At 72.5% G+C, this 44,122-nt stretch carries 47 protein-coding genes and 1 tRNA gene (1 of these 48 cut by a window edge); 29 read left to right on the plus strand and 19 right to left on the minus strand.

What is annotated here, in order from left to right; genetic code table 11:
* Nucleotides 1-1,321, minus strand: partial view of an intein-containing Rv2578c family radical SAM protein gene (locus tag AB0J36_RS02880; RefSeq protein WP_357124441.1) — the 5' portion only. Its footprint begins 839 nt before the window's first position; only the first 1,321 of its 2,160 coding nucleotides appear in the window; its start codon is at nucleotides 1,319-1,321; its stop codon lies off the left edge, out of view.
* On the opposite strand from AB0J36_RS02880, the gene AB0J36_RS02885 reads away from it, so the two are divergent.
* Nucleotides 1,320-1,739, plus strand: a complete 420-nt coding sequence (locus AB0J36_RS02885; protein ID WP_357124444.1) for a DUF393 domain-containing protein — start codon at nucleotides 1,320-1,322, stop codon at nucleotides 1,737-1,739. The two genes, AB0J36_RS02880 and AB0J36_RS02885, sit on opposite strands and share 2 nt — an antisense overlap.
* Here AB0J36_RS02885 and AB0J36_RS02890 read toward each other — a convergent pair.
* The 3 genes from AB0J36_RS02890 to trxA form a co-directional block, all read right to left on the minus strand.
* On the minus strand, nucleotides 1,703-2,635 hold the full coding sequence (locus AB0J36_RS02890; RefSeq protein WP_357124447.1) for an HTTM domain-containing protein: 933 nt from the start codon (nucleotides 2,633-2,635) through the stop codon (nucleotides 1,703-1,705). The two genes, AB0J36_RS02885 and AB0J36_RS02890, sit on opposite strands and share 37 nt — an antisense overlap.
* Nucleotides 2,632-3,072, minus strand: coding sequence for a hypothetical protein (locus AB0J36_RS02895; RefSeq protein WP_357124450.1), 441 nt, complete (start codon nucleotides 3,070-3,072; stop codon nucleotides 2,632-2,634). Before AB0J36_RS02895 ends, AB0J36_RS02890 begins: the two co-directional genes overlap by 4 nt.
* 153 nt (nucleotides 3,073-3,225) lie before the next feature.
* Nucleotides 3,226-3,588, minus strand: coding sequence for a thioredoxin (gene trxA, locus AB0J36_RS02900; RefSeq protein ID WP_074316526.1), 363 nt, complete (start codon nucleotides 3,586-3,588; stop codon nucleotides 3,226-3,228).
* Nucleotides 3,589-4,137: 549 nt separating this feature from the next.
* Here trxA and AB0J36_RS02905 point away from each other — a divergent pair.
* The 11 genes from AB0J36_RS02905 (at nucleotide 4,138) to AB0J36_RS02955 (ending at nucleotide 12,594) form a co-directional block, all read left to right on the plus strand.
* A complete protein-coding gene (locus tag AB0J36_RS02905) occupies nucleotides 4,138-4,653 on the plus strand; it encodes a MaoC family dehydratase (protein ID WP_355049005.1) in 516 nt (171 codons plus the stop codon).
* A gap of 75 nt (nucleotides 4,654-4,728) precedes the next feature.
* A complete protein-coding gene (locus AB0J36_RS02910; RefSeq protein ID WP_357124455.1) occupies nucleotides 4,729-5,253 on the plus strand; it encodes a hypothetical protein in 525 nt (174 codons plus the stop codon).
* Between the two features lie 39 nt (nucleotides 5,254-5,292).
* Nucleotides 5,293-5,916, plus strand: a complete 624-nt coding sequence (locus tag AB0J36_RS02915) for an RNA methyltransferase (RefSeq protein WP_357124691.1) — start codon at nucleotides 5,293-5,295, stop codon at nucleotides 5,914-5,916.
* A 62-nt stretch (nucleotides 5,917-5,978) separates the two neighbouring features.
* Nucleotides 5,979-6,689: a DUF6758 family protein gene (locus tag AB0J36_RS02920; RefSeq protein WP_357124694.1), complete on the plus strand. Its 711-nt coding sequence runs from the start codon at nucleotides 5,979-5,981 to the stop codon at nucleotides 6,687-6,689.
* Between the two features lie 116 nt (nucleotides 6,690-6,805).
* Nucleotides 6,806-6,964 (plus strand): hypothetical protein, encoded by a 159-nt coding sequence (locus tag AB0J36_RS02925; RefSeq protein WP_007455302.1) that lies wholly within the window; start codon nucleotides 6,806-6,808, stop codon nucleotides 6,962-6,964.
* A 6-nt stretch (nucleotides 6,965-6,970) separates the two neighbouring features.
* On the plus strand, nucleotides 6,971-7,846 hold the full coding sequence (locus tag AB0J36_RS02930; protein WP_363660066.1) for a PH domain-containing protein: 876 nt from the start codon (nucleotides 6,971-6,973) through the stop codon (nucleotides 7,844-7,846).
* 103 nt (nucleotides 7,847-7,949) lie between these two features.
* The gene (locus tag AB0J36_RS02935; RefSeq protein WP_363660067.1) at nucleotides 7,950-8,747 is read left to right on the plus strand and encodes a SigE family RNA polymerase sigma factor; all 798 of its coding nucleotides are present in this window, start codon (nucleotides 7,950-7,952) and stop codon (nucleotides 8,745-8,747) included.
* Nucleotides 8,748-8,803: 56 nt separating this feature from the next.
* Nucleotides 8,804-10,006, plus strand: coding sequence for a hypothetical protein (locus tag AB0J36_RS02940; protein ID WP_363660068.1), 1,203 nt, complete (start codon nucleotides 8,804-8,806; stop codon nucleotides 10,004-10,006).
* Nucleotides 10,007-10,100: 94 nt separating this feature from the next.
* Nucleotides 10,101-10,973 carry a PHP domain-containing protein gene (locus AB0J36_RS02945; RefSeq protein ID WP_363660069.1) on the plus strand — a complete coding sequence of 291 codons (873 nt, stop codon included), beginning with the start codon at nucleotides 10,101-10,103 and terminating at the stop codon, nucleotides 10,971-10,973.
* Between the two features lie 41 nt (nucleotides 10,974-11,014).
* Complete coding sequence (locus AB0J36_RS02950) at nucleotides 11,015-11,629, plus strand: MarC family protein (RefSeq protein ID WP_355048999.1); 615 nt, start codon at nucleotides 11,015-11,017, stop codon at nucleotides 11,627-11,629.
* 137 nt (nucleotides 11,630-11,766) lie between these two features.
* The gene (locus tag AB0J36_RS02955) at nucleotides 11,767-12,594 is read left to right on the plus strand and encodes a PD-(D/E)XK nuclease family protein (protein ID WP_357172028.1); all 828 of its coding nucleotides are present in this window, start codon (nucleotides 11,767-11,769) and stop codon (nucleotides 12,592-12,594) included.
* A gap of 42 nt (nucleotides 12,595-12,636) precedes the next feature.
* On the opposite strand, the gene AB0J36_RS02960 is transcribed toward AB0J36_RS02955, so the two are convergent.
* Complete coding sequence (locus AB0J36_RS02960; protein WP_357124471.1) at nucleotides 12,637-13,494, minus strand: oxygenase MpaB family protein; 858 nt, start codon at nucleotides 13,492-13,494, stop codon at nucleotides 12,637-12,639.
* Between the two features lie 74 nt (nucleotides 13,495-13,568).
* Nucleotides 13,569-13,997, minus strand: a complete 429-nt coding sequence (locus AB0J36_RS02965; RefSeq protein ID WP_355048996.1) for a Fur family transcriptional regulator — start codon at nucleotides 13,995-13,997, stop codon at nucleotides 13,569-13,571.
* A 199-nt stretch (nucleotides 13,998-14,196) separates the two neighbouring features.
* On the opposite strand from AB0J36_RS02965, the gene AB0J36_RS02970 reads away from it, so the two are divergent.
* Entirely contained in the window at nucleotides 14,197-14,679 is a 483-nt protein-coding gene (locus AB0J36_RS02970) for a DUF2231 domain-containing protein (RefSeq protein ID WP_357171858.1), read from the plus strand.
* A 49-nt stretch (nucleotides 14,680-14,728) separates the two neighbouring features.
* On the opposite strand, the gene AB0J36_RS02975 is transcribed toward AB0J36_RS02970, so the two are convergent.
* Entirely contained in the window at nucleotides 14,729-15,055 is a 327-nt protein-coding gene (locus tag AB0J36_RS02975) for a hypothetical protein (protein ID WP_363660070.1), read from the minus strand.
* Between the two features lie 51 nt (nucleotides 15,056-15,106).
* On the opposite strand from AB0J36_RS02975, the gene AB0J36_RS02980 reads away from it, so the two are divergent.
* The gene (locus AB0J36_RS02980; protein WP_357124483.1) at nucleotides 15,107-15,289 is read left to right on the plus strand and encodes a hypothetical protein; all 183 of its coding nucleotides are present in this window, start codon (nucleotides 15,107-15,109) and stop codon (nucleotides 15,287-15,289) included.
* A 72-nt stretch (nucleotides 15,290-15,361) separates the two neighbouring features.
* Here the strand turns inward: AB0J36_RS02980 and AB0J36_RS02985 are convergent, their stop codons facing one another.
* Both AB0J36_RS02985 and AB0J36_RS02990 read right to left on the minus strand, forming a co-directional pair.
* The gene (locus tag AB0J36_RS02985) at nucleotides 15,362-15,730 is read right to left on the minus strand and encodes an FmdB family zinc ribbon protein (protein WP_357171857.1); all 369 of its coding nucleotides are present in this window, start codon (nucleotides 15,728-15,730) and stop codon (nucleotides 15,362-15,364) included.
* 63 nt (nucleotides 15,731-15,793) lie between these two features.
* Nucleotides 15,794-16,471, minus strand: a complete 678-nt coding sequence (locus tag AB0J36_RS02990) for a 5-formyltetrahydrofolate cyclo-ligase (RefSeq protein ID WP_357124489.1) — start codon at nucleotides 16,469-16,471, stop codon at nucleotides 15,794-15,796.
* Between the two features lie 85 nt (nucleotides 16,472-16,556).
* On the opposite strand from AB0J36_RS02990, the gene AB0J36_RS02995 reads away from it, so the two are divergent.
* The 6 genes from AB0J36_RS02995 (at nucleotide 16,557) to AB0J36_RS03020 (ending at nucleotide 23,193) form a co-directional block, all read left to right on the plus strand.
* A complete protein-coding gene (locus AB0J36_RS02995; RefSeq protein ID WP_357171855.1) occupies nucleotides 16,557-18,911 on the plus strand; it encodes a diguanylate cyclase in 2,355 nt (784 codons plus the stop codon).
* A 9-nt stretch (nucleotides 18,912-18,920) separates the two neighbouring features.
* A complete protein-coding gene (locus AB0J36_RS03000; protein WP_357171854.1) occupies nucleotides 18,921-19,883 on the plus strand; it encodes a UTP--glucose-1-phosphate uridylyltransferase in 963 nt (320 codons plus the stop codon).
* The gene (gene glp / locus AB0J36_RS03005; RefSeq protein WP_357124498.1) at nucleotides 19,880-21,193 is read left to right on the plus strand and encodes a gephyrin-like molybdotransferase Glp; all 1,314 of its coding nucleotides are present in this window, start codon (nucleotides 19,880-19,882) and stop codon (nucleotides 21,191-21,193) included. Before AB0J36_RS03000 ends, glp begins: the two co-directional genes overlap by 4 nt.
* Before the next feature lie 67 nt (nucleotides 21,194-21,260).
* Nucleotides 21,261-21,911, plus strand: coding sequence for a GNAT family protein (locus AB0J36_RS03010; RefSeq protein WP_355048988.1), 651 nt, complete (start codon nucleotides 21,261-21,263; stop codon nucleotides 21,909-21,911).
* 179 nt (nucleotides 21,912-22,090) lie between these two features.
* The gene (locus AB0J36_RS03015; RefSeq protein WP_357396413.1) at nucleotides 22,091-22,870 is read left to right on the plus strand and encodes a hypothetical protein; all 780 of its coding nucleotides are present in this window, start codon (nucleotides 22,091-22,093) and stop codon (nucleotides 22,868-22,870) included.
* 246 nt (nucleotides 22,871-23,116) lie between these two features.
* Nucleotides 23,117-23,193 (plus strand) — tRNA-Ala (locus AB0J36_RS03020).
* An 80-nt stretch (nucleotides 23,194-23,273) separates the two neighbouring features.
* Here the strand turns inward: AB0J36_RS03020 and AB0J36_RS03025 are convergent.
* From AB0J36_RS03025 to AB0J36_RS03035, 3 genes are all read right to left on the minus strand, one after another.
* Nucleotides 23,274-23,957, minus strand: coding sequence for a lytic polysaccharide monooxygenase (locus tag AB0J36_RS03025; RefSeq protein WP_357124504.1), 684 nt, complete (start codon nucleotides 23,955-23,957; stop codon nucleotides 23,274-23,276).
* A gap of 144 nt (nucleotides 23,958-24,101) precedes the next feature.
* Entirely contained in the window at nucleotides 24,102-24,680 is a 579-nt protein-coding gene (locus AB0J36_RS03030) for a hypothetical protein (protein WP_357396411.1), read from the minus strand.
* Nucleotides 24,681-24,996: 316 nt separating this feature from the next.
* Nucleotides 24,997-25,695, minus strand: a complete 699-nt coding sequence (locus tag AB0J36_RS03035) for a hypothetical protein (protein WP_357396409.1) — start codon at nucleotides 25,693-25,695, stop codon at nucleotides 24,997-24,999.
* A gap of 183 nt (nucleotides 25,696-25,878) precedes the next feature.
* Here AB0J36_RS03035 and AB0J36_RS03040 point away from each other — a divergent pair, with 183 nt between their 5' ends.
* Nucleotides 25,879-26,880, plus strand: a complete 1,002-nt coding sequence (locus AB0J36_RS03040) for a hypothetical protein (protein WP_357396407.1) — start codon at nucleotides 25,879-25,881, stop codon at nucleotides 26,878-26,880.
* A 52-nt stretch (nucleotides 26,881-26,932) separates the two neighbouring features.
* Here the strand turns inward: AB0J36_RS03040 and AB0J36_RS03045 are convergent, their stop codons facing one another.
* Nucleotides 26,933-27,781, minus strand: coding sequence for a DUF4352 domain-containing protein (locus tag AB0J36_RS03045; RefSeq protein WP_357124516.1), 849 nt, complete (start codon nucleotides 27,779-27,781; stop codon nucleotides 26,933-26,935).
* 138 nt (nucleotides 27,782-27,919) lie between these two features.
* Complete coding sequence (locus AB0J36_RS03050; protein WP_357396405.1) at nucleotides 27,920-28,585, minus strand: 4'-phosphopantetheinyl transferase superfamily protein; 666 nt, start codon at nucleotides 28,583-28,585, stop codon at nucleotides 27,920-27,922.
* Nucleotides 28,586-28,768: 183 nt separating this feature from the next.
* On the opposite strand from AB0J36_RS03050, the gene AB0J36_RS03055 reads away from it, so the two are divergent.
* On the plus strand, nucleotides 28,769-29,038 hold the full coding sequence (locus AB0J36_RS03055) for a hypothetical protein (RefSeq protein WP_357124522.1): 270 nt from the start codon (nucleotides 28,769-28,771) through the stop codon (nucleotides 29,036-29,038).
* A 53-nt stretch (nucleotides 29,039-29,091) separates the two neighbouring features.
* On the opposite strand, the gene AB0J36_RS03060 is transcribed toward AB0J36_RS03055, so the two are convergent.
* The 3 genes from AB0J36_RS03060 to AB0J36_RS03070 all read right to left on the minus strand — a co-directional run bounded on the left by AB0J36_RS03060 (nucleotide 29,092) and on the right by AB0J36_RS03070 (nucleotide 33,106).
* Entirely contained in the window at nucleotides 29,092-29,874 is a 783-nt protein-coding gene (locus AB0J36_RS03060) for a peptidase (protein WP_357171849.1), read from the minus strand.
* Nucleotides 29,874-31,166, minus strand: coding sequence for a VWA domain-containing protein (locus tag AB0J36_RS03065; RefSeq protein WP_357396402.1), 1,293 nt, complete (start codon nucleotides 31,164-31,166; stop codon nucleotides 29,874-29,876). The genes AB0J36_RS03060 and AB0J36_RS03065 overlap by 1 nt, the downstream gene beginning before the upstream one ends.
* A gap of 386 nt (nucleotides 31,167-31,552) precedes the next feature.
* Nucleotides 31,553-33,106 (minus strand): phospholipid carrier-dependent glycosyltransferase, encoded by a 1,554-nt coding sequence (locus tag AB0J36_RS03070; RefSeq protein ID WP_357396441.1) that lies wholly within the window; start codon nucleotides 33,104-33,106, stop codon nucleotides 31,553-31,555.
* A 246-nt stretch (nucleotides 33,107-33,352) separates the two neighbouring features.
* Here AB0J36_RS03070 and rsmI point away from each other — a divergent pair, with 246 nt between their 5' ends.
* Entirely contained in the window at nucleotides 33,353-34,201 is an 849-nt protein-coding gene (gene rsmI / locus AB0J36_RS03075; RefSeq protein ID WP_357124531.1) for a 16S rRNA (cytidine(1402)-2'-O)-methyltransferase, read from the plus strand.
* A gap of 13 nt (nucleotides 34,202-34,214) precedes the next feature.
* Here rsmI and AB0J36_RS03080 read toward each other — a convergent pair whose 3' ends face one another.
* Entirely contained in the window at nucleotides 34,215-35,426 is a 1,212-nt protein-coding gene (locus AB0J36_RS03080; protein WP_357396398.1) for a hypothetical protein, read from the minus strand.
* Between the two features lie 158 nt (nucleotides 35,427-35,584).
* On the opposite strand from AB0J36_RS03080, the gene metG reads away from it, so the two are divergent.
* A complete protein-coding gene (gene metG, locus AB0J36_RS03085; RefSeq protein WP_357124537.1) occupies nucleotides 35,585-37,387 on the plus strand; it encodes a methionine--tRNA ligase in 1,803 nt (600 codons plus the stop codon).
* Between the two features lie 43 nt (nucleotides 37,388-37,430).
* On the opposite strand, the gene AB0J36_RS03090 is transcribed toward metG, so the two are convergent.
* Nucleotides 37,431-38,678 (minus strand): hypothetical protein, encoded by a 1,248-nt coding sequence (locus AB0J36_RS03090; RefSeq protein ID WP_357124540.1) that lies wholly within the window; start codon nucleotides 38,676-38,678, stop codon nucleotides 37,431-37,433.
* Between the two features lie 76 nt (nucleotides 38,679-38,754).
* On the opposite strand from AB0J36_RS03090, the gene AB0J36_RS03095 reads away from it, so the two are divergent.
* From AB0J36_RS03095 to AB0J36_RS03115, 5 genes are all read left to right on the plus strand, one after another.
* Nucleotides 38,755-39,654 (plus strand): TatD family hydrolase, encoded by a 900-nt coding sequence (locus AB0J36_RS03095; RefSeq protein ID WP_357396394.1) that lies wholly within the window; start codon nucleotides 38,755-38,757, stop codon nucleotides 39,652-39,654.
* Entirely contained in the window at nucleotides 39,648-40,517 is an 870-nt protein-coding gene (gene rsmA / locus AB0J36_RS03100; protein WP_363660071.1) for a 16S rRNA (adenine(1518)-N(6)/adenine(1519)-N(6))-dimethyltransferase RsmA, read from the plus strand. Before AB0J36_RS03095 ends, rsmA begins: the two co-directional genes overlap by 7 nt.
* 86 nt (nucleotides 40,518-40,603) lie before the next feature.
* The gene (locus tag AB0J36_RS03105; protein WP_357396388.1) at nucleotides 40,604-41,554 is read left to right on the plus strand and encodes a 4-(cytidine 5'-diphospho)-2-C-methyl-D-erythritol kinase; all 951 of its coding nucleotides are present in this window, start codon (nucleotides 40,604-40,606) and stop codon (nucleotides 41,552-41,554) included.
* 107 nt (nucleotides 41,555-41,661) lie between these two features.
* Nucleotides 41,662-43,467: an ABC-F family ATP-binding cassette domain-containing protein gene (locus AB0J36_RS03110; RefSeq protein ID WP_357124553.1), complete on the plus strand. Its 1,806-nt coding sequence runs from the start codon at nucleotides 41,662-41,664 to the stop codon at nucleotides 43,465-43,467.
* Between the two features lie 103 nt (nucleotides 43,468-43,570).
* The gene (locus tag AB0J36_RS03115; RefSeq protein WP_357124556.1) at nucleotides 43,571-44,026 is read left to right on the plus strand and encodes a DUF4383 domain-containing protein; all 456 of its coding nucleotides are present in this window, start codon (nucleotides 43,571-43,573) and stop codon (nucleotides 44,024-44,026) included.
* The last annotated feature ends 96 nt before the right edge of the window (nucleotides 44,027-44,122 follow it).

Consider the following 44,122-nt stretch of genomic DNA (forward strand, 5'->3'; position numbering starts at 1 on the left):
CGGTGGTGATGTCCCAGAGCGGCAGCTCCAGCCCGAGCGCTTGAATGTCGACCACCCTGAGGTCGGCCCTGCACTTCAGCACGGCGCCCTCGATCGAGCGCTTCCTGGTGATGGCCGGGTCCGTGAGGTGGAAGAACCGGAGCCGAGCGGGAAGACCTCCGGTCAATCTGATCTGCCGCACCCGGTTGGGTCTGCCGGGGTCCTCAAGCACGCAGGTGAAGCCGAACTGGCGCAGCGCCGCCGTCGTCTGGTCGAGGATCGTGTCGTCGCTGTTGCTGATGCGCAGGGCGCCTCTACTGCAGCTGCCCTCGGCGTCGAAGATGCCGGCCAGGAAGCCGAGGCGCCATTCGTCGGTGGGGGCAGCCGGCCACTGGATCAGACCGGTGATCGTTTCGATGTCCCGCTGTTTCGAGGTGCGGATCGCCGACAGGGCTTGCCGGGTGGCGCTGGCCGGTGCGAACGAGAAGCGTTGTGTCTCGATGCCCTCCTGGGCGAGGTAGCGCTCGCTCCGACTCAACGCCTCGTCGTCGATCAGCGCCAGACGGAACCGATGCACGACCCCCTGTGGGTACGAGTAGGTGGCGAGGTGAGCGTCGCCCCGGACCATCCCGCAGAGGTAGCCCCGGCGGTAGTCAGGTGACTCCTTCGGCCCGGATGCGAAACGGCCTGTGCCGATGAGGCGATTGTTGGTGGTCAGGTAGGGGCGCTGGCCGGTGCCCTGCATAGCCCCGGTGACGTACTTCCAGCCACGATCGGAGAGGAACCGGTGGTCTCCGCTGGCGATGAGCGTGGTGCCGTCAGTCAGGGTGACCCGGTATGCGGGTTTCACGGTGGACCACTTGTCAAGAACGGTGGTGACGACGTATCGGCGGTAGGCACCGCGTCGCTCGGTCCCGTAGATGCGGTCGCCGGGCTCGAGCTCACTGATCAGCTTCGTGCGACCGTCCGCCATCAGGATCGGAGTGTCACCGGCCAGGCAGTAGACACAAGCATGACTGCATCCCCGGTACGGGTTGATGGTCCACTCGAAGGGGACGCGGGACTCGCCGGGCACCCGGTTGAGGATCGATTTGGCCTGCACCTCGTGGAACGTCATCCCGGCGAACTCGGGGGTGTCGAAGGTACGGACGACGGCGCCGGGCAGCGCCAGCGGCAGGGGTGGCGTCGCTGGCGCTGCCCTCTCGGGGTCTCCCTCGACCGGGGGAGCGGTGAGGTTGTCCCAGCGCATGGGCACTATTCGAACACGTGTACGAGGTCCGCGCAAGTGACCCGCCGGACACCCGTGAGCGATCGTCGCTCCAACGGGGGAGGATGGACCCATGGAGAGGTCGACCTTCGTCTACGACGGTGACTGCGCGTTCTGCACGACCTGTGCGGAGTTCATCGAACGCCGGATCCCCACGGGCGCGCGGGTGGTGCCCTGGCAGTTCGCCGACCTGGACGCCCTCGGCCTCACCGTGGCCGAGTGCGAGGAGGCCGTGCAGTGGGTCGGCGCGGACGCCACCCGCGCAGCCGGCCCGGACGCCATCGCGAAGCTGCTCGCCGCCAGTGGCCCGCTCTGGCGGGTGGCCGGCGCGGGTCTGCGGTTCCCGCCGGTGCGCGCGGTGGCCTGGCCGGTTTACCGCTGGGTGGCCCGAAACAGGCACCGCCTCCCGGGCGGTACGGCGGCGTGTTCCCTGCCGCAGGAGGCCAGGGAGCGGCTCTACGGCCCGACCGGGCGCCCGACCGCCGGAGCCTGATCGCCGAGCCGGGCCCGATCGTCGGGCGGAGCCTGATCGGGCGGCGCCGACGTCGTGTCGACGTCCACCGGGCCCCGCCCCGCGACTCGGCGTGCCCACACCAGCGGTCGTACCCGTTCCAGGGGCAGGAAGCTGGTCATCGCGGCCAGGTGTGGCGCGAACGAGATCGTGATGGTCGCGATGGTCACCACGTGGAACGAGTAGAAGAAGCCGACCATGGCCACTCGCCAGCGGGCCGGTAACAGGAACACCACGGGGCTGAGCAGCTCGAAGGCCACGATGCCGAACTGCGCGACGATCAGCAGGTACGGCACCTGGGCGATGAGGTCGGCCAGGTCGGTGCCGCGTCGGATGATGGCCCTCGCCAGTACCGAGCCGGTCAGCCAGTCCAGACCGCCGAAGCGCAGCTTGGCCCAGGCGGCCAGGAAGTACGTGCAGATGACCGCTATCTGGGTGACGCGCAGGGCCCAGCCGCCGGCCTCCGTGCGGGTGGTGTCGCCATGGCGGGCCCGGCCGGCGGTGGGCAGCACGGCCAGCGCGACGAGCAGGCCGAACCGGTCGTGGTCGACCTTCCCGTAGCTCATCGCGATGATCATCCACTCGAGGTACAGCGCGCAGACCGTCCAGCCGAGCAGCCGGGGTGCCCGGCCGGTCGCGGCGAGCAGGGCGGCGAGCAGGAGCCCCCAGAAGATCAGCGCCACGACCGTCGGCGTCGGGGTCGGCAGCGGGAGCAGGCGGCCGATCAACAGCGGCTGGTACAGCTCACCGGGCACGCTGGCTCTGGTGCGTACCCAGGGGGTGAAGACCACCAGGTCGGCGGCGACGAAGAGGTAGATCAGGGTCCGGAACGCGGCGATCCGTCCACGGGGCACCGCCTCCGTCAGCCAGCCGGTCATCGGGAGACCTGCCAGCTGACGATCGTCTCGTCGGTGTGCCGCCCCGTGGGCCGGCCGGCGCGGATGCCGTGCCAACGGATGACGATGCGGACCTCGACCAGCGCGGGGGCGTCCGGATGACGTTCGGCGTACGCGTCGGCGACCTCGGTGAGCAGCGCGGGGTCGGCCGCGTACCGGTCCTGCTGGCCCTCGATCTCGGCGCGGCGGATGCCGGTCGCGTCCTGGTCGAGGTCGACCACCGCTCCGGCGCTGTTCACGCCCTCCACCCGGGTGTCCGGGGCGGGGGCGTTCGGCGGGTTCGAGGTGGCGTACATCCGGAACGGGCCGAAGGGGAAGTCGTCGTCGCTGCCCCAGAAGGTGCCGAGCAGCAGCAGGACGAGACCGAGGGCGGTCGCGCCCAGCCGGGTCACGCGCCCGCGGGTGGTCAGGGTCTCCATCGGGTCGTGACGATACGGGATGTACCGACCGTCTCGCGTCCCACCGACGGTCAGTTCCGCCTGGCCAGGTCGGTGATCATGGGCGGCTTTCGGGATATGACGAAGGCCGGACCCGAACCGGGCCCGGCCTTCGCGTGCCGTCGCGCGGACGGCTCAGTGCTTGTGCTCGGCCAGCTGCTTGCGGACGTCGTCCATGTCCAGCGCCTCGACCTGCTCGATCAGGTTCTCCAAGGCGGACTCGGGAAGGGCGCCCGGCTGGGCGAAGACGATGACGCCGTCGCGGATCGCCATGATCGTCGGGATCGACCGGATGTCGAACTTCGCGCCCAACTCCTGCTGGGCCTCGGTGTCGACCTTGCCGAAGACGATGTTCTGGTGCTTCTCCGAGGAGCGCTCGTAGACCGGGGCGAACCGCTTGCACGGACCACACCAGTCGGCCCAGAAGTCGACCAGGACGATGCCGTCGTTGCCGGTCACCTCGTCGAAGTTCGCCGAGGTCAGCTCAACGGTTGCCATTGCACTCTCCGATCACCTGCGGGTTGTCTGCGTCCCGTAGAACCAGGGCTGACCGTATCGAATTCCCGGGCGGCTGCGCACGAAACGTGGCCGGGGCTGCTCGGGTGCCGCGCAGACCATCGAACTGTGTCAGTTCATCTCGTCCTGCGGAACGCAAGTGCATGACGCACTTGCGTGACCTGCGGTAATGGGAGCGTTTCCAGGGAGATCCACCCGGTCGAGCGCTACGAATCGGTAACTTGAGCCCTGACAAGGAGGTATCCGGCCTGCGGAGATCGCTGATCAACCCCGCGTTCATCACGGAGAGTAGTGTTACAAAAAGATAAATGTGACCGCGATCTCTGTTGAAGCTACGGCACCGTAGGGCAGAATTCCTCACATCAGAGCGTGGGCGGCGGGTGCCGGGGAGGGCCCCGCCGCTCATTGCGTCTCCCCCCTGGTGAGTGACCGGTGTGACATTTCCGCCGAGGTCCCGCCCGGACCGTCGCCTTAACCACCGGTAAGGCATGCTGTGCCGAACTCCATCGCCGCCCGTCGAAGGGGACCAGCATGCAGTTCGGCCGCTACTACGAGGAGTTCGAGGTCGGCGCGGTCTACCGGCACTGGCCGGGCAAGACCGTCACCGAGTACGACGACCACCTCTTCTGCCTGCTCACCATGAACCACCATCCGCTGCACCTGGACGCGCACTACGCCGAGACGTCCAGCCAGTTCAGGCGCAACGTCGTGGTCGGCAACTACATCTACTCCCTGCTGCTCGGCATGTCGGTGCCCGACGTCAGCGGTAAGGCCATCGCCAACCTGGAGGTGGAGTCGCTGCGGCACGTGGCGCCCACCTTCCACGGCGACACCATCTACGGCGAGACGACGGTGCTCGACAAGCGGGAGTCCGGCTCCAAGCCCGACCGGGGCGTGGTCTCGGTGGAGACCCGCGGCTACAACCAGGACGGCACCATGGTCTGCGTCTTCCGCCGCCGGGTCATGGTCCCCAAGAAGGAGTACGCGGCCAGCGCGGTGCCCGACGGGGTGGACCCGGAGCGGCCCAGCTTCCCCACGCCGCGCTGAACGCGCCCGCCGGAGCAGGGCACCATCGGACAGCAGGTTCCGCCGGTGGCGGCCCTGGTCCCGTTTTCGGGGCTTATGCTGACGCCGGAGGTTCCGATGAGCCACTCCGTCGCCGGAGAGCCGCCCTCTGCCGGCCGCCGTGCCGCACCCTTGACCACCGCCGTCTACTCCGCCGCCGAGTGGGATCTGCTCACCAGCCTGCCCGCTCGGGTCCTCGTGGCCGCCGCCGCGCCCGGCGCCGGCCGCCCGGAGCGCGGGGTGATGGCTGGTTTGGCTGGCCTGGACGCGGTGGCCGCCGGCCGCGGGTTCGACAGTGACCTGGTCCGTGCCGTGGTCGCCGCGATCTACGCCCGGCACGATGGCGCGCCGGCTCCCGCCGAGCGGCTCACCGATCTGGTGGACCTGCTGGCCGCGTGTCGGGCAGCGGCCCGGGTGCTGCGTCGGCGTGCCGATCCGGCCGACTCGGCGGCGTACCGCCAGTGGGTGCAGTCGGTCGCGGCCCGCGTCTGCCGGGCGACGCCCGGCCTCGACGGGCATCCGGCCAGCCCGGCGGACCGACGCTTCCTGGACCGGCTCGGTGACGCGCTCGGCCTGGGCTGAGATCGCGGGGCGCCGGGGTGGCCGTACTCTCTGATGACCGTGACCGACGACCAGCTTGAGGTGGGTGTGGGCCCCTGGCCCGGGGACCTGCCCGAGGATCCGCGCTACGACCCGCAACTGCTGGCCGAGGGCGACCGGCGCAACGTCGTCGACCGCTACCGCTACTGGCGGCACGAGGCGATCGTCGCCGACCTGGACCGACGGCGGCACGGCTTCCACGTCGCCATCGAGAACTGGCAGCACGACTTCAACATCGGCACGGTGGTGCGCAACGCCAACGCGTTCAACGCGGCCGAGGTGCACATCGTCGGTCGGCGTCGGTGGAACCGACGCGGCGCGATGGTGACCGATCGATACCAGCACGTCCGGCACCACGAGACGATCGAGGAGTTCGTCGCCTGGGCGGCCGGACGGCGGCTGCCCGTGCTCGGCATCGACAACCTGCCCGGCTCCCGGCCGATCGAGACCGCCGTGCTGCCGCGTGACTGCGTGCTGCTCTTCGGCCAGGAGGGCCCGGGCCTGTCCGCGCCCGCGCGGGCCGCCTGCGCCCAGCTCCACTCCATCGCCCAGTACGGCTCCACGAGGTCCATCAACGCGGGTGTGGCCAGCGGCATTGCCATGCACGCGTGGATCCGGACGCACGCCGGTCCACCGCCGGACTGACCGTCGTCCCATCGGCGCGCTCGGCGTTCCGGCTTTCGGCGTTCCGGCTTGACGTGGCGGCGATGTGGGGTGACGGTGGGGATGTGAGTGTCGCGGTGAGTTGTCCGAGATGCGGGGGCCCGGTACGGGCGCCGGATCTGATGCACACCGAGTCGAGGTGCCTGCGCTGCGGACCCGTGCCGCCGCTGCACGTGCCCGAACACATCGGGGCGGAGATCGTCGCGAGCGTGGTGGAACGGATCACCGCGGCTCCCGGTCCACCCGGGACACCATTGTGGTGCCCGTGGCCGCTGCCGCCCGGCTGGACCCTCACCGGCGTGGCGTACGCCGGGGACGACCGCACCGGCGTGCGGGCGACCGCGGTGGCCTGCGCGGGGCCCGCACCGCTCGACGACGGCCCGGCGGATCTGGTCTTCGTGGCCGAGGAACCGGGCGTGGGCCTGGGTACCCGACTCGCCGGCCTGGCCGGCCCCGATCCCGGACCGGAGCTCGCCGACGCGCTGACCGACCCCGGTCCGGGGCATCCCGAGCACGTCGGGCAGGCCAGGATCAGGGTCGGCGGGCACCCGACTCCACTGTGGTTGGTTAATTCTCCGACGGATCGAAGCGCGTACGCCGGCGAGGCTCGGGGAATGTGGCTACATGCGATAGCCTGGCCGGCGAGTGCGGGTCATCTGCTCGCGGAGGATGTCGTGTTACACGACCTGACCGAGTGGACTCCGCCCGAACTCGTGTACGGCGCACCGTCCCCGTACCTGTCCGGGAGAGCTTGACATCTCTTCCGGGTTGACGGAGAACGGACGCAGATATTCACTGTACGACACCACACTGATACTCTGGGTGCCGCTGCGGTAATGGGACCCGGCGCCGCGCGAGAGGATGGCCCGCCATGGTCAAGAAGGTCCTCACCTGGGCCGGAATCGCATTCTTGATCTTCTTCGTCGCCTATCGGCCAAACTCTGCGGCTGATGTGTTCAAGTCGCTGGGCGGCGGGATCATGGACATCGCCCAGGGGTTCGGCGACTTCTTCACCAGTCTCGTCGCCTAGCCGCCGATGGGCAGCCCCTCCGGTCCACCCTTCGACCCGGACGACCCCGACCGGGACCGTCGCGAGCGCGACACCGAGCCGATTCCGCGGATCGGGCCCGATGACGGCCCGGGCTACGGTGCCGGCCCCGGCCTGTCCGACGGGCCTTCCCTCTCGGACGACGTCGGCTACGGCGAGGGGCCCGGCTATGCCGGCGAAGGGCGGTCCGGTCGGGCCTGGATCCGCGATCCCGACGCCGCCAGCCAGCCGCCGCAGATCTCCGAGGAGGAGCTGGCGGGGCTGCGCGCCGACGCCATGGGGTCGACACCCCGTCGGGTCCTCCCGCTGGAGGACGAGCCCAGCTCGCTGGTCGCCCGTTACCTCTTCCCCACCGAGCGTTACCGGGGCGAGTGGAAGCGGCACTGGATCCACCTCACCAACCCGCTCCTGATCGGCGTCGCGGCGACCTTCGTGCTCGGTTACCTCTCCGGCTTCCTCGCGGGGCGGAACGTGGGCGTGTTGACGACCATCGCGGTGCTGCTCTGGTTCGCCGTCATGGGCTGGGTGGCGTGGAAGGTCGCCGACTGGTGGTATGACCGGTTCATCCTGACCAACAAGCGGGTCATGGTGGTCAACGGCATCGTCACCCGCAAGGTCGCCATGATGCCGCTGGTCCGGGTCACCGACATGAAGTACGAGCAGACCCCGACCGGCCGGGCGCTCAACTACGGCACCTTCGTCCTGGAGTCCGCGGGCCAGGAGCAGGCGCTGCGGGAGGTCAAGAATCTGCCCAACCCGAACGAGCTCTACCTACGGGTCGTCGAAGAGATGTACGAGCCGCAGGCGGTCGAGGCGCGGTTGGGCAAGGAGGCCGACGAGGCCAAGGCCGACGACGGCGCGTGAAAGTTTTCGTCCGAACATCGGAGCAAGTGCGCACCTTTCGTCATGGACCGAAACGCCGCTGACGTGGCACTCTTCCAGGACGGTTTGGGTGCGGAGGTGTGTGGTGGCGAGCAGGGATCCCCTGGAGGAGGAGTTTCGCGAGTTCGTCGCGGCTCGCTCCGCCGCCCTGCTCCGTACCGCCTATCTGCTCTCCGGCGACTGGGCGACGGCCGAGGACCTGCTCCAGACGGCGCTCACGAAGACGTACCTCGCGTGGAAGCGGCTCGGCGGGATCGAGGCGGTCGAGCCGTACGCCCGGCGTGTGATGGTCAACACGTCGACGAGCTGGTGGCGGCGGCGCTGGCACGGTGAGCGCCCCACCGAGGTGCTGCCCGAGCGCCCGGGCCTCGACGAGATCGAGCGGCAGCTCGACCGTGACCTGCTCTGGCGGCACCTCAAGGAGCTGCCCAGCCGGCAGCGGGCGGTGCTCGTCCTGCGCTACTACGAGGACCTGTCGGAAGCGCAGACGGCGGCGCTGTTGGACATCTCGCCTGGAACGGTGAAAAGTCAGGCATCCAGGGCGTTGGCCACGTTGCGCCGCCGCATGGGCGGCGACACTCCGGATCTGGCCGCCGCGCCGACCGGGACCGGCACCGCCCCGCGGCGCGGCCGCGACGCGGCTGCCGCCCGCTCCCGAGAGGTTGCCCGACCCGGCGGGACTGTCGAGGCGGTCCCGTCCGGTTCGGTCGGAGGGCTGGCCGGAGCCCGCTCCGCGATGACGCCGCGTCCCAGCGTCGGTCGGGCCGAGCCCGGGCCGGTCGCGCCGCGCCCGTCCGCGCCCCATCCGATCGCCCCGGCGGTCGACCTGCCCACCGCTTCGGTGGCCGTGCCTGTCGGCACCGGCCCCGGAGAGCAGCAGTGAACGTCTTTCCGCGGCTCCCCGACAACCTCACGGGTGGCCTGCGGCGTCCTAATCAGGTGCGACGTGACCAGCTCGAAGGTGCGGTGCGGGAGGCTCTCTCGCGCCAGGTCGCCGTTACCCGTCCACTGACCGCCGACCCGGCCGGTCAGGCCATCCGGCGCGCCAACCGGATCCGACGGCGGCGTGCCGGAGTCGGTATCGCGCTCGGGGTGGTCACCACCGTGCTGATCGGCGCCGGCATGACACACCTCTCCGGCGGCTCCGACCAGCAGGGGCCGCCCATCGTCGTCATCGGCGACCCGGACCTGTCGGCCCAACCGCTCGCCACGGCCAGCGTCGCCCCGCCTCCGCCCTCGTCGAAGGCGCCCGCCGACGTACTCTTCGCCAGCGCCTTGATCGACGCCGACGGCAAGCGCCTGGCGCTGCCCGGTGTCGGCCCCGCCGAACTCGCGCACCGGCTGCCCAACGGCACGGGTCTGCTGGTGGTCGGAGCGCCCACCGCCGCCGGGCGCTCCCTCTGGGTCGCCCAGGACGACGGCCTGGTGCAGGTGCTGCTGGCCGGCGCGGGGCAGATCGTTCTCGCGCCCGACGCCACGCAGGTCGCCTGGCGGGACGGCGGGGACCTGCTCGTGGCGGGAGTCGTCGGCACCCAGCTCATCGGCACGGTGCGTATCGCGGTCCCGGACAGCGCGCAACCCGTCCGGTTCGTCGGCAGCAGCCTGGTGGTCCGACTTGATCCGACCCGGCCGGGTCACGTCCTGTGGCGGCCCGGCGCGGACAAGCTGACCGAGGTGCCCGAGCAGGACACCCTGAACGTCTACGGTTCGCTGCCGGACGGGCGGTTGGTCAGCCAGGTGCCGGCGAACTCGGCGGACGAAACCTGCCTGACACTTGTCGATCCGAAGCGGGCCACGAAAGCGGCACGTACCGCCTGCGGCAGCCGGTTGAGCCCGGACGGCGTCGGCGGGCTGTCCGACGACGGACGATGGCTCCTGGTGAACGGGAAGGTCGGGTCGACCGACCGCTCCCTGCTGGTCGACCTGGAGCGGCTCGGTACGACGTTGGACGCCGTACCCGTCGGCCCGGCGGTGAGCGGCGCGGTCGCCTGGACGAGCGACTCGGACGTCGCCTACGTCGACAGCTCCGGCTGGCTGGTCCGGGTCAACGTCAAGCGGGTCCGTGCCGGCGAACAGGCCGAGTCGATGCCCGTGGCCGGCCTCGAGCCCGGCGACCGACCGATCCTGGTCAGCGGCTCCTGACCCTGCCGGATCCGCCGGGTTATCGGGCCGGGCGGCGGGGATCTCCGCCCCACCTACGCGAGTCTGCTTCGGGTCCGCTCGGTAGCGTCGGGGAGTGACCTCGCGTACCGGCTCCGCGCCCCGGATCGACCTGCACGCCCACTCGACCGCCAGCGACGGCACGCTGACGCCGGCCGAACTCGTCCGTGCCGGCGCGGACGCCGGTCTGGACGTGCTGGCCATCACCGACCACGACACCACCGCGGGCTGGGCGCCGGCCGTACGGGCGTTGCCGCCCGGCCTGCTCCTGATCCGGGGCGCCGAACTGTCCTGCCGCTGGGAGGGCGCGGATCCGGCGATCCCACTGCACCTGCTGGCCTACCTGTTCGACCCGGAACACCCGGAGCTGGTCGCCGAGCTGGCCCGGGTGCGGGCCGCCCGTGAGGAGCGCGGTGAGCGGATCGTGGCGCTGCTGCGCGCCGACGGCATCGACGTGAGTTGGCCGGAGATCCTCGCCGGCGCGGCCGGCGGGACAGTCGGTCGCCCGCACATCGCGCAGGCGCTGATCCGCGCCGGCCTGGTCGCCGACACCCGCGCGGCGTTCGGCCCGGACTGGCTCGGTGAGCGGTACCGGCTGCCGAAGGAGGACATCAACGTCTTCCGGGCGGTCCGGCTGGTCCGGGCCGCCGGGGGCGTACCGGTGTTCGCCCATCCCCGGGCCACCCGACGTGGCCGGGTGGTGCCCGACGAGCTGATCGCCGAGCTGGCCGCCGCCGGGCTGGCCGGGCTGGAAGCCGACCACGAGGACCACAGCCCGGCCGAACGGGCGCACGTCCGGGCGCTCGCCGCCGAGCTGGACCTCCTGGTGACCGGCTCCTCCGACTTCCACGGCACCCACAAGACCGTCCGGCTCGGCGCGTTCACCACCGGTGTCGAGGCGTACGAGCGGATCGTCGCCGCCGGGGTGACCGAGGTCGCTTCGGTCTGATCCGCGTATTTCGCCCACCGTGACGCGGCTAGGTTGCTCACGTGGATCTGAAGCTGTTCGGCGAGGTTTTCGTGACCCTGCTGGTGATCACCGACCCCCCGGGCATGATGCCGATCTTCCTGGCGCTGACCGGGCCGCTGCCCGCGCGCGACCGTAACCGGGCGGCGTGGCAGGCCGTCGCGCTCGCTCTCGGTGTGATCGTGATCTTCGCGGTGGCCGGGCAGACGTTGCTCGACTACCTGCACGTGGACCTGCCCGCCTTGCAGGCCGCCGGTGGGCTGCTGCTCGTCCTGGTCGCCCTGGAGCTGCTGACCGGCAAGGCCGACGACCCCAGCCAGCAGGTCACCTCGAACATCGCGCTGGTGCCACTGGGTACCCCGCTGCTGGCTGGACCGGGCGCCATCGTGGCGACCATGCTCTTCGTCCAGCAGGCCGACGGGTTCGGCGACTACACCGCGATCGCCGCGGCGATCCTCGCCGTCATGGTCGCCGTGTGGATCGTGCTGCGCTTCTCCGGCGGCATCGTCAAGATCCTGCGCCCCGGCGGCATCGAGGTGCTGACCCGGATCGCCGGCCTGCTCCTTGCCGCGATCGCCGTCCAGCTCATCGCCGACGCGGTGGCCGCCTTCGTCACGCACTACGTGAACATGACCTGACCGGGACAGTCCGGATGTCGGGGGTGGATGGCAGGATCGCAGGCGTGCGACGAGCCTCTTCATCCGGACGATCCGCCGCTGGCGGTCGGACCCCTCAGCAGCGTCCCGGCGGCGCCGAGCAGCTCGGCTTCGAGGGGATGCCGGAGCGGCTGTTCGTCTGCACCCCGAGCAAACTCGGTACGTACGCCGACTGCCCCCGCCGCTACCGCTACTCCTACGTCGACCGTCCCGCACCGCAGAAGGGCCCGCCCTGGGCCCACAACTCGCTCGGCGCCAGCGTGCACACCGCCCTGAAGAACTGGTACGCGTTGCCCGCCGACCGACGCCGCCCCGAAGCGTTGGCCACCCTGCTCAAGGGCACCTGGGTCCGTGAGGGCTACCGCGACGACGAGCAGGAGCGGGCCGCCTACCGGCGGGCGCTGAGCTGGCTGGAGGCGTACGTCGAGACGTTGGAGCCGGACTCCGACCCGCTCGGTGTCGAGCGGGTGGTGGCGGTCAAGACCGCCGTCCTGGCCTTCAACGGCCGCACCGACCGCATCGACTCCCGGCCGGGCCCGGAGGGTCCGGAGCTGGTCATCGTCGACTACAAGACGGGCCGCACCGGGCTGGACGCCGACGACGCCCGGGGCTCGCAGGCGTTGGCCCTCTACGCGTACGCGGCCGAGCGGGTGTTCCGCCGGCCGTGCCGCCGGGTCGAGCTGCACCACCTGCCGACCGGCACGGTCGCCGGTCACGACCACACGGTCGAGTCGCTGGCCCGCCAGTTGACCCGCGCGGAGGACACGGCCCGCGACATCATGGCCGCCGAGCGGGTCGTCGCCGACGGCGGTGACGCCGACGAGGCGTTCCCGGTCGCGCCCGGGCCGCGCTGCGGCTGGTGCGACTACCGGCGGCACTGTCCCACCGGGGCGCAGACCCCGGGCAAGGAGCCGTGGGCGGCCGTGGAACGAACCGTCGAGGGCTGATCGCGTCCGTCGGCCAGCTCGACGCGGCGTACGTGGGGTCGGTCAGCCGGCCAGCGCCGCTCGGTCCGCCGCCCGTTGCTTGGCGGCCTGGACCAACGGCCCCTCCAGGTAGCGACGCGGCACCGCGCCGAGCGCCAGTCGCAGCGCGCGAACGCTGAGATCCGCCGACAACTCGGTGGTGGGCAGCCCCAACCCGCCGTACATCCGCCGGGCCCACGGGGGGAGCAGCGCGAGCGCGGTTCCGGCGATCCCGAGGTACGCCCACCGTGGCGGACCGAGGTTGAGGCCCAGCCGGGCCGGCAGGCCGAGCTTCCACGGCAGCGGCGGGGCGGTGAGGAACAGCGCCGTCTCGGCGGCTTCCCGGGTCATCCGCAGCTCCGGCCGAACGGCACGGTAGTAATCCTGGACCTCGGCGGCGGTGCCCGGCACCGTGGCCGGGTCCAGCCCGACGAGGGCGGCTGACCGACGTTGCTCGGTGTAGTAGCCGTCCACCTCGTCATCGGTGAGCGGCAGACCGGCCCGGCGGGCGGTGCTGAGGAACGACTCGACCTCGGTGACGTGCACCCAGCACAGCAGGGCCGGGTCGTCGATCCGGAACTCCTCGCCGGTGGCGGGGTCGGTGGCCCGCAGCCGGGCGTGCAGTCGACGCAGCCGCGCGCCGGCCTGCTCCGCGTCCAGGGTCGTGCCGTAGACGGTGGTCTCCACGTAGGTGGCCGTGCGGACCAGCCGTCCCCACGCGTCGGTGCGGTAGTCGCTGTTCTGCGCGACGCCGGCCATGGCGCGCGGGTGCAACGCCTGGAGGTAGAGCGAGCGCAGGCCGGCGACGATCAGGATCGGCTCCTCGTGCACCTTCCACGTGACCGAACCCGGACCGAAGAGGCCGAGGTCATCGGAGTCCACCGACCAAGCGTGCCACGGCCGGCGCGTCGGTGCCGGCCAGCCCGGCCGGCCGGGGTCCCGGCGACGGGGAGGGGTCAGCCGTCGGCGGCGCGCCGCGACTGACAGCTCGGGCAGAGACCCCAGAAGGTCACCTCCGCCTCGTCCACCTCGAAGCCGTGCGCGACGCCCGGATCCAGGCAGGGCGCGCTGCCGACCGCGCAGTCGATGTCGGCGATCTCGCCGCAGCCCCGGCAGACCACGTGGTGGTGGTTGTCGCCGACGCGTGCCTCGTACCGGGCGGGGCTGCCGGCCGGCTCGATCCGGCGGGACAACCCGGCCCTGCTCAGCGCCCCCAGCACGTCGTAGACCGCCTGGGTGGAGACGGAGTCGAGGCGTTCCCGGACCCGCCGGGTGATCTCGTCGACCTCCAGGTGGCCACCGTCGGCGAGGACATCCAGCACCGCCAGGCGCGGTCGGGTGACGCGCAGCCCCCGCGATCGCAGCAGTTCCTCACCTCTGGACACGCGCCAATGACAGCACGCGCGACCAGCGACGACAACAGTCGGCCGAGGGCGGTGGTCACGAACACAGCTCGTAAAGATCGATCCGGACACTGAACCTCGTCAGCGCCGTGCGCGTGTCTTTCGGGGGAGAGCCCGGGGACGACCAGCGGTTCGTACGTACGCTGACGACCCCGGGACCGCGATCCGCCTGGAGGTGTCGATGTTCGAGAAGATTCTGGGTCTACCGACACACGTCTTCGTCGTGCACGCGATGGTGGTCTTCGTCCCCCTGCTGGCGGTGCTGGCCATCGCGTACGTGGGGCTGCCGCGCTGGCGGCACCGACTGGACTGGGCGCTGGGCATCCTCGCCGTGGTGACGCCGGTGACCGCCTTCGTGGCCGTCGAGTCGGGTGAGGCGCTCACCGATGCCCTGGTCGCCCGTGGTTACCAGGGGCAGATCCTCGACCAGATCTTCGAGCACTCGCGCTACGGCGACATCCTCTTCCGGATCGTGGTGCCGCTGGGGATCGTGGCCATCGCGCTGCTCGTGGCGACCAGCGGACACCCCCGGGTGCCACGGCTGCCGGCCCTGGTGACGCCGGTGCTCGCGGTGGCCGCCGTCGCGCTGTCGCTCGCTGCCCTGGTCTACGTCGCTCTGACCGGTCACTCCGGTGCCGAGGCCGTCTGGGGCACCACCCTATGACCAGCGCGGACCGACGGTCGCTGCCGGCCGCCGCCCAGTGGCGCGGTGGTCAGAAGAGGATCCGCGAGCAGAGCAGGCAGACGAGGGCCACCACCACCACGGCGGCGGCGGCACCGAAACCGTAGGTGACCCGCTGCGACCGCTGCTCCGCCGCGTCCAGGGCGGCCGTGTTCTGCGGTGGCAGGCGTCGTGGCGGCGCCGGCTCCAGGTGTACGGGAGGACGCCAGCCCGCCGGAGGCGTCACGCTTGGTGGTGGCCCCGCGTACCCGTCGGTGGGTGGTGTGGCGGGCGGCGGTTGGTCCGCCGTGGGACGGTCGTCGGTCCCGGGTCGACGCCAGTAGTCGTCGGGGGTGCTGCCACCGCTGGGGGTCGTCACGCCGTCCGAGGCTACCAACGGAGCGGGCGGCCTGCGCTAGTCTTGCCGCTCGTGAGCACCGAGGATCCCGGCGCCGCGGTCGCGCGCGGCGATGACGACCGCACCGTCGACCTGAGCGACGACTTCGTGGTGCTGCCCGAGCAGACCTCGGACGACACCGACCACGGCTGGGGCGAGCGCAGCGCAGGAAACGACGACTGGCTCCTCGCCCAACGCCCTCCGCACTGGGACTGAGCCCGGGCAGGGTTGACCCCGTCCAGGGCTCAGCGGCGCAGCGCCGACGTGGCGGTCTTAGGCCGAGCGGAATCAGGACGCCGAACTGGCCGCCGCCTTGCCGCCGCCCGACCCGCCGGACGACGAGGACGACCCGGACGAGGACGACCCGGACGTCGAGGACGTCGAGGACGACGAGCCGGAGTCTCCACCCGAGGACGAGGACGAGGACGACTCGGACTTGGCCGGCTTGGCCGCGCCGCCGGCCGACGTCTCCGAGCCGGACGCGCGGGAGTCGGTGCGGTAGAAGCCTGAGCCCTTGAAGACGACGCCGACGGAGTTGAAGACCTTGCGCAGCCGCCCCTGACACGCCGGGCACTCGGTCAGCGGCTCGTCAGAGAAGGACTGCACCGCCTCGAGCTGGTGACCGCACGCGGTGCAGGCGTACTGGTACGTAGGCACGTTCTCCTCCGGTATCTGGACTCGGCCAGTTGGCACTCGACGTATTCGAGTGCCAATGGTGCGTCATTCGGGCCGGGTTCGTCCAGCGGACGTGTGGGGCGCGACACCCTGCGCCGTACCCGGGCCGTCATCAAGCGTACGCATTCCGCCGGAGGGGGTGACCACCGCGCGGACCGGACGGTCGTGCGGCTCGGTGGGCAGCGCCTCGACCAGCTCACCGTCGTGCAACGGCACCACCGTCAGGCTCGCCGTGGGCACCCGTGCCAGCGCCCGGTCGTAGGAGCCGCCGCCGCGGCCCAGCCGCCGGCCGTGGTGGTCGACGGCGAGCGCCGGCACGACCACCAGTTCCGCGCCGGAGACGGCGGCCACGCCGAGGCGGGGGCCGACCGGCTCCCGGAGGCCCCGGCCGGCGGCGGCCAGCGCGTGCGGGCCGGTGTACGGCGCCCAGTCCAGGTCGAGATCCGCGCGAAGCACCGGAAGCAGCAACTCACCCTCGGCCGGTAACGCCCCGCGCAACACCTCCGCGAGGTCGGCCCCGCCCGGCTCGGAGCCGACCGGCACGTACGCCGTCAGCCGGCGCGGGCGCAGCCGGCGTACCAGGGCGACCAGCTCGGCCTGGACGCGCCGGGCGGCTGCGGCCCGCGCCGCGTCGTCCAGGGTCCGACGGTGGGCGAGCAGCCGTATCCGGGTGTCCCGCTTCGTCACACGGGTTACTTCCGCTTCATCAGAAAAATCTGACACGCAACACTCCTGACGCAACGCCACTCCCACGGTTGCTCTGTGTCAGCATCGCAAGCAACGGAGGCGGAACTTCCGGGGGGACCGAGTGACGCTACGCGGGCGGTTGACGGCAGCCTTCCTCGTGGTGGTGCTCGGCCCGGTCCTGCTCGGTGCGTTCTTCGTCGCCTCCACCGTCACGGCCGTCGACCGCACCCGGTCCACCGAACGCCTCGCCGTGGCGGCGTCCGCGGTGCGTACCTCGGTCGACGCGCTCTGCCAGCAGCTACGTGCCGCCGCCGACGCGGTCGCCCTCACCGGTGACCCGGCCATCGTCGCCGGCCAGCTCGTCGGCCGGGGGTTGGCCGCGGCGGTGCTGGTCAGCGACGTCAGCGGGCGGGCCACGTACGTCTCGCCGGGCGCGCCGTCGACACCCTGGCGGGACTGTTCCGAGCCGGTCGCCGCGACGTCCGGTCCGGTCCGCGCGCTGGCGGCCCACGTCGACCGGCGGGACGCGGCCGGCGCCCTGCTGGGCAGTGTGGCCGCCGCGCAGCTCGTCGACCCGGCCTTCGTGGCCCGGCTGGCGGCGGTGAGCGGAGTCGCGGTCACGCTGCTCGACGGCGGCGCGAGCGCCGCCCGGTTCACCCACACCACCGAGTCCCGCGAGGTACGCGACGGGGTGCTGGCCGCCGCCGGCCACAGCACCGGCGAGCGGGTCACCGAAACCACCAAGGGCCGGTACGTGCGCCGGGTCGGACCGTCCGTGGGCCAGCCGCTGCCGCTGGTGCTGTCGGTGCCGAGCACCAGGCCGCCGGGTCTGCACATCACGCTGGCCGGCGTGGTCGCCCTGGCCGGGCTGCTCGCCGTGCTGACCGCGTGGCGGCTGGCCCGGGTGACCACCCGGCCCCTGGTGGAGCTGGCCGGCGCGGTCGACCGGGTGGCGCACGGCGACCTGACCGCCCGGGTGCCGGTGCGCGGCCGGGACGAGCTGGGTCGGCTCGCCGAGGCGTTCAACCGGATGACCCGCGAGACCGGTTCGTACGTCGCGGCGCTCACCAGCAGCCGTGACCAGCTCCGCGGGCACCTCGCGGTGCTCGGCGACACCCTGGCCAGCACCCACGATCTGCAACGCATCCTGCGGGTGATCCTGCACAGCGCCATCGCGGCCACCGGCGCGCGGGCCGGCGCGGTGCTGCTGGTGGAGACCGGTGGGGTGCTGGTGGCACAGTGCAGTGAGGGTCTGGACGGGCGCTGGCCGGCCCCCGACCCGGACGGCCCGCAGACCCTGCGGGTGCCGGTCGGCGTCGGCGTGGTCGGCGCGGTGGCCGCGACCGGCGAGCCGCAGCGGGGACGCGTGGAACCGACCGAGCCGCCGACCGGCGAGCCGCGCTGCCGCACCTACGTGGCGGTCCCCTTCGCCGCACCGGGCACGACCGGGCTCGGCAGCGGCACGACGACCATCCCGGGCGGCGAGCGGACCATCCTGGGCGGCGAGCGGACCGCCGACGATGCGGTCTCTCCGGCGGTGGCCCTCGGCGTGCTGGCGCTCTACGACCGGGTGGGCGCGGCCGAGTTCGACGACGACGACCTGGTCACCCTGCGGACCTTCGCCGGGCACGCGGCCGTCGCGGTGGAGAACGTGCGGGTGCACGAGGAGGCCCAGCGGCTCTCCCTCACCGACCCGCTCACCGGGCTGTGGAACTACCGCTACCTGCGCGAGTCGATCCGCCGGGAGGTCGAGCGGGCCAGCCGGTTCGGCCGGATGCTCAGCGTCCTCGCCCTCGACCTGGACCGCTTCAAGGACGTCAACGACACGTACGGGCACGCGGCAGGGGACACCGTGCTGGCGGAGTTCGCCCGGCGGGTACGCGGCGAGATCCGCGAGGTGGACCTGGCGTTCCGGCAGGGCGGGGAGGAGTTCGTGCTGCTCCTGCCGGAGACCGACGCCCGGGGCGCGGCGATCGTCGCGGAACGGCTGGGCGCGGCGGTACGCGAGACGCCGATCGCCGTCGAGGCGTACGCGGGGCCGATCGTGGTGACCGTGTCGGTCGGCATCGCCGTCTACCCGGACCACGGCAGCACCGGGCGGGAGGTGCTGGAGGCCGCCGACGACGCCCTCTACGTGGCCAAGGCCGCCGGTCGGGACACCTACCGCGTCGCGGAGGTCCGCCCGGACGTGCCGATGCGGGAGATCCCGGTGCCGGCCGGCGCGGTCAGCCCACCCGACGGGCTGCCGAGAGCCGGCCGGCCCGCGCGGGTCCCGCGGGAGCCGGGCGGCCACGCCCGGTCGGAGTCGGCTGCGGGCGTACCCGAAGCGAACCGTCCGGGGCCCGCGCACGCGCGGCCGGAACCGGCGGACGGCCCGGTGGACGCCGCGCGAGCCGGTCCGGACGCGGCGCGGCCGGGGCCGGGCGGCGGCGCGTCTTCTGGGCCACACCCGCCGCGGCAGAGCCGTGGCCGATAGTCTCGCGGCATGTCGGAGCACTCAGCGAACCCCTCAGCGACGGTCGCCGCAACCGGCCGTCCCCTGGCGGTCAAGGCCGTCATCCCGGCCGCCGGACTCGCCACCCGCTTCCTGCCGGCCACCAAGGCGGTTCCCAAGGAGCTGCTGCCGGTCGTCGACCGGCCGGTGCTGCAGTACATCGTCGAGGAGGCCGCCCAGGCCGGCATCGGTGACGTGTTGCTGATCACCGGTCGGGGTAAGACGTCGATGGTGGACCACTTCGACCGTCGCCCCGACCTGGAGACCAGGCTGGAGGAGAAGGGCGACGCCGAGCGGCTGGCGGCCGTGCGTCGGCCCGGTGAGCTGGCCGAGATCTACACCGTCCGGCAGCCGGAGCAGCTCGGGCTCGGGCACGCGATCGGGTACGCCGAGGCCCACGTCGGCGACCAGCCCTTCGCGGTGCTGCTCGGCGACGAGTTCGTGAAGCCGTCCGAGCCGCTGCTGCCGGCCATGCTGGAGCTGCAGGCCCGCACCGGTGGCGTGGTGCTCGCCTTCTTCGAGGTCGACCCGGCCGACACCAAGCGGTACGGCATCGCCTCGGTCGAGCCCGCCGAGTCCGACCTGACCGACATCGGCGAGGTCGTCAAGGTGACCGGCATGGTGGAGAAGCCGCAGCCGGAGGACGCGCCGAGCAACCTGGCCGTGCTGGGCCGGTACGTGCTGCCCGGCACGATCTTCGACGCGATCCGGCGGACCAAGCCGGGCAGTGGTGGCGAGATCCAGTTGACCGACGCCATGGAGCTGCTCCGCACCGAGGGCACGCCGGTGCACGCGATCGTCTACCGGGGCACCCGCTACGACACCGGCATGCCGCTGGGCTACCTCCAGACGGTCGTGCAGATCGCCGCCGAGCGCGAGGACCTCGGCAGCGAGTTCCGCTCCTGGCTGGCCGAGTTCGTCAAGGCCGACGCGGCAGGCGGATCTGGTACATGACCGCGACGGCCGACGCCGAGGCGGCCGCGAACGAGTTGACGCCGCTCGCCGACTACCTGGGCAGCGTGCTGCGCAGGTTACGCGCGCTGCCGCCACTCGACCTCGACCTCACCCAGGCGCACGGCAACGTCCTCGCCGAGGACGTCGTCGCGCCGCACGCCTTCCCGGCCTTCGACCAGGCGGCCGTGGACGGGTACGCGGCCCGCTGGGAGGACATCTCTGGAGGGGGCCGGGGCCCGAGCTACGTCCCGGCCCCCTCCGGCACGCCCGGCGGCCGGAGCATCCGGCTCAACGTGGTCGGCGACCTGGGCGCGGCGAGCTGGCGACCGGTGCGGCTCACCCCGGGCGCGTGCTTCTCGGTGGCCGCCGGGGCGCCCCTGCCGGTCGCCGCGGACGTGGTGGTCCCGGTGGAGTGGACCGACCAGGGCATGGCCGCCGTCGAGATCTTCCGCACCCCCAAGCGGGGGTACGGCGTCCGCCGCGCCGGTGAGGAGCTGCCCGCCGGCACCCTGCTCGCCCGCGCCGGCACGTACGTCTCCCCGGCCCTCGTCGCCGTGTTCGCGGCCACCGGCATCGGCCACGTGGTGGTCCGGCCGAGTCCACGGGTGGTCATCGTGGCCACCGGGGACGAGCTGGTCGACGTGGGCCGGGGCAGCCAGCCCGGTCAGGTGGTGGACGCCAACTCGCACGCGCTGACCGCCGCCGCGGCCGAGGTGGGCGCGCTGGCGTACCGGGTGGGCATCTGCGACGACGACCCGGAAGGGCTGCGTGGCCTGCTGGAGGACCAGACCCTGCGGGCCGATCTGATCATCACCACCGGCGGGACCGGCACCGGCCCCGGTGACATGGTCCGGCGGATCCTGTCCCGTCGCGAGGGCGGCCGGGCCGGGCCGGTGGCCTTCACCGACGTGGCGCTCTATCCCGGCACCGCTCTCGGGTTCGGCACGGTCGGCGCCGAGGAGGTGCCGGTGGTCTGCCTGCCCGGCGACCCGGGCGCCGCGCTGATCGGCTTCGAGGTGCTGGCGCGGCCGGCGATCCAACTGCTCGCCGGCGCGGAGCCGGTGTTCCGTCCCAGCGTCCGGGCACACCTGCTGGAGACCGTGTCCTCACCCGGCGGGCTGCGCGAGTTCCGGCCCGCGCACGTCGCCGAGCGACGCGGCGGCGGTTACACCGTGCAACCGCTGCGTGGAGGGCCGTTCACCCTCTCCGGCCTGGCCGAGGCGAACGGGCTCCTGGTGCTCGGCGAGCGGGTGACCAGCGCCGCCGCCGGCTCCACCGTGGACGTCCTGCTGCTGGACCGCCGTCGGTGAGATCCCCCGGACGGGATGTCGGGAGTCCACTTGCGCGCGAACCGGTCCCGCGCGGGAGACTGTGCGGGTGAGTCTCTTCGGACCGGTCCGTGCGCCCGGCTGGCCTGCGGTGCTGGTCGACGGGCCGGTGCTGTTGCGCCCGTACCGGCGCTCCGACGCGGCGGCGTGGTCGCAGGTACGCCGGGCCAACCAGGCCTGGCTGGCGCCCTGGGAGTCGTCGCTGCCGGGCGGTTGGGACGAGCTGAACTCGCCGGCCGCGTTCCGGTGGGTGCATCGTGACCAGCGGCGCTCGGCCCGCGAGGGCGAGGGAATGCCGTTCGCGGTCTGCCTGCGCGAGGCCGACCGGGATCGGCTGGTCGGGCACCTCAACGTCGGCAGCATCGTGCGCCGCGCCTTCTGCTCCGGTTACGTCGGCTACTGGGTGGACGCCCGGGTGGCCGGCCAGGGTGTGATCCCGACCGCGCTCGCGCTCGCCGTCGACCACGCGTTCGGCCCGGGTGGACTCCACCGGATCGAGGTCAACATTCGGCCGGAGAACCGCCCGTCGCGGCGGGTGGTGGAGAAGCTGGGCTTCCGCGAGGAGTCGTACCACGTGCGCTACATGCACATCGACGGCGCGTGGCGCGACCACATCGGATACGCGATGACGAGCGAGGAGGTCGCCGCCGAGGGCGGTCTGCTGGCCCGCTGGCACCGGATCCGCGCGACCGCGCGGTAACGACTGTCCCACGCACGGGATCGGCGCGGCGCTGCGGTATCCCGGTCGGTTCACCGTAACCTCAAGTAACTGCAAGCTGCGGCAAGCGCTCACCGCCCGGATGATCCACGCGCTCAGGCGTGATCGGTGGAAGATCCTGCGGTCGGGGAGCGGTTGCTCCGAATTCGGTGACGGGAGGGGTGAGGGTGCCGACCTCGGTGCTCCTCGCCGTCCTCGCCGCCGCCGGCCTGCTCGCCCTGGCCCCGGCGCTGGTTCGCCGGTACGACGCCACCGAGCGGCTGGTGGCGGAGCGGGCGCAGTCGACGGCGCGGGTGCTCCAACGCCGTCGGCGGCGTCGCACTGTGCCGGGACGGCAGCCCCTCCACCCGCCGCGCTCGCTTGTCGTCACCCTCAGCGAAGATGCGACTACGGGGAAGTTGGCCGTACCGGTCTCCGCGCCCCCGGCGGCCCGTCGCTCCGGCCGGTTGCGCGCCGTGCCGCCGGCTGCGAAGCGTCCCCGCCGCCGTCCGCCGCGCCGGCAGCACACCCCCGCCGTGTACCGGCGACGCCGCGTGCTCGCCGCGCTGCTGCTGCTCAACGTCGTCGAGCTGATCGGCGTGCTGTTCGTCAGCCCCGGCTTCTGGATCGGCTTCTCGGTCACCTTCATGCTGCTGGCCGTGTACGTCGTACACCTGCGCAGGCGAGCCCTCGCCGCTCGCCGCCGGCGTCGCGCCCGGGCCCGGGAGGCGGCGTGGTTGGCCGCCCGCCAGGCCGAGGTCCGCCGCGAGCAGGCCCGTCGCGCGGCGGCCCGCCGGGAGGCGCAGCGTCGTCTGGCGGCCCAACGCGAGGTGGTACGCCGAGCCGCCATGGGCCTCGACCGCCCTGCGGACCTGCCGGCGGCGGTCAACGGCGGCTCGGTCTCGTACCGCCGCTCGGGTGGCCTGCGCGGCCGCCCCTACGAGGCCGGCCGCGGCGCGTGACCGCGCTCGCCCGGGTGCTTGGCCCGCTCTCGCGGCCCTCGTCGGACGCTTGATCGGCTCGATTTCCGGGAAGGCGTGGTGTCTGAGTGTCCGGGATGCCCCGGTTTCCAGGACGTCGAGTGGATCTCGGAACGGGCCGGTGCGGCGCACCGGGGGCGGATTCGCGGTGGAGGCCGGCGACCTGTTAGCCTTGCTGCCGGCCCGCCCGGTGCAAGCCGGGTGGGACCGAAGCCGGTTCGCCGGTGGGGGGCTGTGGCGCAGACTGGTAGCGCACCTCGTTCGCATCGAGGGGGTCAGGGGTTCAAATCCCCTCAGCTCCACCAGCGGATAGCACGTCGAGGGCGGGTTCTCGGGAGACCGAGAACCCGCCCTCGACGTCTGTGGTGGCTGTCGAGTCCTGCCGTCAGCTGACGGTGATGTCGCTGCACCACATGTACGTCTGGTCCATGTGCGACGCCTTCCAGATCACGAACAGGATGTGGTTCCCGCTGCGCGAGGACGGGATCGAGACGTTGAACGAGATGTTCTGCGCCGGCGCGTAGCGGCCGGTCGTCGCGATCAGGTCCAGGTTGCCCCACCCGAGTTTCTGGGTGGCCGGGTTGAACCCCTGCTTCGAGACGTAGACCTGGAAGTAGTCAGCGCCGTGGCTGGCCTGGTCGTACATCTGGACCGTCAGGTTGCGGCTGACGGGGGTCGACTTCCAGGCTCCCGGCTGGTTGAGCGAGTCGTTCCGGGAGAGGGCGTTGCTGCAGAGCTGCCCGTCCGGGGTGCGGGCCTGGAACTGGCCGCCGAGACCGTCGCGCAGCTGGCTCATCCAGTTCCACATGGTGTCGGGGTTGGCCTGGAACGCCCGGTAGCACATCGGGTCCTGCTGCTGCATGGCCGGGTTCGTGTGCTGGTTGCCCCAGGTCTTCCAACACTGGTAGGCGCGAGTCGCCGGGTTGATGACGGTGCCGTGTGCCTGGGCCGCGCCGACCGAGGGCAGTGCGCCGGCCACCATGGCAAACAGCAGGACCAGCGCCTGGAGGGACCGACGGACGGTTGACCGGGGTCGCCCGCCGGATTGATCGGACTTGGTTGAACGCACGGTTCATCCTCCGTTCTCGGGGGTGATCGGGTGGGAACGCTCCCAAACCCACTGTTACATCCATGTGTCTAAATATCGATGCTGATCTATCTAAAATGGGATATGAGGTGGTCAGAGTGGTCACCACCGAGCGGGGGAACGTGCTCAGAGGCCGGCTGCGGCGTCGTACCGGCGACGCTGGTCGGCCATCTCCGACTGGGTCAACGCCTCCTTGAGCGCCAACTCCTCGTACTTGTCCGGGAACATCTGCCGAAGCCGGTCGACGAACATGACATCGGCGGTCGCCTCCACCACCTGGATGCCCGGAGGGTTTGTCGACATATCCATGATCACGGGCCCGGCCAGCTTGACCGCCACGTCCCAGGGGCGCTTCTTCTCGGCGACTCCGCACAGGTGGAAGCCGTAGACCGTGCGCACGTCGGCCAGCGCGGCGGCGTCGGTCGGCTCGTACCCGTAGACGCGGACCCCGCAGATCACCGGCGGCTTACCCTCGGTGGCCACCTGCTGGGCGCCGTGGCCGGCATGGTTGTGCTGCCCCGGGTCGGCCTGTTCGAGCGTCGTCCGCATCCGGGCGGTGATCTGGGCCTGCAGGTCCGCCGGCTTCGCGTCCTGATTCGCCTGCCTGACCAGTACGACCGCACCGGCCGACACCGCCAGCAGGATCACCGCCACCCACACCAGGCGGTTGCGGTACCACCTGGCGGCACTCTCTGGGGAACTCATCATTGCCTCTCACCTCGTCGCCGGTTCCGGCGTCCTCACGGACCGGACCGGACGCCCCGGCGGGCGCGTCGGCCATCGGGGGCATGTGTCGGGGGTGCGGACGACGGGAACGGCGAGCTGTCCGTCGTCACGGAGATGGCCCGGCTGTGCGACAGGCGAGCGTCTGCCCAATCGGCGCGCTGCCGGCACTGCGCTGCTCCCGCGCTGGCCGTTTCCAGCGCGGTTGCCCCCGCGCTGCGGCGATACGAGCCATTCCAACACGTCTGGCACCACTCTGGCAACATCGACGTACATCATTGCAAAATCGGCACGGCGGTTAGGCGAACCGTTCGGTCGTCACGGTGATCAGCCCCTGCTGCCGCAGCAGGTTCGTGAGGTTCATCAGGGTCTCGCGCACCGCCGGGGCCCCGCCTTCTCGCATCAGGACCGTCACGTCGAGGCCCCAGGCGAGTGTGTGGCCGACCCGTCTCAGGTCCCAGGTGAACCGGGCGCCGCCACTGTCGTGACGCCCGTCGGCGACCGATCCGGCGGTGCCACCGCCCGTCGTGCGCCAGCGGCTTCGCAGGGCCGTCACCTGCTCCGCCCGCAGGTCCTTCGCGAACAGGACGCGGTACACGCGTCGTTCGTGAAAGCCCTCCGGCGGCGGCTGGGTCGGGCCGAGTCGCAGGGGCGTGGCCGCCGCGATCGGTTGATGGTCGCGGAAGTACGTCCGCAGCACGACCTCGGACGGGAGTTCACCGCCGCCGAGGCGTCGGTAGGCGTCTGCCGCCTCGGCGCGTCCGACGGGAACGACCCGGGCGAGTACGGCGGGGTCCGCCCGCAGACCGCGGCTCAGCGAGGCGGAACTCCACCAGCCATCGCTCGGTGTCCAACTCGCGCTGTGCAGCCCGGTGGCGCAGAGGTCGTCCTGGCAGGTGAACTCCTCGACGAGAACGCTCTCCCCGTCGTGGCCGTCCGATGCGGGCAGGACCAGGTGGTAGTCCAGCGCGCGGCCCGGACGTGGGTCGATGATCACGCGTCCGATCCTGAGGCCACGACGGATACGGGGCAAGGGCTCTCCAGCCGTCCATAGCAGACCGCAAGCCGGCAGGACCGATCACGTCGCTCATCGGACAGGCCGCAACCGTGTGACGTCTTCCGGTGTGGATCTGGCATAAGTCGATGCCCGGGAACGCCGGGCTTCACACGGGGAGAAGAGATGACGTACACCGCTCGACGCAGGATGCTCGCCGGCACCGCCGCCGGACTGCTGGCCGCCTCCCTCGGGGTCGCCCTGTCCTCGACGGCGACCGCCGCGCCCGCGAGGACCACCGCCAGCGCCTGCGCCATCAGCACACTGCCCTACCCGACGGACACCTACCGCGCCGACGCGAGCGCGATCGACCCGTCGGGCCGCTTCGTCGCCGGCACGGCCCTGCGGGTCGGTGAGAGCGACAACCAGTATCTGCTGCTGGTCTGGGACAGGCAGCGGCTCACCGAGATCGTGGCGCCGGGCAACGGACTCCACCCGGTCGACGTCAACGAGAGCGGCACCGTGATCGCCAACGGCTGGGCGGAGAGCGGCATCGGACGGCCGTGGACGTACCGCGACGGCAAGCTCCAGCAGTTGCCGGTGCCGCCGTCCACCGGCATTTTCGTCACCGCCATCAACTCCGCGGGTGACATCGTCGGCTACGGCTCCGACATCGTGCCCGGCGAGTTCAGCGCCCTGCGCTGGCCGGCCGCCCGGCCGGGGACGGTCGAGGTGCTCGACGCCCCGGTCGACGCCCAGGCGACCGGCATCACGCCGAACGGAACCGTCGTCGGTCAGGCGGGACCCTTCGGCGACTGGACCGGATGGGTCCGCCGCCCGAACGGCAAGGTCAAGCCGCTCGCGGTCGCCGGTGGTGGGTCGACGGTGGTCAACGCCGCCGCGGGCCACTGGGCGATCGGCCAGGTCTGGCTCGGCGGTGACAACCCGGCGAAGGTCCGGTGGGACCTCCGCAACGGGTCGCACGTGATCCTCGACCCGGAGGCCGGGCTCGACGACGTGAACGCCAAGGGCGTCGTGGTGGGCGGTGCCCTGGTCACCCGTGGCGCCACCTCCCGGGTCCTGCCGGGCGGCGGCAACGTCGGCGCGAGGGCCATTGCCGACACCGGCGCCATCGTCGGCTTCCGGAACGCCGACCGGGTGACCCCGGTCCGGTGGACCGGCTGCTGACCTGTCGAACGCGTGGGGCCGGTCCGATCATCGGGCCGGCCCCACCAGCACGTCAGGGCCGCCAGGAGCCGGCGGTCGCGAACCGGTGCTGGTACTCCAGCACCCCCGACGTGTCGTGCACATCGAACACCACGCTGCCGGTACGTCTGCTGCCCGCGGCCAGGTCGTTGCCGGCCGGGATCGGCTTGCCGCAGCCGGAGAAGGCACCCGTCACCGCGTTGGTCTCGGTGCCGTCGGCGGCGACCCACTGGAAGAAGAGCGGGTTCGCCGAGCCGGTGCCCTTGGTCACCGTCACCGTCACGTCCGCGATCACGAACATGCCCTCGTCGGGCTTCAGGCCGTACGTCTTGCAGGGCTTCGTGGCGGTGTGGAACTTCGTCACGGTGATCTCGACGGTGCCGCCGTTGTCGTCGATGACGAGAGTGTCCCCGACGGACATGTTCCGGGCCCTGCCGGCGGCGACGGATGGTACGGGCGAGGGCATGGCCCCGGCCGCCGGCTGCCCGGCGTCGCTGCTGACGCCGGGGGTGGGCAGCGCCTCGGTCACCTCGTTGGCGGCGTGCTTCGCACCGATGACGACGGCCACGATGCCGCCGGCGCAGAACAACAGGGCGAGCACGGCCGTCGTCACCGCGACGGCGACCACGGTCCGCTGCGACGTCGTCGTCGGCGGGACGGGTGGCGGCATCGTGAGCCGATGGCCCGGCCCGTCGCCCTGCGGGTACGCGGCGCCGGAGTACGGCGGCGGGACCGGCTCGCTGCCCGCAGTCGACCAGGGGCTGGGCGTCGCCGGCAGAACCGTCGGGTCTGCGGCGGACTGCCGCGGTGTGGCCGGGAGCAGCGGCTCCGGACTCGGCTGCTGAAGGTCCTGCGGTCCGACGGGGGGTTGGGGGTGGGTCACCGTACTCCTTGACGCCTCGTACGTGCGGTTCGGGAACGCGCCGACGCTACCTCGCGACGCCGGGCGGCCGGTCGGCACGCCGGCCCGCGTCCCACGGCCTCCGCAGGCCGCCGCGGTGACCACCATGGATGGTGGCGGTCAGCGCGGTGCGAGGACGGCAGCGGTGCGGACCAGGCCGTCGGCGACCACGAACCGGCCGTGGACCGTGCTCGGCGGGTCCGCGACCTCGGCGGCCTCCGCCGCGTCCACCCGCGTCGGCGCGATCCGAGCGGTGAACGTGCCGGCGTCCGGGTCGATCTCCAGCCGGGCGTCGTGGAAGTCCAGCCAGGACCCGACGACCGGGTGCCAGACCTTGTAGACGGTCTCCTTGGCGCTGAAGAACACGATCGGCCACCGGATGCCGGAGGGAAGTCGCGCGTAGTGCTCCTCCTCCTCGGGCAGCAGCACGAGTCGGCGTACCCCCGCATCAATCTCGCGGTGCTGCTCGGCGTCCATACCGACGGACCGCACGTCGGTGGCGCGCGCCGCGGCGGCGGCGCAGTAGCCGGCGGTGTGGGTGATGGCGCCCACCACGCCCGCCGGCCAGACGGGCGCCCGGTTGGCGGCGCTGGGCACGGCCACCGCAGGCAGGCCGAGGTCGGCCATGGCCCGGCGGGCACAGACCCGGCCGGCGGTGAAGTCCCGTCGACGGGTCTGCACCGCCTGGTCGCCGAGACACGCCTGCTCCGCGTCGAGGAGGTCGCCGGTCCAGTCGTCGGGCGCGGCGACCGCCACGGCGACCGTTGGCGGTAGGAGATCACGCACGGCGGAGCCCTACCGATGGGTAGCGAGCAGGCGTTCTCTGGACCGTCAAATTTCCGACTCCCACGACCGCAGAACGTACCGCAAAGATGTAACACCGGAGGGACGCGTCGCGCTCTCCATGATGGCTCCGGGGGGACCACCATCAAGAGCTGCCAAGTCCCGTGAGCATCTGAAGGAGCTGCGATGAGCGATGGCGCCGAACGGCCAGGGGGTCGGGCCGACGACCACGCACCGACGACCCCGGGCTGGAACTGCGGCTCCTGCGGCGACGAGTGGCCGTGCACGACGAAGCGCGACCGGCTGCTGGCGGAGTACGGGGGGGACCGCGCGATGCTCAGCGTCTACCTGGGCTCCTGTCTCGCCGCCGCCGCCGAGGATTTGCGGGCAGCGCCGGTGATGTCGTTGCAGGACCGTTTCATCGGTTGGCTGCCGCGGGGGACGCGACGAGGCTGAACCGTCGGTGGCCCCGCCCGGGGCGGGCGGGGCCACCGACGGACACGGCCGACTCAGGGTCGCCGGGGCCGCCGGGTCAGAGCGAAGCCGACCACCCCGGCCACCGCGGCGAGCACGCCGCCGATGCCGGTCCAGATCCAGCGCGAGCCGAGATCCGGCAGCCAGTCCGTCAGCGAGCCGGTCTCGTCGTCGGCCGCCGGCTCCGGCGTCGGTACGGCGTTGAGCACCGTGCCCGCCTTCGTGTTCGGCACCAGCGGTGCGGCCAGCTCGCCGTCATCGGCTGAGGCGCCCCGGTCGGTGACGACGCCGACCAGCAGGTCCACGTCGACGGGTGCGCCCAGGTCCGGCTCGGGCAGGTCGGTGACCGAGAGCCGGACCACGTACGTGCCGGGCAGCGGATCGGCCGACCACGGTTCCGCCCAGGGACGGACCTCGCGCAGCGTGCAGCCCAGCGCCACGCTGGACGCCTTGCCGTCGACCGTCGGTGTCTGTGCCCCGGCGGTGCACGCCTGCCGCCGACGCAACCCGTCGAACACGTCGATCGTCCACGTGGAGGCGCCGCTGCGGGCCTTCGGGAAGGTGACGGTGGCGTTGATCTCGTGGACCTGCCCGGCCGTCGCGGTGAACGACCAGTACAGGTGGTCCCCGACGGAGGCGTCCACGCGTACCGGCTGGCCGGCGGTGATCGGCGTGGCGGTGAGGAACGAGGTGCCGGCCCGGGTCACCGCAGTGGCGCCCGGCGACGGGGTGGGGGCGGCCACGGCCGCCGCGGGCAGTAACGCGACCCCGCCGACGGTGAGCAGCGCCGCCAGCGACCGGAACAGTGCGGTACGCATCAGTTCTCCCTCCAGGTGGCGACCCACCAGCGGGTGAGCAGGCCGGCGACCAGGCCGGTGAGCAGTCCCGCAACGGTGAGCAGGGCGAGCAGGACCCAGCCACGGCCGAGATCGGGGCCGTCCGGGGCGCCGGCGGCGGCGACCACGTCGATGGTCAGCTCCACCGGCAGGCCGGGCGTGGCCGCGGTCCCCGGGCGTGCGGCGAACGAGTTGCTGACCACCAGGCAGACGGTGGTGGGCTCGACGGTCGGCGTCGGGCTCGCCTCGGCGGCGTCCTCGTCGGCGGCGTCCTCCTCGTCCGCCGTGGCCGACCAGCGCAGACCGGCGGAGAGCACGTCGGCACGGCCGCTGCCGGCGTCCGCGCCCCGCACCAGTTCCCGTCCGTCCGCCGCGGTGGCCCGCAGCAGCACCCCGTAGTCCCGGTTCACCGGCCGGTCCAGCGCCATGCTCACCGACGCGCGCAGCTCCTGACCGGGGCGTACGGGCACCCGGTAGTAGCGGTGCTCGGAGAACGACTCCCGGTCGGCGTACACCCCGGGGGCGAGCAGCGGCGCGGACCCGCAGGCGTCGGTGCCGCCGACCACTGTCGGCGCCCGGGTGTGGGTGTCGCCGGCCCGCTCGACGAGCTGCTTGATCCGGCCCGTCAGCTCGTCGGCGCTCTGCGCCGCGGTGTACGTGCCGCCGGTCGCCCCGGCGATGCACAGCAACTGCCGGCGTACCTTCTCGTCGGGTGCGAGGCCGAGCGTGTCGACGACCAGGCTGGTGCCCTGCGCGGCCAGTTCCCGGGCCACCTGGCACGGGTCCGGCGGGGCGCAGGTGTCCTCCCCGTCGGTGATCAGCACGATCCGCCGGGTGGTGGCCCCGGTGCCCAGGTCCTCTGCGGCGGAGCGCAGTGCCAGCCCGACCGGGGTGAACCCGGTCGGCCGGAGTGTCGCCACCGCTGCCTTGGCCGCGGTCCGGTCTACCGGACCGACCGGCACGATCTGTTGGGTGTCCTGGCAGCCGACCTTCTTGTCCTTGCCCTTGTAGGTCGCGCCGAGCACCCGGATGCCGAGCTGGGTCTCTTCGGGCAGCGCGTCCACCACGTCGTTGAAGGCCTGCTGGGCCACCGAGATCCGGCTGCGTCCGTCGATGTCCGCTGCCCGCATCGAGCCGCTGACGTCGAGCACCAGCTCGACCCGGGGTGGCTCGGCCACCTGCTCCTCGTCGGCCGCCGCCGGGACCGGCCCGGTCAGCGCGGTGGTCGCCAACAGTCCGAGAAGGACGGCCGCCGATCGTCTGAAGTTGATCACGGCCCGCAGTGTAGTGAGATCCACTTTGGATGGCCGTCGGGGTGGTTGGTCGGTCCGGACGGCCAGAGCGCCCCTGGGGGCGCTGGGTCCACGTCAGGTCACCCTCGGTCAACGGCCGGAGGATAGTCCACGGCCCGGCCGGAATCGGTCGGAAATCCGACCCAAGTTGACCCGTTGTGCCGGTGGCGCGCGGTGGTTAAGCTCTTCATGCGCGCCCCAATCGCCCGCTTCCCCCGTGGCAGGCGATCGGGGCGCGCGTCTTTGTCTGGAACGTCTTTGTCTGGAACTTCTTTGTCTGGAACTTCGCAGGCAAGCATCGGGCCCGCACGCGTCACGCGTGCGGGCCCGATGTCCTTCGCGCTATGCGGCGCGTCGCCTGCCGGTGCTTATATCCAGCGACCGTCGAGCCACATCCGGGCCAGCCAGTCCGAGTACGGGATCAGTTTGCCCACGAAGATCGGATAGAAGTAGGCGAAGCACAGCCCCACCAGCAGCACGTAGGCCCCGGCCGCGATGCTGCCCACCAACCGTCGTTCGTAGCCGGCGTCGCCGGGCACCAGGGCTTTCGTCTCACCCACGTCACCCCCGGCCGGGGCGATCAACGCGCCCAGCACGTACACCACGGCGAGTACCAGGAAGGGCAGCGCCGGGGCCGCGTAGAACGAGAACATCGTCCGGCCGTCGAGGGCGAACCAGAACCAGGGCAGCAGACCCGCGGCCACGGTGAGCAGGATCGCGCCGGCCCGCCAGTCCCGACGGGCGATGCCCAACCAGACGAGCGCCACCAGAGCGGGCAGGAACGACCACCACAGCAGCGGAGTGCCCAGCAGCAGGATCTCCGAGGCGCAGGTCGGTGCGCCGCAGGCGCCGTCCCCCGACCAGTGGAAGGCGACCGGGCGGCCGAGCAGCAGCCACTGCCACGGCCACGACTGGTACTTGTGCGGGTCGTCGAGCTGGGCGTGGAAACCGTACGCGGCGCGGTGGTACTCGTAGAGGTTGACCAGCGGGCCGATGACAGGCGTGTCGCTGAGTGACCCCGTCGGGTACGCCGACGACGTCGCCAGCCGGTAGTAGCCGTCGTCGCTCAGCAACCACCCCGACCAGGTCGCCAGGTAGGTGCCGACCATCAGCACCCCCGCCAGCACCAGCCAGGGCACCTCGTCGAGCAGGGTGTCCCGCCAGGGCCGGCGGACGCCGGCCGACCGGCGGAGCCCGACCTCCCAGAGGACCACGAAGAGGGCGAACACCGGCACGAAGTAGAGCGCGCTCCACTTGACCGCGCAGGCGCAGCCGATCAGCACCCCGGCGGCCAGCCGCCACCACGGCCACGTCCGCCAACCGGTCGACGGTCGGCCCGCACGGCCGGGCAGGCTGGGGTCGAGGCCGTCGTCAAGCGCGCGTGCCCAGCGCCGACGCCGGGCGTCCCGGTCGAGCACCAGCGCGCCGAAGGCCGCCAGCACGAAGAACAGCAGGAAGATGTCGAGCAGCGCGGCGCGGGACAGCACCAGGTGGAAACCGTCCAACGCGAGCAGCAGGCCGGCCGCGCAGCCGAGCACCGTCGAGCGGAACAGTCGCCGGCCGATGCGGACCAGCAGCAGCACCGACAGCGTGCCGATCAGGGCCGCCGAGAACCGCCAGCCGAACTCCGGCGCGGCGGTGAACAGGTGCCCGCCGACAGACACCTTCGAATCCGCGTCCTGATAGCCGAAGGCCCACTCGCCGATGCCGATCAGCCACTTGCCCAGTGGCGGATGCACCACGTACGACGGGACGTTGTCCTTATAGTTCCATTCGACGCCCCGGCTGATCAGCCCGTACGCGTCCTTGGCGTAGTACGTTTCGTCGAAGATCTTGCCCTTGGGGCTGGACAGGCCGACGAAGCGCAGGATCGCCGCGATGGCCACCACCACGGCGGTGGCCAGCCACGAGTACGGGTCCATCCGGCTGTCGACGGTGGCGAACCGGCGACGGACCGCGGCGGACGCACCTCCGCTGTCGGCAGGCGGCGTCGCCGCTTCCTGATGGGGGCTGGGCTCGCCGGAAACCTCGACCGTTCCTGCCGGCTCGACGCTCGGGCTCTGCGCTGTCGACGCACTCGTCACCCGGCGATCGTAGGCTGCCAGGGTGTCCTGTGGCGCCCGTCGTCCCTGATACCGGTATCCGCTGTCAATGAAGGAGACGATGTCGTGGGTGAAATGTCCGAAGCTGGACGCCTGATCCTGCTCGGCGCCCCGCTCGGCAACCCCGCCGACGCCTCGGTCCGGTTCCGCGAGGTGCTGGCGAGCGCCGACGTGGTGGCCGCCGAGGACACCCGCCGCCTCACCCGGCTGGCCCGCGACCTCGACATCACCGTCGGAGGCCGCATCGTCTCCTACTTCGAGGGCAACGAGGAACGGCGTACACCCGAACTCGTCGAGGTCATCCTCGGTGGGTACGCGGTGGCGCTGGTGACCGACGGCGGCATGCCGAGCGTCTCCGACCCGGGATATCGACTGGTCCGGGCCGCGCTGGACGCTGGCGCGCCGGTCACCGTCGCCCCCGGGCCCAGCGCGGTGACCACCGCCCTCGCCGTCTCCGGGCTGCCCTGCGACCGGTTCTGCTTCGAGGGGTTCCTCCCCCGGGCCGGCGGCGCCCGCCGGTCCCGCCTGCGCGCGCTCGCCGCCGAGGAGCGCACCCTCGTCTTCTTCGAGGCGCCGCACCGGATCGGCGCGGCGCTCACCGACCTGGCCGACACGTTCGGCGCGGACCGGCCGGCCGCGCTCTGCCGGGAGCTGACCAAGACGTACGAGGAGGTCCTCCGTCGTCCGCTCGGTGAGCTGGCCCGCTGGGCCGCGGAGACCGAGCCGCGCGGGGAGATCACCCTGGTGGTGGCCGGCGCGCCGGTGACCGCCGCGGAACGCCCCGACGACGAGACCCTGCGCGCCGCGGTCGCCGAGCGGGAGGCCGCCGGACGGTCCCGCCGGGACGCCATCACCGATGTCGCCACCGAGTACGCCCTACGCCGCCGCGAGGTCTACACGATCGTGCACAGCTGACCCGCCGCCGCGCTCACCAGGCGGCGGCCAGGAAGCCGAGGGTGATCAGCGTCGGGCCGGCGAGCGCAGCGGCCACCGCCCACCGGCGGTGTCGCCGGCCGGGCAGCCGGGCCGACCCGGTCCACCGGACGATGCCGGCGGCGCAGCCGAGCACCACCACCAACCCGGGCAGCCAGCGCAGGTGCCGGCTCGCGCCGGTGTCGGCGTACGCGGTGCTGCCGGCCGGTCCGGTCATCCGGGCCCGGTGCGCGGTCCCGGGAGCGCCACCCCCGGCGGGTACGCCGCTGACGCGTACGCCGTGCGCCAGGAACCGTCCCCCGTCCGCCGTGAAGATCCCCCGGCAACGCTGGGTGAGCCCACCGCCGGCACAGGAGTCGATCACCACGGTGCCGTCGCGCGCGTGCCCGACGGCGAGCCAGAACGGTCCCGCGCTGACCCAGGCGAAGAAGGCGGTGACCAGGCTCAACAGCACCAGCACGGTCAATCCGACCAGTGGGTCGGGCGGTACGGCCGTCCGTGCGGTGGCGCGACGACCCGTCGCCGGGGTGCGGGGCCCGGGAGCGGGGTCCTCGCGGACCGGGGTGCCGTCCCAGTGCACCTCCTCGATCGGCGCCCAGAAGGCGCCGCCGTCGTCCGGCGGCTCCGTCCCGTCGGAGCGGTACGCGTCCCGGCCGCGGCTCTGCTGACGGACCGGCACCCGGCGCGGCACCGCGTCCACCGGCGCCCCGGTGGTCGGCTCCACCTCGGCCGTCGCCGCCTGACCCGGTTCGACAGCGGCGGGTGTCGCGCTCCCGGCCGCCGCCGTCTCGGCGGACGAGCCGGCCGGTGGCCGCTCGGCGGATGAGCCGGCCGGTGGCCGCTCTGCGGATGAGCCGGCCGGTGGCCGCTCGGCGGCCGGGCCCGGCGGGTGCGGCCGGGCCGGGCTGGGCGTGGGCGCCGTCGGGCTGGGGCGCGCCGGGGTCGGCGTCGGCGGCCGGGGGGTGGGGCTCGGCCGTGACCCGGCACCGGCGCGTGGCGCGGGACTCGGCGCGGCGCCCGGCTGTGGCACCGGGCTCGGCGCGGGGTCCTGACGGTGGTCGGCGGCCGGGTCGGCGGCGGGCACCGGGCGGGGTTGGGGCGCGACCGCGCCGCCCCGGGACGCCTCGGACGCCCTGCCGGGCTCGTCGTCGGCCGTCGGCCCAATGGGACGCTCGTCATGGTCCCGAGCCGCTCGTCTGCCAGTCACGAGGTTCATTGCACACCGGCAGTGGGGGCCGAACGGGCAGCTGGACCGCGTGTCGGCGACAAATCGGACCAAAGGCCGAGGGGCTCAGCCCGGTCCGTCGACCCGTCACCCCCTATTGGTTCGCGGGCCCGCCGGACGGGTCACTAGGCTTGCTGCTCATGAGTCACGTTCTCGCGGCAGTGGCCTGGCCGTACGCCAACGGCCCCCGCCACATCGGCCACGTCTCCGGTTTCGGCGTTCCCTCCGACGTCTTCGCCCGGTACATGCGGATGGCCGGCCACGACGTGCTCATGGTCTCCGGCACCGACGAGCACGGCACCCCCATCCAGGTGCAGGCCGACGCCGACGGAGTCACCCCGCGCGAACTGGCCGACCGGTACAACAGGGTGATCGTGGAGGACCTGCACGGCCTCGGCCTCTCCTACGACCTGTTCACCCGCACCACCACCCGCAACCACTACGCCGTGGTGCAGGAGTTGTTCGAGGGGATGTACCGCAACGGCTACATCGTGCCCAAGACGACCATGGGCGCGATCTCGCCGTCCACCGGGCGCACCCTGCCCGACCGGTACATCGAGGGCACCTGCCCGATCTGCGGCTACGACAGCGCCCGCGGCGACCAGTGCGACAACTGCGGCAACCAGCTCGACCCGATCGACCTGATCGACCCGAAGTCGCGGATCAACGGCGAGACCCCGAAGTTCGTCGAGACCGAGCACTTCTTCCTGGACCTGCCCGCCCTGGCCGACGTGCTGCGGCAGTGGCTGGACACCCGCCAGGGGTGGCGGCCCAACGTGCTGCGGTTCTCCCGCAACCTGCTCGACGACCTCCAGCCCCGGGCGATCACCCGCGACCTGGAGTGGGGTGTGCCGATCCCGCTCGACGACTGGCGCGACCGCCCCGACAAGCGGATCTACGTCTGGTTCGACGCGGTGATCGGCTACCTGTCGGCCTCGATCGAGTGGGCCCGCCGCTCCGGCGACCCGGAGGCGTGGCGGAAGTGGTGGTCCGCCGACGGCCAGGGGAAGGACTCCCAGTCCTACTACTTCATGGGCAAGGACAACATCGTCTTCCACTCGGTGATCTGGCCGGCGCTGCTCTCCGGCTACTCCGGTGCGGGCTCCCGCGACGGTGAGCCGGGCGAGCTGGGCCGGCTGAACCTGCCCACCGAGGTGGTCTCCAGCGAGTACCTGACCATGGAGGGGCGCAAGTTCTCCTCGTCCCGCAAGGTGGTCATCTACGTCCGGGACTTCCTGGAGCGCTACGACGCCGACGCGCTGCGCTACTTCATCGCCGCCGCCGGCCCGGAGAGTAACGACACCGACTTCACCTGGGCGGAGTTCCTGCGCCGCAACAACGACGAGCTGGTCGCCGGCTGGGGCAACCTGGTCAACCGGTGCGTCTCGATGGCGGCGAAGAACTTCGGGGCCATCCCGCCGGTCGACCCGGCCGGGCTCACGGAGGCCGACGAGGCGCTGCTCGCCGTCGCCCGGACCGGCTTCGACACGGTCGGTGACCTGATTGGCCGGCACCGGCAGAAGCAGGCCATCGGTGAGGCCATGCGGGTGGTCGCCGAGGCGAACAAGTACCTCTCCGAGCAGGCGCCGTGGAAGCTCAAGGCCGAGGCCGACAAGCCCCGCCAGGGCACCATCCTGCACGTCGCCCTCCAGGTGGTCAGCGACGCCAACACGCTGCTCACCCCGTTCCTGCCGCACTCCGCGCAGAAGGTGTACGAGCTGCTCGGCGGCACCGACGTACACGCGCCGATGCCCGTCATCGAGCAGGTCGACGACCTGGACGGGGGTCCGTCGTACCCGGTGCTCACCGGGGACTACACGGTGGGCGCGCGCTGGGAGTCGGTGCCGATCGAGACCGGCCGGCCGCTGACCGCGCCGACGCCGGTGTTCCGCAAGCTCGACCCGTCGATCGTCGACGAGGAACTGGCCCGCCTGGTCGGCTGAGCGTTTGGCGGCACGCGGCGGCACGTCCGGCCGCCGCGTGTCGTCAGAGCGCGTACCGGGTGTCCATGACCTGGTCCTCGGTGACCTCGACGCCCGGCGCCCAGGTCTCGTAGACGCCCCGGTCGTGGCACTGCGCGCCGGTGTTGACCACTGCCTCCGGGTCGGGGTGGCGCAGCCGTAACCGCAGCCAGCCGGCCTCCTCGCGCAGCACCAGGCACGGCACGCCCCGCCAGGTGGCGAACCGGAGCCGGCGGGCCACCGCCTCCACCGGGTAGCGGGCCGCCCGGGTCATCGCCAGCACCCGGAAACCTCCGGGCAGGTCGGCCACCGCCTCGTACTCCGTGTCGCCGTAGCGGCCGACGAGCTGGGTGGAGCGCGGGGCGTCGCCGGTCGGCACGAACTCCTGGTCGGGGGAGAGGCCCGGGACCGCGGCCAGCAGGTGCCGCCACTGCGGGCCGACCATCCGCAACCACGCGCGCTGCTCGGCCTGGTAGCTGTAGAGCACCACCTCCATCCCCTCGGCGGTGTACGCCAGCAGCGTCGCGTTCGCCGGCATCGGCAGGTCGGCGAAGTCCCGGGTCACGAACTCCGGGATGAGCTGGCCGTTGCTCGGCGCGAAACCGGTGCCCAGCACCGAGGGGCCCACCCGGTCCCGGGAGCTGAGCGCGGTCAGGCCCCGGTGCGCCTCGCCCACCGGCACGTCGTAGTCGCCCGGGTCGGCCGCCCGCCAGCGCAGCGCGTACGCCACGTCCGATCCGTCCCGCCCGACGTCCCCGTCGGTGCGCAGCACGGCGGTCGTCGCCGGCGTGCGCAGGTGCGCCACGTCGTGCTCCCGATAGCAGAAGCCGTGCGGCAGCCAGCCCCGCACGTACCCGGCGAGCTGCCGTGCGGAGAGCATCTTCACCATCCGGGTTCCGCGCCGCACCACCGCCGAGGCGCGCACCGCGGCCACCACCGGGTCACCCGCCGCGGACGGCTGCTGGCTGAGCTGGTGTACGTGCGACCAACCGTGCTCCCGGTGCGCCGGCAGCATCAGCGGCGTCTCCGGCTCCTCGGCCGCCTCGACTGCGCCGTGCACCGCGTTCACCTCGGTGACGTGCACGAACCGATGCCACGGCAGGGCGCTGCCCGGTCGGGGCGCCCGTTCGAAGCCGGCCACCTCCTCGGCGCTGAACAGCTCGTACGCGGCGCCCCGGGCGATCTCCTCGGCGGGGTACACGTCCCCGCCGAACGCCACCCGCAGGCCGATCCGCTCGCCGGCCGCGTCGCTCGCGTGAGGTGTGACCGTCATTGCCGCGACGGTAGAGTCGCGCGGCGTAGTCGAGGTGAACGCCGGGTGGCGGGCGGATGGACGACGCCGGTGTGTGATGCTGTCGCTGATGAGCGAGCCGACTGAAACCCGCCGCGAGCGTGCCGCCCGGCGGGCCGGAGAGTTCCCGCCCGCCCCCGAGCCGCTGCCCCGGCCGGTGCTGGACAGCCACACCCACCTGGACATCACCGTCAGTGAGGCCGGCGTACCGGGCGGCGGGCCGTCCGACGACCCGGTCGCCACGGCGATCACGGTGGCCGCCAAGGTGGGCGTGGACCGGCTGGTCCAGGTGGGCGTGGACGTCGCGTCCTCGCGCTGGGGCGCGGACATCGCCGACCGGCATCGGGCCGTGCTGGCCACCGTGGCGCTGCACCCCAACGAGGCGCCCCGGCTGGCGGACCTCGACGAGGCGCTGCGGGAGATCGAGTCGTTGGCCGCCCGCGACCGGGTCCGGGGGATCGGCGAGACCGGGATGGACTTCTTCCGCACCGGCGACGAGGGGCGGGCCGCGCAGGAGGAGAGCTTCCGGGCGCACATCGCCATCGCCAAGCGGTACGGCAAGACGCTCGTCATCCACGACCGGGACGCCCACGCGGACGTGCTGCGAATTCTCGACGACGCGGGCGCACCGGAGACGGTGGTGCTGCACTGCTTCTCCGGCGACGCCGAGTTCGCCCGCGAGTGTGTGCGCCGGGGCTACCTGCTCAGCTTCGCCGGCACCGTCACCTTCGGCAGCGCCACCGCCCTGCGCGAGGCCGCCGCGCTCACACCGCTGGACCAGATCCTGGTGGAGACCGACGCCCCCTACCTCACCCCGACGCCGCACCGGGGCCGGCCGAACGCGTCGTACCTGATCCCGCTGACCGTCCGCGCCCTCGCCGCGACCACCGGCAGCGACCTGGACGAGCTGTGCACGGCCATCTCCGCCAACGGCGACCGGGCCTTCGGCCCGTGGTGAGCCTGCTCGGCCCGGCGGAGATCCGGGAACTCGCCAGCCGGCTCGGCGTCGCGCCCACCAAGAAGCTGGGCCAGAACTTCGTGCACGACCCGAACACCGTCCGGCGGATCGTCACCGCCGCCGGCCTGACGCCCGACGATGTGGCGCTGGAGGTCGGCCCCGGCCTCGGCTCGCTCACCCTGGGACTGCTGCCGGTCGCCGGGCATGTGCACGCCGTGGAGATCGATCCCACGCTCGCGGTCGCGCTACCGGAGACCGCCGCGCGGCACGCCGGAGCGGACGCCGACCGACTCACCGTGCACCGCGCCGACGCGCTGCGCGTCACCGCCGCCGAGCTGGGCGGTCCGCCGCCGACGGCGCTGGTCGCGAACCTGCCGTACAACGTCGCCGTGCCCGTGGTGCTGCACCTGCTCGCCGAGCTGCCCAGCCTGCGGCACGGTCTGGTGATGGTGCAGAAGGAGGTCGCCGACCGGCTCGTCGCCGGTCCCGGCTCCAAGGTGTACGGCATCCCGTCGGTCAAGCTCGCCTGGTACGCCGACGCCCGCAGCGCCGGGCGGGTGCCGCCGAACGTGTTCTGGCCGGTCCCCAACGTCGACTCCGGTCTGGTCGCCTTCACCTGTCACGAGCCGCCCCGACCCGACGTACCCCGGAAGCGGGTCTTCGCCGTGGTGGACGCGGCGTTCGCGCAACGCCGCAAGACCCTGCGCGCGGCGCTCGCCGGCTGGGCCGGCGGCCCGGACCGGGCCGTGGCCGCCCTCACCGCCGCCGGCGTCGACCCGGGCGCCCGCGGCGAGTCGCTGACCGTGGAGCAGTTCGCGGCCATCGCCGCGTCGGCTCCGGCCGGTACGCCGGCCGCGAAGTAGGCTGGCGCCGTGCCCGCCCAGGACGCCGAGGAGCTGATCGTGGCCAAGCCGTTCGACATCCGCCTGCGCGTGCGGGACCTCGCCCCGTGACCGAGGCCTGGCGACCGGACGACGAGGACGAGCGGCGCGGGGCCATCGGCCCGGTACGGGTGCGGGTGCCCGCGAAGGTCAACCTGCACCTCGGGGTGGGGCCGCTGCGCCGCGACGGTTACCACGAGCTGAACACCGTCTACCACGCGATCTCCATCTACGACGAGCTGACCGCCCGCCGGGGCGACACCCTCGCCCTCACGATGGAGGGCGAGGGCACCGGTGAGCTTGCCCTGGACGACTCCAACCTGGTGATCCGGGCGGCACACGCCCTGGCCGGGTACGCCGGTGTCCTGCCGCACGCCCGTCTGCACCTGCGCAAGCAGATCCCCCTCGCCGGTGGGCTGGCCGGTGGCAGCGCCGACGCGGCCGCCGCGCTGGTGGCCTGCGACACGCTCTGGGGCACCGGGTTGTCCCGCGACGAGCTGGCCGGGATCGCCGCCGACCTCGGCTCGGACGTGCCGTTTCTCGTCTACGGGGGCACCGCGCTGGGCACCGGACGCGGCGAGGCGGTCAGCCCGGTACTGGTCCGGCCGACGTCCTGGCACTGGGTGGTGGCGATCGCCGACGGCGGTCTGTCCACGCCGGCCGCGTACCGTGAGCTGGACCGGCTGCGCGATTCCGGCACCGCCAGCACGCCGCTGGGCAGCACCGACGCCCTGCTCGGCGCGCTGCGCCAGCGCGACCCCCGGGTTCTCGCCCGTACGCTCGGCAACGACCTCCAGGACGCGGCGCTCGCGATGCGCCCCGCCCTGACCGACACCCTGAAGGCCGGCGAGGCTGCCGGCGCGCTCACCGGCATCGTCTCCGGCTCGGGCCCCACCTGCGTCTTCCTCGCCACCGACGCCGCCGACGCCGAACGGATCGCCGCCGAGCTGACCAGCGCCGGCGTGTGCCGGGAGGCGCGGGTCGCACACGGCCCGGTGGCGGGCGCGCGCGTCGTCTGACGGTGCTCCCCGGCCGGCGCGGCCGGCCGGGACGTCCGCGTACCCTTGGGTCAGGCGTCCCGAGGTGCCCGCCGGCACCCGGACGCCTTGATCTTGAAGGGTGGAACGTGGCCAACATCGTCAATCTGGACCGGGTGTCCAAGGGGTACGGCGCCGCCGGGCGGCTGCTCACGGACGTCTCGCTCGGCCTGGACGACGCCGACCGGATCGGTGTGGTCGGCCTCAACGGCGCCGGCAAGTCCACCCTGCTGCGGCTCCTCACCAAGCAGGAGGACCCCGACGACGGTCGGGTCACCCACCGTCGCGACCTGCGCGTGCTCTGGCTGCCGCAGCAGCTCACCCTCGCCCCCGAGGCCACCGTCCGGGACGTGGTGCTCGGCACCGCCTGGCTGGGCGAGGGCATGGGCGCCGAGCACGAGTGGGCCGGCGACGCCGGTGTCCGCAACATCCTGGACGGCCTCGGCATGCCGCACCTCGGCCTCGACCAGCCGGTCGGCCCGATGTCCGGTGGCGAACGGCGGCGGGTGGCGCTCGCCGCGCTGCTCGTGCGCGACTCGGACCTGCTGATCCTCGACGAGCCCACCAACCACCTCGACGTCGGCGGTGTCGACTGGCTGGCCCGGCACCTGGTCGGCCGCAAGGGCGCCCTCGTCGTGGTCACCCACGACCGGTGGTTCCTGGACGCAGTCTGCACCACCACCTGGGAGGTCGCCGACCAGACCGTCCGCGCATACGAGGGTGGCTTCGCCGCCTGGACCCTCGCCCGCGTGGAGCGGGAACGCGTCGCCGCCGCCGTGGAGGCCCGCCGGCAGAACCTGCTCCGTAAGGAGATCGCCTGGCTGCGGCGTGGCCCACCCGCCCGCACCTCCAAGCCGCAGTTCCGCATCGACGCGGCCAACGCGCTGATCGCCGACGTGCCGCCGGCCCGCGACACCATGTCGTTGCAGCGCATGGCCGTCTCCCGCCTCGGAAAGCAGGTGTACGAGCTCACGGACGTCGAGCTGCACGCCGGCCCGAAGGAGATTCTGCGTGACGCCACCTGGCTGATCGGCCCCGGTGACCGGATCGCCATCCTCGGCGCCAACGGCGCCGGTAAGACCACGCTGCTGCGAATGCTCGCCGGCATCACCCGGCCCGACGGCGGCCGCCTCACCACCGGCTCCACTGTCCGCCCGGCGTTCCTGTCCCAGGAACTCGTCGAGCTGCCCGGCCACCTGCGGGTGCTCGAAGCCGTCGAGGAGGTCGCCCGGCGCGTGCAGCTCGGCGACCGTGAGGTCTCCGCCGCACAGCTCGCCGAGGTCTTCGGCTTCGACGACCGCCGGCTCTGGACGCCCGTCAGCGACCTCTCCGGCGGTGAGCGTCGCCGTCTGCAGATGCTGCGGCTGCTCGCCGGCGAGCCCAACGTGCTGCTCTTCGACGAGCCGACGAACGACCTGGACACCGACACCCTGGCCGCGCTCGAAGACCTGCTCGACTCGTGGCCGGGCACGATCATCGTGGCCAGCCACGACCGCTACCTGATCGAACGCGTCACCGACACCGCGTACGGGATGTTCGGCGACGGCCGGCTGGTGCACCTGCCCGGTGGCGTCGACGAGTACCTCGCCCGGACCGCCGAGCGGGCCGGCTCCACCCGGGCGGGCGGCACCCCGACCGCCGCGCCCACCGGCCCGGCCACGAGCGGCATGTCCGCCGCCGAGGTACGCCAGGGCCGCAAGGAGCTCACCCGCCTCGAACGGCAACTCGGCAAGCTCGACCAGCGCGAGGTGACCCTGCTCGGCCAACTCGCCGCCGACGCCACCGACTACGCCCGGGTCGCCGAGCTGGACACCCAGCTCAAGGACCTGCGCGCCGAACGGGAACGGATCGAGGAGAGCTGGATGACGTTGGCCGAGGAGTTGCCCGAGGGCTGACCTGCCCCGGGCACGCCGGCGCGGGGGCCGTGTGCGGCGTCACACCGGCACATGCGGGACAATCATCGGCGACACCTCACCCCACGGCGTTGGAGACCCAGACATGGCGCACACCCCCATCAACCACCCCGCGCGGCCGATCTACCGGGCGATCGGCGGGCTGACCGGTCTGTACCTGGTGGTCTTCGGTGTGCTCGGCATCATCGCGAGCGCCGGCAACGAGGTCCTCGCGCAGGATGACACCCGAGTCCTCGGTCAGGGCACCAACCTCGGCTTCTCGCTGCTCAGCGTGCTGCTCGGGCTCGTCGTCCTGGTCGGCGCCGCGCTCGGCCGCAACATCGACGTGGCGGTCAACCAGTGGCTCGCGTACGCCCTGATGGTGATCGGCCTCGGCGGTCTCGCGTTCATCCGTACCGACGCCAACCTCTTCAACTTCAGCGTCGTCACGGTGATGGTGCTGCTGTCGGCCTCCCTGGTGCTGCTCATGGCCGGCATGTACGGCAAGGTCGGCACGGACGAGGAGGCGGAGGCGTTCCAGAAGGCTCGGCTCGTTCTCTGAGGCTTTCTGCTCGCTTTCGTGGTTGCGGCCGTGGGTTTTCGCCGGAGCCCGAGCTGCTCCGGGCGGTCAGGCTTGATCCCTGCGCAGCTCGGGCTC

This window comes from Micromonospora sp. NPDC049662 (genome assembly GCF_040675055.1).
In the GTDB taxonomy this organism is placed as follows: Bacteria; Actinomycetota; Actinomycetes; order Mycobacteriales; family Micromonosporaceae; genus Micromonospora.

Excerpts from the sequence above, each read along its gene's own strand:
- AB0J36_RS02920 (WP_357124694.1), top strand. The coding sequence starts at position 5,979 with ATGTGGGGTGACGGTGGGGATGTGAGTGTCGCGGTGAGTTGTCCGAGA.
- AB0J36_RS02930 (WP_363660066.1), top strand. The coding sequence starts at position 6,971 with ATGGGCAGCCCCTCCGGTCCACCCTTCGACCCGGACGACCCCGACCGG.
- AB0J36_RS03040 (WP_357396407.1), top strand. The coding sequence starts at position 25,879 with ATGACGTACACCGCTCGACGCAGGATGCTCGCCGGCACCGCCGCCGGA.
- AB0J36_RS03060 (WP_357171849.1), bottom strand. The coding sequence starts at position 29,874 with ATGCGTACCGCACTGTTCCGGTCGCTGGCGGCGCTGCTCACCGTCGGC.
- AB0J36_RS02895 (WP_357124450.1), bottom strand. The coding sequence starts at position 3,072 with ATGGAGACCCTGACCACCCGCGGGCGCGTGACCCGGCTGGGCGCGACC.
- AB0J36_RS03030 (WP_357396411.1), bottom strand. The coding sequence starts at position 24,680 with ATGAGTTCCCCAGAGAGTGCCGCCAGGTGGTACCGCAACCGCCTGGTG.
- AB0J36_RS02885 (WP_357124444.1), top strand. The coding sequence starts at position 1,320 with ATGGAGAGGTCGACCTTCGTCTACGACGGTGACTGCGCGTTCTGCACG.
- AB0J36_RS03070 (WP_357396441.1), bottom strand. The coding sequence starts at position 33,106 with ATGGACCCGTACTCGTGGCTGGCCACCGCCGTGGTGGTGGCCATCGCG.
- AB0J36_RS03055 (WP_357124522.1), top strand. The coding sequence starts at position 28,769 with ATGAGCGATGGCGCCGAACGGCCAGGGGGTCGGGCCGACGACCACGCA.
- glp (WP_357124498.1), top strand. The coding sequence starts at position 19,880 with ATGACCGCGACGGCCGACGCCGAGGCGGCCGCGAACGAGTTGACGCCG.
- AB0J36_RS02890 (WP_357124447.1), bottom strand. The coding sequence starts at position 2,635 with ATGACCGGCTGGCTGACGGAGGCGGTGCCCCGTGGACGGATCGCCGCG.
- AB0J36_RS02910 (WP_357124455.1), top strand. The coding sequence starts at position 4,729 with ATGCTGACGCCGGAGGTTCCGATGAGCCACTCCGTCGCCGGAGAGCCG.
- metG (WP_357124537.1), top strand. The coding sequence starts at position 35,585 with ATGAGTCACGTTCTCGCGGCAGTGGCCTGGCCGTACGCCAACGGCCCC.
- AB0J36_RS02905 (WP_355049005.1), top strand. The coding sequence starts at position 4,138 with ATGCAGTTCGGCCGCTACTACGAGGAGTTCGAGGTCGGCGCGGTCTAC.
- AB0J36_RS03115 (WP_357124556.1), top strand. The coding sequence starts at position 43,571 with ATGGCGCACACCCCCATCAACCACCCCGCGCGGCCGATCTACCGGGCG.
- AB0J36_RS03090 (WP_357124540.1), bottom strand. The coding sequence starts at position 38,678 with ATGACGGTCACACCTCACGCGAGCGACGCGGCCGGCGAGCGGATCGGC.
- AB0J36_RS03095 (WP_357396394.1), top strand. The coding sequence starts at position 38,755 with ATGCTGTCGCTGATGAGCGAGCCGACTGAAACCCGCCGCGAGCGTGCC.
- AB0J36_RS02970 (WP_357171858.1), top strand. The coding sequence starts at position 14,197 with ATGTTCGAGAAGATTCTGGGTCTACCGACACACGTCTTCGTCGTGCAC.
- AB0J36_RS03000 (WP_357171854.1), top strand. The coding sequence starts at position 18,921 with ATGTCGGAGCACTCAGCGAACCCCTCAGCGACGGTCGCCGCAACCGGC.
- trxA (WP_074316526.1), bottom strand. The coding sequence starts at position 3,588 with ATGGCAACCGTTGAGCTGACCTCGGCGAACTTCGACGAGGTGACCGGC.
- AB0J36_RS02925 (WP_007455302.1), top strand. The coding sequence starts at position 6,806 with ATGGTCAAGAAGGTCCTCACCTGGGCCGGAATCGCATTCTTGATCTTC.
- AB0J36_RS02955 (WP_357172028.1), top strand. The coding sequence starts at position 11,767 with ATGCCGGAGCGGCTGTTCGTCTGCACCCCGAGCAAACTCGGTACGTAC.